General features: G+C 57.4%; 54 protein-coding genes and 1 pseudogene (1 of these 55 running past the window's edge). 19 read left to right on the forward strand and 36 right to left on the reverse strand.

What is annotated here, in order from left to right; translation table 11 throughout:
• The 8 genes from JSY17_RS13465 to JSY17_RS13500 all read right to left on the reverse strand — a co-directional run.
• A protein-coding gene (locus JSY17_RS13465) for a glycine betaine ABC transporter substrate-binding protein (protein ID WP_122369850.1) crosses the window boundary here: on the reverse strand, positions 1-637 show its 5' portion. The gene continues 395 nt to the left of window position 1, outside the view; 637 of the gene's 1,032 nt are visible here — the first part of the coding sequence; its start codon is at positions 635-637; the stop codon falls past the left edge of the window.
• A 10-nt stretch (positions 638-647) separates the two neighbouring features.
• Positions 648-6,026, reverse strand: coding sequence for a type I polyketide synthase (locus JSY17_RS13470; RefSeq protein ID WP_206401921.1), 5,379 nt, complete (start codon positions 6,024-6,026; stop codon positions 648-650).
• A 42-nt stretch (positions 6,027-6,068) separates the two neighbouring features.
• Positions 6,069-9,098, reverse strand: coding sequence for an AMP-binding protein (locus tag JSY17_RS13475; protein WP_206401923.1), 3,030 nt, complete (start codon positions 9,096-9,098; stop codon positions 6,069-6,071).
• Between the two features lie 137 nt (positions 9,099-9,235).
• Positions 9,236-10,096, reverse strand: a complete 861-nt coding sequence (locus tag JSY17_RS13480) for a DMT family transporter (RefSeq protein ID WP_122369856.1) — start codon at positions 10,094-10,096, stop codon at positions 9,236-9,238.
• Between the two features lie 22 nt (positions 10,097-10,118).
• A complete protein-coding gene (locus tag JSY17_RS13485; RefSeq protein WP_122369858.1) occupies positions 10,119-10,433 on the reverse strand; it encodes an ArsR/SmtB family transcription factor in 315 nt (104 codons plus the stop codon).
• A gap of 597 nt (positions 10,434-11,030) precedes the next feature.
• Complete coding sequence (locus JSY17_RS13490) at positions 11,031-12,374, reverse strand: MFS transporter (protein ID WP_117181984.1); 1,344 nt, start codon at positions 12,372-12,374, stop codon at positions 11,031-11,033.
• A gap of 74 nt (positions 12,375-12,448) precedes the next feature.
• Complete coding sequence (locus JSY17_RS13495; RefSeq protein ID WP_206401925.1) at positions 12,449-13,837, reverse strand: four-carbon acid sugar kinase family protein; 1,389 nt, start codon at positions 13,835-13,837, stop codon at positions 12,449-12,451.
• Positions 13,838-13,840: 3 nt separating this feature from the next.
• A complete protein-coding gene (locus JSY17_RS13500; RefSeq protein WP_200998797.1) occupies positions 13,841-15,118 on the reverse strand; it encodes a ribulose-bisphosphate carboxylase large subunit family protein in 1,278 nt (425 codons plus the stop codon).
• Positions 15,119-15,307: 189 nt separating this feature from the next.
• On the opposite strand from JSY17_RS13500, the gene JSY17_RS13505 reads away from it, so the two are divergent.
• Positions 15,308-16,186: a LysR substrate-binding domain-containing protein gene (locus JSY17_RS13505; RefSeq protein ID WP_122369867.1), complete on the forward strand. Its 879-nt coding sequence runs from the start codon at positions 15,308-15,310 to the stop codon at positions 16,184-16,186.
• A 35-nt stretch (positions 16,187-16,221) separates the two neighbouring features.
• Here JSY17_RS13505 and JSY17_RS13510 read toward each other — a convergent pair whose 3' ends face one another.
• From JSY17_RS13510 to JSY17_RS25695, 3 genes are all read right to left on the reverse strand, one after another.
• Complete coding sequence (locus tag JSY17_RS13510; RefSeq protein WP_117184825.1) at positions 16,222-16,989, reverse strand: SDR family NAD(P)-dependent oxidoreductase; 768 nt, start codon at positions 16,987-16,989, stop codon at positions 16,222-16,224.
• 203 nt (positions 16,990-17,192) lie between these two features.
• A complete protein-coding gene (locus tag JSY17_RS13515) occupies positions 17,193-17,516 on the reverse strand; it encodes a helix-turn-helix domain-containing protein (protein WP_232849447.1) in 324 nt (107 codons plus the stop codon).
• A gap of 336 nt (positions 17,517-17,852) precedes the next feature.
• Positions 17,853-18,236 (reverse strand): hypothetical protein, encoded by a 384-nt coding sequence (locus JSY17_RS25695; RefSeq protein WP_232849448.1) that lies wholly within the window; start codon positions 18,234-18,236, stop codon positions 17,853-17,855.
• A gap of 136 nt (positions 18,237-18,372) precedes the next feature.
• On the opposite strand from JSY17_RS25695, the gene JSY17_RS13525 reads away from it, so the two are divergent.
• The gene (locus JSY17_RS13525) at positions 18,373-18,651 is read left to right on the forward strand and encodes a helix-turn-helix domain-containing protein (protein ID WP_206401927.1); all 279 of its coding nucleotides are present in this window, start codon (positions 18,373-18,375) and stop codon (positions 18,649-18,651) included.
• A gap of 180 nt (positions 18,652-18,831) precedes the next feature.
• Here the strand turns inward: JSY17_RS13525 and JSY17_RS13530 are convergent, their stop codons facing one another.
• Positions 18,832-19,044 carry a hypothetical protein gene (locus JSY17_RS13530; protein ID WP_206401929.1) on the reverse strand — a complete coding sequence of 71 codons (213 nt, stop codon included), beginning with the start codon at positions 19,042-19,044 and terminating at the stop codon, positions 18,832-18,834.
• Positions 19,045-19,154: 110 nt separating this feature from the next.
• Between JSY17_RS13530 and JSY17_RS13535 the strand changes: the two genes are divergently transcribed.
• Together JSY17_RS13535 and yghU are read left to right on the forward strand one after the other, a co-directional pair.
• Entirely contained in the window at positions 19,155-20,051 is an 897-nt protein-coding gene (locus JSY17_RS13535; protein WP_206401931.1) for an EamA family transporter, read from the forward strand.
• 71 nt (positions 20,052-20,122) lie between these two features.
• Positions 20,123-20,962 (forward strand): glutathione-dependent disulfide-bond oxidoreductase, encoded by an 840-nt coding sequence (gene yghU, locus JSY17_RS13540; protein WP_117184821.1) that lies wholly within the window; start codon positions 20,123-20,125, stop codon positions 20,960-20,962.
• Positions 20,963-21,126: 164 nt separating this feature from the next.
• On the opposite strand, the gene JSY17_RS13545 is transcribed toward yghU, so the two are convergent.
• Positions 21,127-22,122 carry a PDDEXK nuclease domain-containing protein gene (locus JSY17_RS13545; protein ID WP_117184820.1) on the reverse strand — a complete coding sequence of 332 codons (996 nt, stop codon included), beginning with the start codon at positions 22,120-22,122 and terminating at the stop codon, positions 21,127-21,129.
• 198 nt (positions 22,123-22,320) lie between these two features.
• On the opposite strand from JSY17_RS13545, the gene metC reads away from it, so the two are divergent.
• From metC to dxs, 4 genes are all read left to right on the forward strand, one after another.
• Positions 22,321-23,493 (forward strand): cystathionine beta-lyase, encoded by a 1,173-nt coding sequence (gene metC / locus JSY17_RS13550; RefSeq protein ID WP_206401933.1) that lies wholly within the window; start codon positions 22,321-22,323, stop codon positions 23,491-23,493.
• A gap of 90 nt (positions 23,494-23,583) precedes the next feature.
• Complete coding sequence (locus JSY17_RS13555) at positions 23,584-23,826, forward strand: exodeoxyribonuclease VII small subunit (protein ID WP_025262006.1); 243 nt, start codon at positions 23,584-23,586, stop codon at positions 23,824-23,826.
• Positions 23,823-24,710, forward strand: coding sequence for a polyprenyl synthetase family protein (locus JSY17_RS13560; RefSeq protein WP_117181971.1), 888 nt, complete (start codon positions 23,823-23,825; stop codon positions 24,708-24,710). Before JSY17_RS13555 ends, JSY17_RS13560 begins: the two co-directional genes overlap by 4 nt.
• 149 nt (positions 24,711-24,859) lie before the next feature.
• Positions 24,860-26,752 carry a 1-deoxy-D-xylulose-5-phosphate synthase gene (gene dxs, locus JSY17_RS13565; RefSeq protein WP_201013089.1) on the forward strand — a complete coding sequence of 631 codons (1,893 nt, stop codon included), beginning with the start codon at positions 24,860-24,862 and terminating at the stop codon, positions 26,750-26,752.
• A 74-nt stretch (positions 26,753-26,826) separates the two neighbouring features.
• Here the strand turns inward: dxs and JSY17_RS13570 are convergent, their stop codons facing one another.
• From JSY17_RS13570 to nrdR, 10 genes are all read right to left on the reverse strand, one after another.
• Positions 26,827-27,246: an MFS transporter gene (locus tag JSY17_RS13570; RefSeq protein ID WP_122369875.1), complete on the reverse strand. Its 420-nt coding sequence runs from the start codon at positions 27,244-27,246 to the stop codon at positions 26,827-26,829.
• Complete coding sequence (gene ribA, locus JSY17_RS13575; RefSeq protein ID WP_117163543.1) at positions 27,243-27,860, reverse strand: GTP cyclohydrolase II; 618 nt, start codon at positions 27,858-27,860, stop codon at positions 27,243-27,245. Before ribA ends, JSY17_RS13570 begins: the two co-directional genes overlap by 4 nt.
• 104 nt (positions 27,861-27,964) lie before the next feature.
• On the reverse strand, positions 27,965-28,474 hold the full coding sequence (locus JSY17_RS13580; RefSeq protein WP_122369877.1) for a phosphatidylglycerophosphatase A family protein: 510 nt from the start codon (positions 28,472-28,474) through the stop codon (positions 27,965-27,967).
• The gene (thiL, locus tag JSY17_RS13585) at positions 28,471-29,436 is read right to left on the reverse strand and encodes a thiamine-phosphate kinase (RefSeq protein WP_206401935.1); all 966 of its coding nucleotides are present in this window, start codon (positions 29,434-29,436) and stop codon (positions 28,471-28,473) included. Before thiL ends, JSY17_RS13580 begins: the two co-directional genes overlap by 4 nt.
• Positions 29,437-29,454: 18 nt before the next feature.
• The gene (nusB, locus tag JSY17_RS13590) at positions 29,455-29,952 is read right to left on the reverse strand and encodes a transcription antitermination factor NusB (protein WP_117163546.1); all 498 of its coding nucleotides are present in this window, start codon (positions 29,950-29,952) and stop codon (positions 29,455-29,457) included.
• Entirely contained in the window at positions 29,949-30,425 is a 477-nt protein-coding gene (gene ribH / locus JSY17_RS13595) for a 6,7-dimethyl-8-ribityllumazine synthase (RefSeq protein ID WP_025262014.1), read from the reverse strand. Before ribH ends, nusB begins: the two co-directional genes overlap by 4 nt.
• A 128-nt stretch (positions 30,426-30,553) precedes the next feature.
• Positions 30,554-31,645, reverse strand: coding sequence for a bifunctional 3,4-dihydroxy-2-butanone-4-phosphate synthase/GTP cyclohydrolase II (ribBA, locus tag JSY17_RS13600; protein ID WP_117163547.1), 1,092 nt, complete (start codon positions 31,643-31,645; stop codon positions 30,554-30,556).
• Positions 31,646-31,662: 17 nt separating this feature from the next.
• Entirely contained in the window at positions 31,663-32,325 is a 663-nt protein-coding gene (locus tag JSY17_RS13605) for a riboflavin synthase (RefSeq protein WP_117163548.1), read from the reverse strand.
• A 47-nt stretch (positions 32,326-32,372) separates the two neighbouring features.
• Positions 32,373-33,518 (reverse strand): bifunctional diaminohydroxyphosphoribosylaminopyrimidine deaminase/5-amino-6-(5-phosphoribosylamino)uracil reductase RibD, encoded by a 1,146-nt coding sequence (gene ribD / locus JSY17_RS13610; protein ID WP_117163549.1) that lies wholly within the window; start codon positions 33,516-33,518, stop codon positions 32,373-32,375.
• Complete coding sequence (nrdR, locus tag JSY17_RS13615; protein WP_025262018.1) at positions 33,515-33,979, reverse strand: transcriptional regulator NrdR; 465 nt, start codon at positions 33,977-33,979, stop codon at positions 33,515-33,517. The genes ribD and nrdR overlap by 4 nt, the downstream gene beginning before the upstream one ends.
• A 200-nt stretch (positions 33,980-34,179) precedes the next feature.
• Between nrdR and JSY17_RS13620 the strand changes: the two genes are divergently transcribed.
• From JSY17_RS13620 to trxA, 3 genes are all read left to right on the forward strand, one after another.
• Complete coding sequence (locus JSY17_RS13620; RefSeq protein WP_117184815.1) at positions 34,180-34,629, forward strand: hypothetical protein; 450 nt, start codon at positions 34,180-34,182, stop codon at positions 34,627-34,629.
• On the forward strand, positions 34,626-35,279 hold the full coding sequence (locus JSY17_RS13625) for a class I SAM-dependent methyltransferase (RefSeq protein ID WP_122369883.1): 654 nt from the start codon (positions 34,626-34,628) through the stop codon (positions 35,277-35,279). The genes JSY17_RS13620 and JSY17_RS13625 overlap by 4 nt, the downstream gene beginning before the upstream one ends.
• 94 nt (positions 35,280-35,373) lie before the next feature.
• Positions 35,374-36,246 (forward strand): thioredoxin, encoded by an 873-nt coding sequence (gene trxA, locus JSY17_RS13630; protein WP_122369885.1) that lies wholly within the window; start codon positions 35,374-35,376, stop codon positions 36,244-36,246.
• A gap of 115 nt (positions 36,247-36,361) precedes the next feature.
• Here the strand turns inward: trxA and JSY17_RS13635 are convergent, their stop codons facing one another.
• From JSY17_RS13635 to JSY17_RS13650, 4 genes are read right to left on the reverse strand one after another with little or no spacing between them, the layout of a single operon-like run.
• A complete protein-coding gene (locus tag JSY17_RS13635) occupies positions 36,362-36,721 on the reverse strand; it encodes a hypothetical protein (RefSeq protein ID WP_206401937.1) in 360 nt (119 codons plus the stop codon).
• 42 nt (positions 36,722-36,763) lie between these two features.
• Positions 36,764-37,177: a nuclear transport factor 2 family protein gene (locus tag JSY17_RS13640; protein ID WP_206401938.1), complete on the reverse strand. Its 414-nt coding sequence runs from the start codon at positions 37,175-37,177 to the stop codon at positions 36,764-36,766.
• A 12-nt stretch (positions 37,178-37,189) separates the two neighbouring features.
• Positions 37,190-38,110: an aldo/keto reductase gene (locus JSY17_RS13645; protein WP_232849449.1), complete on the reverse strand. Its 921-nt coding sequence runs from the start codon at positions 38,108-38,110 to the stop codon at positions 37,190-37,192.
• A gap of 14 nt (positions 38,111-38,124) precedes the next feature.
• Positions 38,125-39,186, reverse strand: coding sequence for a type III polyketide synthase (locus JSY17_RS13650; RefSeq protein WP_117181960.1), 1,062 nt, complete (start codon positions 39,184-39,186; stop codon positions 38,125-38,127).
• Positions 39,187-39,385: 199 nt separating this feature from the next.
• Between JSY17_RS13650 and JSY17_RS13655 the strand changes: the two genes are divergently transcribed.
• The 5 genes from JSY17_RS13655 to JSY17_RS13675 all read left to right on the forward strand — a co-directional run bounded on the left by JSY17_RS13655 (position 39,386) and on the right by JSY17_RS13675 (position 43,360).
• Positions 39,386-39,979 (forward strand): DUF2796 domain-containing protein, encoded by a 594-nt coding sequence (locus JSY17_RS13655; protein ID WP_117184809.1) that lies wholly within the window; start codon positions 39,386-39,388, stop codon positions 39,977-39,979.
• Between the two features lie 79 nt (positions 39,980-40,058).
• Entirely contained in the window at positions 40,059-40,769 is a 711-nt protein-coding gene (locus JSY17_RS13660) for an ABC transporter ATP-binding protein (RefSeq protein ID WP_200986267.1), read from the forward strand.
• Position 40,770: 1 nt separating this feature from the next.
• Entirely contained in the window at positions 40,771-42,036 is a 1,266-nt protein-coding gene (locus tag JSY17_RS13665; RefSeq protein WP_117163559.1) for an ABC transporter permease, read from the forward strand.
• An 11-nt stretch (positions 42,037-42,047) separates the two neighbouring features.
• Positions 42,048-42,569, forward strand: coding sequence for a DUF3299 domain-containing protein (locus JSY17_RS13670; protein ID WP_117163560.1), 522 nt, complete (start codon positions 42,048-42,050; stop codon positions 42,567-42,569).
• A 104-nt stretch (positions 42,570-42,673) separates the two neighbouring features.
• A complete protein-coding gene (locus JSY17_RS13675) occupies positions 42,674-43,360 on the forward strand; it encodes an OmpW/AlkL family protein (protein WP_117181957.1) in 687 nt (228 codons plus the stop codon).
• 64 nt (positions 43,361-43,424) lie between these two features.
• Here the strand turns inward: JSY17_RS13675 and JSY17_RS13680 are convergent, their stop codons facing one another.
• The 4 genes from JSY17_RS13680 to JSY17_RS13695 form a co-directional block, all read right to left on the reverse strand.
• Positions 43,425-43,889 (reverse strand): hypothetical protein, encoded by a 465-nt coding sequence (locus tag JSY17_RS13680; protein WP_206401940.1) that lies wholly within the window; start codon positions 43,887-43,889, stop codon positions 43,425-43,427.
• Positions 43,890-44,095: 206 nt separating this feature from the next.
• The gene (locus tag JSY17_RS13685) at positions 44,096-45,025 is read right to left on the reverse strand and encodes an NAD-dependent epimerase/dehydratase family protein (protein ID WP_206401942.1); all 930 of its coding nucleotides are present in this window, start codon (positions 45,023-45,025) and stop codon (positions 44,096-44,098) included.
• On the reverse strand, positions 45,018-45,902 hold the full coding sequence (locus JSY17_RS13690) for a sugar nucleotide-binding protein (RefSeq protein ID WP_117184807.1): 885 nt from the start codon (positions 45,900-45,902) through the stop codon (positions 45,018-45,020). Before JSY17_RS13690 ends, JSY17_RS13685 begins: the two co-directional genes overlap by 8 nt.
• Before the next feature lie 119 nt (positions 45,903-46,021).
• Complete coding sequence (locus tag JSY17_RS13695; protein ID WP_332875323.1) at positions 46,022-48,202, reverse strand: mechanosensitive ion channel family protein; 2,181 nt, start codon at positions 48,200-48,202, stop codon at positions 46,022-46,024.
• 100 nt (positions 48,203-48,302) lie between these two features.
• On the opposite strand from JSY17_RS13695, the pseudogene JSY17_RS13700 reads away from it, so the two are divergent.
• Positions 48,303-48,413: pseudogene (locus tag JSY17_RS13700) on the forward strand (DUF1348 domain-containing protein); the annotation flags it as partial.
• Between the two features lie 107 nt (positions 48,414-48,520).
• Here the strand turns inward: JSY17_RS13700 and JSY17_RS13705 are convergent.
• The 4 genes from JSY17_RS13705 to JSY17_RS13720 form a co-directional block, all read right to left on the reverse strand.
• Positions 48,521-49,369, reverse strand: a complete 849-nt coding sequence (locus JSY17_RS13705) for a fumarylacetoacetate hydrolase family protein (RefSeq protein WP_206401946.1) — start codon at positions 49,367-49,369, stop codon at positions 48,521-48,523.
• Positions 49,370-49,407: 38 nt separating this feature from the next.
• Positions 49,408-50,142, reverse strand: a complete 735-nt coding sequence (locus JSY17_RS13710; RefSeq protein ID WP_117181951.1) for an SDR family oxidoreductase — start codon at positions 50,140-50,142, stop codon at positions 49,408-49,410.
• Positions 50,142-51,533, reverse strand: coding sequence for an MFS transporter (locus JSY17_RS13715; protein ID WP_206401948.1), 1,392 nt, complete (start codon positions 51,531-51,533; stop codon positions 50,142-50,144). The genes JSY17_RS13710 and JSY17_RS13715 overlap by 1 nt, the downstream gene beginning before the upstream one ends.
• Before the next feature lie 183 nt (positions 51,534-51,716).
• Positions 51,717-52,667, reverse strand: a complete 951-nt coding sequence (locus JSY17_RS13720) for a LysR family transcriptional regulator (RefSeq protein ID WP_200998775.1) — start codon at positions 52,665-52,667, stop codon at positions 51,717-51,719.
• A gap of 115 nt (positions 52,668-52,782) precedes the next feature.
• Between JSY17_RS13720 and JSY17_RS13725 the strand changes: the two genes are divergently transcribed.
• A complete protein-coding gene (locus JSY17_RS13725) occupies positions 52,783-53,964 on the forward strand; it encodes a fumarylacetoacetate hydrolase family protein (protein ID WP_206401950.1) in 1,182 nt (393 codons plus the stop codon).
• 47 nt (positions 53,965-54,011) lie between these two features.
• On the forward strand, positions 54,012-55,799 hold the full coding sequence (locus JSY17_RS13730) for an IlvD/Edd family dehydratase (RefSeq protein WP_200979625.1): 1,788 nt from the start codon (positions 54,012-54,014) through the stop codon (positions 55,797-55,799).
• Positions 55,800-55,850: 51 nt separating this feature from the next.
• Here the strand turns inward: JSY17_RS13730 and JSY17_RS13735 are convergent, their stop codons facing one another.
• Positions 55,851-57,011, reverse strand: a complete 1,161-nt coding sequence (locus JSY17_RS13735) for an L-talarate/galactarate dehydratase (protein ID WP_201014222.1) — start codon at positions 57,009-57,011, stop codon at positions 55,851-55,853.
• Between the last annotated feature and the right edge of the window lie 161 nt (positions 57,012-57,172).

A 57,172-nucleotide genomic window follows, 5' to 3' on the forward strand; every position in this document is an offset into this window, starting at 1 on the left:
AGGGTTGCCCCTTCCTGTAAGCGGAAGTAATAGCAGTATTGAGCTCAGACTCAGATTTGAGTTCAACTGGCGTGAAAGAGTCGTCGACTCCATACGTGGCCATTTTGATCAGGTTGATTTCCCGACACGCCCAACTACTGATGCAATTTAACCAGGTCGCCTTGCCCGACTCCGACGCCTGCTTGAATACCTCGGCATATTTGGGAAGATCTTCGACCCTTTTCAGATCAGGCGTAACAGGCTTTATTCCTCGCTTGGCATCACCTTTGATCATATAGGTAGGTACATAGAATGCCTGCGTAAGACGCTCATAAGTGGGGCCAAAATCGAGGATGGATTTCTTTGCCTTCTGATCCTCTACCCACTGGGGCATGAGTGAGGTAAACATTTCCATATTGATATCGATGTTGCCCGTTTCCATTGCTTTTTGCATTTGCGGGATATCAAGGCTCACCGACTCTACGTTCAGACCGTATCCATGCTTGAGGATGTACATGGCAATTTGGTTATCGATCTGGATATTCTCCCAGCCACCATCATAGAACCGGACGGTTCGGGCCTCGGGCGCTGCAAAAGCCAAGTGAGATGTCAGGCTTAATAAAAGGCATAGTGCAGTATGTACAAACATTGAAGGCATTTGAATACTCCTATTGATAGACGGTTTCTGCTGAATGTGTCATCCCTGCATGTGTAACGTCGGCAAGTGTTTCCACTACGATGTCGACAATCAGGTCACGCTGTCCCTCGACAAAGTAGTGATCCCCAGCGCAGAAGACAGACTTGAATGCATCGCTCGTATGCTCACGCCAACTGGTGATATGCACGCCAGTAGCATACGGGTCGATCCGCCCACCAATCGAAGTAATGGGCACGGCAAGACGCGGGTGTGTCTCGTACAAGTATGTGTTATTTATTTCATAGTCCGCTTTTATAATCGGAAGCATCAAGTCACGCATTTCAGCATCGTCGAACAGGGCTTGATTATTGGCAAAGTTCATTTCCTTGAGCATGGCAATAAGGTCTTCGTCATCATCCTTTGCCACGAGCTCGCTATCCGACTCATAGTTGAACTGCTGCACGTCGGAAGCGAATTGATGCTCATTGTAGAAGTGTGGTGCCCGACTCCCTGCAAGAATAAGATGGCGAGGATGCAGGTTGTGGGCACTGGTCAGACGCTGGGCTACCTCGAACGCCTGCACACCGCCAAGACACAGACCGAAGAATGCAAACGGCCGATCCAGATAAGGGAGCAAATCGGGAGTCAGGTTATTCACCAACTCTTCCATACTGGTGTATGACTTTTCTCTGAGACGAGCATTACGACCGGGTAATTGCAGCAGGCAAAGCTCGATATGATCTGGCAGTCGGTCCGCCCAGCCTTTAAATACTGCCGGCCCACCGCCGGCATAAGGGAAGCAGAACAAGCGAAGCCGGGCTTCTGGTCTAGGAACAGGAATAACCACACAGTCAGATGTCTGCACATCTTCCATGGTGGGAGAGCCAGTCTTATTGACGTCGCTTGAATTGCCCGAGCGAGTCTTTTCAATGTGATCAAGTACAAAGTCACCAATATCATTGAGCGTCGCACCAACGATAAGACTGTCCAGAGGAAAGTTGATACCCAGCACTTTCAGACTGTTGCGAAATTCAACAGTCATCAATGAGTCAAACCCCATCAAAGTAAGCGACTTGTCCACTGGACTTGCGCAGGCATCAAGACCACCCGCCACGCGTGCCGCAACGGACCTCAGCTTATCCATGATGAACGCCTGTGCCTGCTCGCCATCTACCAACATCACAGCCTCCAGAAAAGGCACGGCGTCCTTCTCCACCATCGCCGTCTCCGTTGAGTGCTGGGTATTGACAAGTGAGAGATATGGCCAATCTCCAGGCTGTAAATGTGCCTTGTAGGGCGACCAGTCGATCGGTGCCAGTCCCATGACACCTTGTGCATGCAAGTTATCCCACAACTTGCGCAAACCGACTTTCGCGGGAATATAATTGACACCCAATGCTGAAAGGCGCTTTTTGAAAACAGTATCGACCCTACTGGCCATGCCTTCGGACGACCATGGTCCCCACGCAATGCTTAATCCAGGTAATCCGGCATTGACGCGGTTTTCCATAATCGCGTCCATTGCACTATTGGCAGCAACATAATTCGCCTGCCCCTTGAATCCCAGCGAAGCGCTGATTGACGAGAAGCCGATGAAGAAGTCCAGCGCATGGTCGCGAGTGACATGGTCCAGCACGCGGGTGCCCTGCAGTTTCGGTAACAAAACATTTTTCAGGGAAGATGCACTCAGTTTCGACAGAACAGCGTCCTCCACTGTTCCCGCCAACTGCATTACACCTCGCAATGGCCATTTCAGAGCACCGATGCAAGACGTCAGAGATTCAATGGCCTCACTGGATGAAATGTCCAAAGGCAGATAGTTGATATCCACCCCCTGGCTTTTGAATGCGCTCAACATCGTCGAGCCAGCAGTTTTCAGCGGTGTGCGCCCGACAACCACCAAATGACGAGCACCTTTTTCCACTAACCATGCAAGGACTTCCTGTCCAAGCCCACCCAATCCACCTGCGACCAGATAGGTCGCATCTGGATTTATCGATACGGACCTCGATTTTGCTGGCGACACCTCCATGAGTCTGGGCACATGGATGCCTGAATGGCGAATCGCGAATTGATCTTCCAATCCCTTCGCAAGAATCAATTGCGATACCAGAAGCAAGTCGGCACCGACATCTCCGGAGGTCAGCGGGAGGTCTATGAAACCACCCCAGCCAGTCGGCTCTTCCTGTGCGATCACTTTGGCGAGTCCCCAGAGCGTAGCCTGGGAAACGTGAATCGACGAAGGCGAGGAACGTACGTTGACGGCACCACGAGTCACGATCCAGAACTTGGCTGCATCCAGTCTGGGAGTAGCAGTCATTGCCTGCAGGGTGGCCACTGCGCTATAGAGCCCGGTACACAGGGATCCTGAGTCATTGTTATCTATCGAATGATCGTATACGGGTGACTGATCGCTGGCTCCGAGGTGAACGACGCCTCGAAGCGGGAGTTCCACAGAAACTGGTAATGATAGAAACACTTCATTGATATCTGAGGGAGAGTCGGATCTGATGTGCCAGATACGGGGTGAGATCTGTCGGCAATCGCTCGCAAATATAGCGTGGACCAAATGCTCGTCGCTGTTTGACAACCCTTTGTGAATACTCTTGACGAGTTCTTTGGTGCCACCAATAAACAACCAGACTCCAGGAGAGTGCTGGTCGTTACGGGTTGTAGGCGTCTTGAATGGATATTCCACCCAGTCCACAGCTGTAGCCCACTGAGGTTCTGCCGGGACACGAGGGCCAATCCAGTGATGTGAACGCTGGAACGGGTAGCCTGGGGTATTTATACGTGTCGAGGTAGCTCCCTCAAGAAGGGTCTGCCAATCAAGTTCGACCCCGGCCTCAAACAAACGCCCAGCACTACCGAGTATTTGCTCACGATCAGCGACCTTGCTGCTCAGACTCGCAATCCAGGTGGTCTGGTCGGCGTCGTCATGCTTCAGACAGGCCGCTCCAATTGTCGAAAGCACAGCTTTGGGTCCGATTTCCAGAAAAGTCCTGCCGCCTTTTCTGAATGCACTTTGGATGCAATCCATGAAGCGTACAGGCTGACGAACATGATCCAGCCAGTACTCTGAAGTCAGCAGACGCTCTGTCGCCATCTCCCCACTGACATTGCTGACTAGTGAATAGCGGGGCGTCGACATACTGATACCTTCCAGTACGGAAGCAAAAGGTACCAGCATCGGCTCCATCAATTCGGAATGAAACGCATGGGAAACATTGAGCCGTATGTACTTGACTCCCATGCCATCGAGCACGGCGTAAAGTTTGTCCAATTCACTCAGAGCACCGGAAACCACCAGATTGCTCGGTGCATTAATGGCCGCAATACTCAAATCAATCGCATGCTGGGCCAGCAACGTCTTTGTCTCATCATGCGTCAGAGTGATAGCAGACATTCCACCATCTTGAGGAAGAGCCTGCATGAGACGCCCCCGCTCGGCAACCAGCCTCATACCATCTTCCAGACTGAACACACCTCCCACACAAGCCGCCGCAAATTCTCCAAGACTGTGCCCCAGGAGAATATCGGGCACGACACCAAAGCTCAGCCATACCTGTGCAAGGGAATACTCCAATGCAAACAATGCAGGTTGTGCGTAGCGTGTCTGATCTATAAGCCTGGAGTCGTCACCGGGAGCAGGAAAAAGGATCGAGAGCAGGGACACTCCCATGCAGGTTTGCCCGATAGCGTTACAGCGATCAATGGATGCCCGGAAGACTTCGTTGTGCTGGTACAGGTTTTTTCCCATGTCAGGAAACTGCGCACCCTGCCCTGTGAATACAAATACCAGTTCAGCCTCACTGGCAGGGTCAACCCAATGAATATCCTTGTCTTCCTGGCGGAGTTTTGTAAGAAGGGATTCCGCTTGGCCAGCCGACACGGCGTATCGATAGGGGAACTCTGCCCGCCCGACACGAGCGCTATAACACATGTCGCGCAACGATAACGCCGAAGAGTGCTCCAGCATTCCCCGGTACTGATTGATGAGTTCTGTCAGGGCATTTCGATCTTTTGCACAAAGAGCCAGAAGACGGGGTGCGTCGATCTCGTCCGGAGAAGCAGCCGACGTCTGAGGGGCCTCCTCAAGAATGACATGAGCGTTCGTTCCCCCGACCCCGAATGAACTGACACCTGCCCGACGAGGTGAATCAGAGGATTGCCACGGAAGCGTATGAGCACTGATAGAAAATGGACTGCCATCAAAATGGATGTTTTTATTGGGATTGGTAAAGTGCAGTGTTGCGGGAATTGTCCGGTGCTTGAGCGCCAATACGGTCTTGATAAAACCGGCGACGCCAGCGGCAGCGATGAGATGGCCAATATTGGTTTTTACCGCACCCAGTACACAACTGTTTGTCCCTGCACCATGCTTAGTGAATACATCCGTCAGGGCTTTGAACTCAATCGGATCGCCCAAAGGCGTGCCTGTCCCATGGGTCTCCACGAAATCGATAGTCGCAGCGCTCACCTCCGCATTTTCCAGCGCCCACTCAATAACCTGAGACTGTCCTTGAGAACTGGGGGCCGCAAAGCTGACCTTCCTCGAACCATCGTTGTTGATGGCCGCCCCCTTGATTACCGCCTGAATGGAGTCGCCAGCTTCCAATGCGTCGGAAAGCCTCTTGAGAGTGACAAGCCCTGCTCCGCTACCAAAGATGGTGCCTTGTGCGGATGAGTCAAAGGCACGGCAATGCCCATCCGGTGACTGGATCATTCCTTCCTGATAAAGATAACCGACGGCATGGGGAACCAGCACGGTCACCCCCCCAGCCAATGCAACATCACACTCCCCCAGAAGCAGACTTTGGCAAGCCATGTGAATCGATACCAGCGAAGTCGAGCACGCCGTCTGGATGTTTAGACCAGGACCACGCAGCCCCAATTTATAAGCAATTCGTGTCGACAGATAATCCTTGTCGTTACCCAACAAGTTCATGAAACCGGCACTACTGTCCAGAAAGCCTGTTTCACTGACATCTTCATCGCCCATAACGTTATCGTGAAGATATCCATTGCTGCCTCCGCCAGCGAAAACACCGATATTCAATGCCTCGCGATCCTTGCTTAACCCTGCTGCATCCAATGCCTCCCAAGCACACTCAAGCAGCAATCGATGTTGGGGATCGGTAATCGCGGCCTCGCGCGCCGACATCTCGAAGAAATCGGCATCAAACCTATCGACATTCTTCAAACGAGCCGTTGCTGCTACATAGTCTTCTCTATTGGCACGTTCAGCCGGAACGCCAGCTTCCAGCAAGGATCCCAGCGAAACAGACTCAATGGACTCGTGTCCCGAGACCAGATTCTCCCAGAACTGCTCAATGGAATCGGCCCCCGGGAATCGGCAGGCCATTGAAATGACCGCAATTTCATTTCCGTGATATTTGACTTCGCTCATCCTGTTATCTCCCAAACTGATAGTGCCCTGGATACACGCCGCCTAAAGCTGCTTGAGGCGTTTACGAGCCGCAGATTGAATGGCGGCGCTCCTGCGTTTCACACTGGAGGGAGGGGGCGAATTCAGGGACGATGAGTCGTCCAATCCCCGCTTTTTGTTTATCAGACGCACCTGAGCATCAATGCTGCTTTCCTCGAACAACTCAGACACCTGAAGACTCAATCCAAAGACATCATTCAATCTTCTCGTCAGATTGACGATGAGCAGAGAAGAGCCTCCTTGCGCGAAGAAACTTTTCTCTGGGTGCACTGAAGAGGTCATCAGAATGTCGGACCATATCCGCGATATTCGCTGTTTGATCGAAAGTTGCGGATCGTCTGCCTGCAATGCCGAGGGTTGAGTCTGAGGCACCAGGCGCTCAAGAGCTGCGACATCCAGCTTGCCGTTGAATGTCAGTGGAAAACGATCCAGAAAAACAAAATGAGCGGGAATCATGTAAGAGGGAACATGGGTTCGAAGAGACTCCTTAAGTCTTTCGATAACATCTTGCAGAACGGCAATATCCCCGACTTCCCGAACGGGTGATTGCTCGACAGAAACACTATCGCTTGCAGGTCGAGGCTCAAAAGAGGGGTCCAGACTGTCGGGTGGTCCCACAAATATGTCCATCATTCCAGCAGGAAGACTATCGCTCCAGCGTATCCTGGCCTGTCGATGATGCCTTGAAGCCCACTGACGGATATATTCTGGATCGCAAGCGTCGCCGGAAATGACGGAAGAAGAACTTTCGGAAAGTTGAAGATCCAGACTGATACGGGCGTTTGGAACACCTGACAGCACAAATGCCGAAGGAGCCGATGCCAGCCATTGATCCAGCGACTGTTCACGGAGACGCTCATCCCGATACGAAAAGCGTGGAACGGGCTTTAACGTCATTCGTTCATCTGCATCCAGCCGTATGATGACGTCATAACGATAGCGCGTCATTTCATCGCTACCCTGCCCGCCCCGCAACTCCGTCTCTACGTTGACGACCCGCTCAAGCGTATATGCCAAATGCCTGATTTGCAGAGGGTCCAGCCACAACTCCCCTTCTCCAATCACAGGAAGTGCACGCTTCAACTTCTTGCGTGTCTGGCTCGTAGCAGCGGACAGAATATGTTTCAAAGAGGCACAGGGCACATCGCCGATTACAATAACACCGCCCTCTTTACAGCGTCCCGACGCTTTTTGAAGCACATCGACAAGATAGTCCCTGTCTGGAAAGTACTGAATGACCGAGTTCAGCAGCACGACATCGAAAGGTCCCTGCTCCAAAGCGTCAAGCTCATGAGCAGCCATCTTCACCACAGCACATGATGAACGGGGGCCTGTGATCGGATCGAGGCGTGATCGGGCGGACTCGACCGCCGCTTCAGAAGCATCGCAGCCCACATAATGGCGGATACCTCTTTCCAGCAACGTGGCTCCAGTCATCCCGATGCCACACCCTACATCCAGCACCGAATTATCTGAAAATGCCATGACACGGGACGCTGTCGCTTCAACCCATTCACGCAAGTCGCTATCCGGGATCAACTCACCAGTAAAGCTTGAGGTGTAACCACTTTCGGCGCTGGCGACTTCATTTTTTCTTGCCGATAGATAAGCGGCTTCCCATACGTCGAGCCAGACACTGCTATCCGCATCACCCTGTCCGGACACTTTGCCGTCCAGAACGATGCAGGCGGTCAATCTACGATCATCAGGGGCATGCTCGACAAGAGTGACGACCGATTGACTGACAAGGCCAGATTTATGAAGGGCAGACTCGACCTCGCCCGGCTCGATACGGTAACCGTTCAGTTTCAGTTGTCGGTCCTTTCTCCCCATGAAAATCAGAGAGCCATCGGACTGGCACCGTACCCGGTCGCCGGTAGAGTAGGCAGTTAAAATGCCGCTGCTTGAATCTGTTGTGTGGAATTTTTCCGCTGTCAGATCGTCACGATTGAAATAGCCAGCGCTGACCCCTGGGCCCTGGATCACAAGTTCGGGAGCTAGTGGATCGTCTGACGGATGCAACCGAAAGTGAGTTCCCGGCAATGGTTGACCGATGGGAACGCTTGTCGCTTCACCTGCAAAGTCACTGGCTTGCAGCCTGTGAAAGAAAGACCAGATCGTTGTTTCTGTCGGCCCATAGAGATTCCAGGCAGCCTGGGACAACTGGAAGATTTTTTCGCCAAGCTCAGTGGGTAATATTTCTCCTCCACATAAGGCACCCACGCAGCAGGTGCGCGGCCATCCGGCCTCGATCAAAAGCCGCCAAGTGGCAGGTGTAGCCTGAAACAAAGCCCTCTCACATTGATCAAGCAGCCTCGCAATCGATTGTCCGTCTCTGGCTTGCTGCTCACTGGCCAGATACAGCGTGCCACCGTGGGCAAGGGGCAGAAAAAACTCCAGGATAGAAATATCAAAACCGTAGGTCGTCGCGGATACAAGCGCCCCCCACGCAGAAAAATTGACCACCTCATTGATCGCAGATAAAAAATAAGCAAGGTTTTGCCTGCGAACCATCACGCCCTTAGGGATTCCGGTCGAGCCTGACGTGAACAATATGTAAGCAAGAGAAAGATCGTCGATAACCGGCTCAAAGGGCAGCCTGGTTTCACTCCAGTCGACACTCTCTATATTCAAAAACAACCCTACTGACCATCGGGAAAGATCGGCGGATTGGGATTTGATTACAGCATCAAGGCCAGCCAGCCTGGAGATCAGCTCATTACGCTGTAATGGTGAGTCTGGAGGGAGAGGAACAAAAATAGCCCCGATAGAAAGAACTGCTGTTAATGCAATAATCAGGTCGCCCCCCCTTGGCAAGCAGATCCCAACCTTGCTCCCTACACCAATCCCCTCATGGATAAGATGCCTGGTGAGTGCTTTTCTTCGACAGGAAAGCTCTGCGTAGGTAACCGGTTGCCCTTGATACATGATCGCTATCTTTTCAGGGCACTGATCTGCCCACATGTCGATCCGGGCGACAAGATCCAGTGAGGCGGACGAACAATCAACGTGGCGTTTTTTCGGCTGCATCATTCCAAGAACTCCTTCTACCGTGATCGGTACATAGAATTAAAATGGTTATGCATGCAGTGCTAAATGACGAGCTGGAACATTCAGCACAAGAACAATTAGCCTTCACTGAGTGAGGACAGTTGAACGGTAGATTCCACTTACTTATAACTGAGCAAGAAGACACCAACAAGAACAGCGCCTATTCCAAACTTTTGACCTACGGTTGTTATTTCCCGATAAATCGCAATAGCCAGCAACACCGTCACACCGGAGTATACAGAGCTGATAGGAGTAACCAGCGAGAGCTCTCCAACTTTTGAAGCAAAAATATAAAACACCCAACCGGCATTCACCAACAAGGAGTGAGAGAGAAAAATCAAGAAGCGACGCTGGGTGAGATCACCTTTTTCCAATTTTCCATTTCTGACCAGCGCCAATGAAGTGAAAAGAACAGCCTGGGTTAAAGCCGAATAAAAGAAGGCATTGGTCACATCAAGTGTTTTGGAAGAAAAACCAAGAATAAAAAAGGCCACCCCAAAACCAATCATTGCGAGGACAGCCTGAAGAAAACCTTGCGAACCGCCACGCAGTGAACGGAAGATATTGCCAGACGTCATGATAATGCCGATAAAAATAATAGAGACGGCAAACCATGCAATCGGAACCAAATGCTCCTGCAAGAAGATAATTGAAAATAGAATAGTAACCAGACTATAGGTAGAGGCAATGGGCGACACAAGTGTCAAGTTACCTATTTCACAACCGCGCATATAGCAGTAGTAACCCAACACATAGGCAGCCGAGCTACAGGTGATGATGAACACGGCGCCGCTATCAAACTTTAACTGCTGCGTAACGATCAGGTACGCCCCCAGAAAGGAGGCGACCGCGAAAGTAAATACGTTACGAACGAGCATTGTTTTTGCAGTGCCCAGCTGACGAATCATCAAGCTTTGAATAAAGTCTGACACCCCCCAGCACAGCATAACCATCAACCCGCCAAAAACACCGCCATCCATGCCGAATAAACTCCACTATTTTTCAGACCTGCTCTACCAGCCAAGCCTTGTATTCGTCGATTGCCGTTTCATCCCTTGAATAAAACGCCCATTTACCAATTTTCTTCGCGCGCAGAAAACCCGCTTGCCTGAGCAAGTCCAGATGCCTGCTTACCGTTGGCTGACTCATACCGAGCTTTTCAGTGATTAATGTGACGCACACGCCTATCAAGGCAGGATCACCAGTAATTTGATGACTAAAGTGCTCACGAGGATGCTTGAGCCATTGAAGGATCAGAATTCTAGGCTCTCCCGCCAACGCCTTGGACTGATCTATAAATTTATCCTGTGACCGCATCATATCCTCATATAGCTAAATGTCAATATGTAAATGCCAATGCAAGCGAACCGTTGGCTATAAGCTTATGCCTTTCACTCAGGATTTTGCGTACTACGCCCTAGGCTTGCCGAGTAAAAAATCGTCCGTGACCTGCTGTAACACAGCCAGCCCCCCTTTACAGAGACGATCGATGTAGATCAGAGACCTGCATTCACAATGAATCACCGGATACACAAGGATCGCAAAATCGGCATCCTGAGCCCGCCACGGAGCAAGCCCAAGCTTACATCCGTGCAACCAAAAACCACATAGTCAAGCGCCACTTTATGAGTCGTGATCAGGGCATACAGGTCTAAGGAATTCAAATGCGAGGTTGATTGCCGAAGGCTGCTAAGGCTTAAGGCTGCGCCAAAGGATGATTGAAAACCCTGGAAGGTTTATGCAGCAGTAACCTGATTGCCCATTCAATGCATGACGGTATCAGTTGCATGAGTGTTACACCTATCAGATGAACCACTAACAAACTGCTCGAGCGCTGAACCAATACATTTTGGCCCAACGCTAGAGAGCGCAAAATGCGACACACCAAAACCCAGCATGCCGCACCCACCACCCTCACTCATCCATGATGTCGATGTCTCGGGTTTCAGCCGACAGGTACACGCACAGGGCGGAAAACGCCGCTAGTGCGATGGTGAGCAAGGAGATGGCGTAAGGCGTGCCGTAATGGCTGAGCAGGAAAGCGCCCAGAATCGGGGCAGTGCCACCGCCCACGATTCCGCCCACGTTGGTGGCCATGGCAAATCCGGTAAACCGGGCGCCTGGCCCAAATGCTTCGCCGGTAAAGGACGGCACAGCGCCGTATACCAGGCCATAACCGGTCATGAACAGGCATGAGCCTGCGACCATGGGCAGAAACTCGCCGGTCGAGAACAGGTGCCAGAACGGGAACGCCGCCAGAGCGGTCACGGCAAAGCCGATCAGCATGGTCATGCGACGGCCGATCCGGTCTGCCAGCGCACCTGCAAATGGCACGACGACCAGGTGCGTGCAGATGGCGACCATCGCGACTGACAACACGAAGGCATTGGACAGTCCAAGTTCTCTCTGGCCGTAACTGAGGGCGAACACCGTGAACAGATAGAAGGTCGAGAAATGGCAGATGTTCGCGCCGGCAACCAGCAGCAGTTGTTTGGGGTAACGCGTAAACAGGCGCATGGCCGGCGACTGGCTCGGTTCAGGCGTCGCTGCACGTTTGGCGGCGGCTTTCTCGAATACCGGCGACTCTGCAACCTTGGACCGTACGAAAACGCCGACAATCAGCAAGGCAAGGCTGGCGATAAAGGGAATACGCCATCCCCACGAGTAGAAGTCTTCTTTCGGCAACAGGCTGCTGACGATCAGTAACAGGCCAGCCGAGGCGATGAAGCCGAACACCGGGCCGATATTATTGATTGCGGCATAGAACCCCCGTTTTCGTCTGGGCGCATGTTCAAGGAGCATTAACACCGCCCCGCTGTACTCGCCGGCAAACGCGAAGCCCTGGATGAAGCGCAGGACACACAGCATGATCGGTGCCCAGATGCCGATGCTGGCATACGTCGGCAACAGGCCGATGCCGACGGTACTGAGCCCCATGATGATCAGCGTGAGATAAAGCAGTTTCTTGCGACCGATCCGGTCGCCGAAGTGGCCCAGTACCAGCGATCCCAGCGGGCGGGCAACGAACGAGATGGCAAAAGACGCAAGCGACGCGAGGCGTGATACGGCGTCATCGGTGCCAGGGAAGAAAAGAGGGGCAAAGATCAGAGCCGCTGCGGTGCCGTAAAGGTAGAGGTCATAGGTTTCCAGCGCCGTACCGAAAAGGCTTCCGGCCACAACGTTCTTCATGGATTTTTTCTTGTTTTCGTCCACATGTTCATCATGTGTTTCGATAGAACTCGATAGAGAAGTTTGCATGTTTTCACCTGTTGTTATTGTAAATATGCAAGTGTCTTTCCTGGCTACGGATATGGGCGCGCATCAAGAGCGCGTCAGTTCCCTCTCAATGCTTTTACGAAATAGTCTTGATCGCCCATCTGTCCGCCTTTGAGGGCAACTTCCAGGTGAGTGAGATACGGTTTCTGTGAGCGCAATTGGCAGAGCGGTGCGCCGGGAGAAATATCGGATTTAATGACCAATGCATCCGGCGCGAGAATCTTGGTGATCTGGCTTGAGGTATCACCTCCCGAAATCACCAGCCGCTTGAGCGGATAGGCCTTGAGGATATCCAGCACGATGTAGCCCAGTTCGATGGCCAGTTGCTTACCACCGCGGATTCTCGCCTCGTCGTGAGGCAGGCCCTTGGCGATCATGGCTTCGATCATCTGCTCGATGCGAGGATCTTCGGGCCCTTTGGCGGTATGGATGAGCACCGAGCGTCCGGCATTCAAGTGCACGACTGCGGCACTGACCACTTCGCGCAGGGTGGTGCTTCTCTGCGAGTCAACGATCAACGCAGCGGCATCGACCGCCAGCTCAACGAATCCATGGCTGATCGCCGTGTCGATCTGCGCGCGGCTCAAAGGCGATGCACTGCCGGAAATGACCAGTACCTGCTCGACCGGCTGCAAGGGCGTGACGTGCGACTGGGCAGCGTCAATCAAGCCTGTCGCACGCCAATGTTGCGTCAACCCATACTCGACACCTGAAGAGCCGACCACGAAAACCGGAGCGCCACTGCCAGATATTTCGCTCAGCACCTGCCCGGCGGTGGTCATGTGAGCGTTAGTGGTGCCGTCGAACAGCACGGCATCGTGACGAGTGGCTGCCTCGCAGGCCAGGCGTGTTACCTCGGCGGGATCTTCCAGTTGGCGGATATCGATCTTGGCGATGGAGAGCTTTTTCTGCTGGCCGATGTGAATGCTCAGGTCAGCTTCATGCATCGGTGTGATCGGGTGCGCACGCATGACCGGATGACGGTCGATTCGATGAACCGTATGGTCGGTTTTGGACAGCGCATACAAGTTGCCAAACACACAGTAGCGCCCCAATACCGGGTTACCGGCGATGATCGGAATGCCTTTAGCCTCGAAAATGCGTGAAGCCAGAGCGATAACGTGGCCGATGCTGCCGACGCTGGCCGCGCTGTCGAACGTGGAGCACACCTTGTAGTGCACGAGCGAGGGTGACAGGTCTTTTATCGCCTGGAAGATCTCAGGCAGCACCTCATCCATTTCGCTGCCGGACAATGCACGGCTATCGCCAGCAATGCCAATGGCGTCGAAGCCGCCCATTTCGGCGAGCAGCGCTGGCGATGGCGGCGTCAGGAACAGCGCGCACTTGAGCCCGGCAGCCGTAAGCACCTCAAGAGCATCCGTGGAGCCGGTGAAGTCATCCCCATAGAACACGAGATGAGGCCCGGGCGTGGTAGAGGGCAGCATGGCTTACACTCTCCCGAACTTTTGCAAGGCGGCCGCCAACGCGGGCCGACCTTCGGCGTACTGCTGCAGGGCAACACCCTGGGTCGCCGCTTCCCAGCCTTCGCGCATACTTTGTACGCCAGCCTCGATGCCCATGGGGTGGCCAATAATGCCGCCTCCCGCCAAGTGCATCAGATCGACGGACTTCAACTTGTTGAACAGCTCCGGAGCCTGTGCGGCCCACTGGCCGGAGGAAAACACCGGAAGCAGCGGCCGGATGCCGGAGAACGGTTGCAGACAGCTCAGCGCTGAGGCGATCACCGAATCATCCGGCTCCCAGAACTTGCTCTGAATGCCGTTGACGTGAAGGTGATCGATACCGGCCAGGCGCCAGATCTTCTGATACACCTCGAACGAGAAACCCAGTTGAGGATTGCGGGTAAATGCGCCCCAGCCATTGCGATGACCATGGATCGGCAACTGGGCATGCTTGCGAACATGCTCGACGGCCGAATGGCCCACCCAGTTCAGGCAAAGCATCACACAGGTTCCGCCAGCCTTGAGCACGGCATCCTGGCGGCGGAGCATTTCGTCCACACTGCCCGAGATATTGATGGCGTACATCGGCATGCGCCCGAGACGATCCGCATGCTTGTGCAATACCGGCATGACCGCATTCAGACGGGCGTCGAACGAGGCATAGGTCGGATCGATCAGCAGTTCATCGTCCTTGAGAAAGTCGATGCCACCGGCGCAGAGTTCATCGGCCACTTTGGCGGTTTGCTCAGGCGTCAGACCGATGCTGGGCTTGATGATGGTGCCAATCACTGGCCGCTCATAAACACCGCACAGCGCCCGTGTGCCCTCGATACCGAACTGAGGGCCCTGGAAACCGGCAGCAAAGCGCTCGGGAAGCTCCAGGTCCAGAACCCGCAGGCCGCTGACCTCGCCAATTTCAAAAAGATTTCCGGCAATGGTGGTCAATAAAGCAGGGATATTGGTGCCGATATTGGCAACAGGAAAGGCAATCGTGACTTCGCCGCGATAGAACGTATCGCCGGGGTTATGCCGATCCAGATATGCACTGTGCAAAGACGCCGTGCTGACGGCAGGCAGCGATTTGATAGAGATTACCCGGGCCCGGGAACGCTCTTTCAACTCTTCTGATTCACCGGGTAGAGAGATGAAAGTTCCACTCGACTGCTCACCGGCAATAACTTCACCGACCCGCTCTATAGGGTAACTACTTTCGACAAAAAAACGGGCGACAAACTCTTCTCTTCCGGTTTTTTGATTATCCATAAACCTTGCCTCAATCTTATTTATTTTTGTAAGTCCGCTCGATTAACCCAGACTCTTTGATTCTCAATATACATTGACGGTGCTTTCATCCAATCGATATGATTTCCGCCGACTGTGAGAAAAACTCACGCTAGCCTGCTGAGAGAAACTCACTCCACCTTAAAGCCCTCCTCCAGCGAGGTCCCGCCGATGTCATCGCCTCCAAGACCGTCACTGAACGCCCTGAGAGCGTTTGAAATGACGGCGCGCAAAGGAACCTTCAGCGAAGCGGCCGATGCGCTCGCGGTCACCCATGGCGCTATCAGTCGGCACATTCGCAGTCTGGAAGACCTGTTGGGCGTGGTTTTGCTGACCCGCAATGCCCACGGCACGAAACTCACACCGGAGGGGGCCAGGCTGGCTGCCGGCCTGAGCCGTGCATTCGCCCTGATTCAGGAAAGCATCGACGAGATAAAGCCTCGCCCTCTGGAGCTCTCCTGTTCGGCTTCGATCATGATGCACTGGCTACTGCCCAGACTGGCCAAGTTGCACAGCCGCTTTCCGGCGATGGAACTGGGGTTGAAAACCGGCCATGGCCCGATCGACTTTATTCAGGAAGGCGTCAGCGTCGCGATACGCCTGGACAGCATCGAACCGCCTCCGGGCATCGTGCCTGTCCCACTGGTCAATGAATGGATCGGTGCCATTTGCTCGCCTGCGTATCTGGCCTCGTCCGGCGTGCATGAAGTCAGCGACTTGAGCCGAGAGCGATTGTTGACCACCAAAACCCGGCCGCACGCCTGGGCAGAGTGGTACTCCTCCATGCAGCACACGCCCACGGCAGCGCCTGAAATGGAGTTTTTCGAGCATTTTTACCTGCTGATCCAGGCAGCCAAGGTCGGATTAGGCTTCGCCTGCGTACCGAGAATGCTGGTCCAGGCCGAACTTGAGAGCGGTGCACTGGTAGCGCCATTCGACTTTATCAAAGGGCCGGGCAAGCTGGTCTTATGGGTATCGCCCAGCGCCAGACTGCGAGCCGACACAGCAGACCTTGAGAAATGGATTCGGGAAGAAATGGCAGATAGCTGAACGGGTGCACGAGCGCGCACCCGCGACAATGGCGTCTACAGATCGCCTGCGCCCCAGGCGAGGAAGCCACCGTCGACCGGCAAGACGATACCGTTGACGTAAGCCGAACCCTCGGACGCCAGATAGCTGACTGCCGCGGCAATCTCGCGAGTCGTGCCGTAGCGCTTCGCAGGAATGGCATTGCTGTAAGCCTGACGGAAAGTCTCGCTGTGCAGCTCTTTGGTCATCGGTGTATCAACCGGACCTGGAGCGATGGCATTGGCCGTAATGCCGTATTCGCTCAACTCAACCGCCATTTGCCGGGTCAAGGCAATCACCGCGCCCTTGGAAGTGCCATAGGCGGTTCGTCCCTTGCCGACTGCGCGCAAACCAGCCACGGAAGCGATGTTGATGATCCTGCCGAACTCATGTTTGCGCATGATGCGTGCAGCCAGTTGGCAGCACAAAAAGGTGCCGGTGACGTTGATGAGCATGGTCTTGTTGAAGACATCCAGATCGAAATCGAGAAACGCCATGGTCTTGGCGATGCCTGCCGAATTCACCAACACATCGCAGCGGCCAAACTCGCTGTCGATCCAGGCAAAGGCGTCGGAGACGGAAGCAGGAACACCGACATCGACCTGACAGGCGTCAGCGGGAAACCCCTGATCTCTGAGGCCTTTGGCAAAGCGCTCCGCCTCTTCGCCATTGATGTCACAAATGACCACATGATGACCGTCCTGCGCCAGCCCCAGTGCAGCCTCGGCACCAATGCCCATCGCGCCGCCTGTCACTACGGCCACTTTCTTACCTGCAGCTTTCATCGAAACCTCTCTCTTGTTCTATGCCAAAGGCTTGTCGGATCAGCAGAGACTAGAAATGCTCAAGCCATAGTGCAATCGATAAAAACTCCAGGCGCTGTCAGTAAAACTCACTCAAGGCAAGACGGACTGAGCTGCATTTAATTGGCGCGGGTTGCATATCGCCAAACATACTTGTTGCCAACTCCCCAGCGCACTAAGCAGATCTAATTTCCCATTCCCCCAACATACTGACTCCGCTTCACTCTCACGGGACAAAGCTCAAGACCAAACGGCTTGAACACCGCATTCATCGACTTGATCGTCTGATTACCTTCTTCATGCTCAATGTGCGCCAGGGTACGAATCGAGATTTTGCACATTTTGGCAAAGGTGCGCTGATCCAGCCTGGCCACCATTGTTCGGAGCATCACTACAGCCTGACCCATGGAAATTTCGCCATGTCCCAGCATGTTCTCAATGGAGCGAATGAGCTCTTCCCGTGTCATTGCGCTGAAGTCACGGCCACTCATGACTACATTTGAACTCATAGAACACCCCAGGCTTGTATCCGGTCTTTGAGCTTGAAAAGCAAGATGCTGGGGTGGCCCCAGATTGCCATCGCTAAATCTGGCTGCTGGATTTCAAGAAGGTGAAGAAACTGCTTGGCGTTCTCCCGACTCATACGCATCGAACACGTTCAAAAGAAACCGTCCGTTGAATCTCGAAAGGTGAGATGAAAAGAATCATGCCAGTAGCCTCATCGTGGTTTTGGGTAATGAGCTGTAAAGCGCTCATATGCATTAGATTGCAGAAATACAGGCCTTCAAGGCCGCATAAGTGCACGATATTGCAGATGCAGCAGTAATGGCTCCCCCACACCAGCTTTACTGATCGATTGAAACCTCATCAACCCCAAGCCTTCTGCGCCTTGCAACCAACGCCCGGCGAAACGAAATATCCGCATACTCCATAAACAACCGTGCCAGATGATTCAGCCCCTCCTCCTCGCCCTCGCTGCCCACGACAAAATCAAAACCCAGAGCACGCTTGTTCTGCTCAGGCAGTTCTTCCCAGCTGTTCATTAGATAGGCGTACATGGCGCTGACGACTTGTTGTCTGGTCATGGTTTCATGTGTGGGTCGGCTTGTAGATCTGAGTGAAATCCGTCGATCAGACAGCCGACGCTGCAGGGAGCGGCATTTTTTGCAGGAGATTTGCGAAGGTGAAATGCGGTACGCCCGGGAAATCTGTGTTTTTTTACGACTCATGAATAGCTCCGATCTGCACGCGACATTGCGTGCCCTCGTCCATTTAGAAATTCATTCGCCAAAACGAATGCTATAGCGTGTAGTGCCATAGCGTGCATTCAAGCGAAATCCCTTTCTTTTGTAAAGGGGCTGGGCGATGGAACTGAGCAAAGCAGTAGGCGCTGCGCTGAAAGAAGCCAGAGAATCCAAAGGCCTCACTCAAGAGGATTTCGTAGGTGTAAGCGGGCGCTCATATCTGTCTGAAATCGAGCGAGGTCTGAAAAGTCCGACGCTTGAGAAGCTAGATCAGCTCGCCACCAGAATCGGGATTCATCCTCTGGAGCTTTTGATCTCGTGTTATTCAATACAGGCATCAGTTAGCCAGCAGGAGATGCTGGATCTGTTGAGTAAGCGATTGCTGGAAGGCAGTAAGTAACTGCCATCTGGATGATGCGTAATCCGGGTCGGATACACACGATCTCTCATCTCGAAAACCGGAATGCCAAACACAGACTCGATGTGATTGTGTATCGAAGGTTTGAAGCCGATCCGGCTTCGCAGACAGGACCGCTGATAACAAGAGCAACCGCGCCCAAAGGCGCGGCTGCTTCCCCCCTTACTGCCAGTTCGCAGCAATCACGGCGTTCAACGAAGCCTGATAATTTTCCGACAGTTCTCCCGGCGCAGGAGGTGCGAAAGCCGCCATGGCTTGTACCATTTGGTCAACCTGACTGGCCATCAGGACCTTGCCATCCGCCGTGCGGAATTGCTCGATCTGCTGTGCATCCTCCCAAGTGCCTTCGCCCCAGAACGACCATTTTTCAGGCATAAACCTTACCAGCCGTCAGAAGTTCGACAGCGTGATACGGCTGTCATGGATTGCCCTGACACAGCTCGATGATGTTGAATCGCACGACATCGACCAGGAAGTCCCCCTCAATGAAACTCCACCATCTGCTCCTCGCGATCCTGGTTACTGCCCTCTGGGGCCTTAACTTCTCGGTCATCAAGCTGGGTCTGACCTCTGTCGATCCGTTCATCCTTGCAGGTCTGCGCTTCACGCTCTGTGCGCTGCCAGCAATCTTTTTCATTCCCAAGCCTGATGTCGCGTGGCGTTACATCATCGGTTACGGGCTGATATTCGGCATAGGCCTGTGGGGTGTCGTCAATCTGGGGATCAAGACCGGGCTGTCGGCGGGGATTGCTTCGCTGGTTCTGCAGTTCAGTGCGTTTTTCACGATGCTGCTGGGGGCCTGGGTGTTCAAGGAGACCATCACGCGCTACCAGTTGGCCGGGATTGGCGTTGCGCTCTGCGGACTGTCAAGCATCATCTTCATTGCGGACGGCTCGGTCACTGCGGCCGGGTTGGTGTTGGTGCTATTGGGCGCGGCGGCCTGGAGTGTCACGAACATCATCAATAAAAAAGCCGGGACCAAGCAGGTATTTGCCTTTCTGGTCTGGTCCAGTGCCTTTTCGCCAATTCCGCTTTTCCTTCTGGATTACCTCGTCAACGGCACCAGCGGTTACTCTGCGCTGATAAACCAGATCGACCACCGCGCTGTTCTGTCGATCCTGTTTCAGGTTTACCCCAACACCCTGTTCGGCTACTGGGTCTGGAACTCGCTGCTCAAGCAATACCCGGTGTCCACCGTTGCACCATTGTCATTACTGGTACCTATATTCGGGATGCTGGGCTCGGCGGTCATTTTCGGAGAAAGCCTGTCGCCGATGAAAATCGTTGCCGTGGTCCTGATCGTATCGGGTCTGGCCGTCGGTCTTTACGGACAACGCATTCGCAATGCCTTGTTCGCTGGCCGCAGTCGCCCTCTGGCCTGATCGATGAGTCATGAACAACGGACAGCATCACCGGTCGAAACGATCATCCTCAAACATTCCGAGGTTCCCGCATGAGCACTACTCCTTACACGCCTCCAAAGGTCTGGCAGCCTGCCTCGTCCGGCGGCACCTTCGCCAATATCAACCGCCCGGTTGCCGGTCCCACCCATGAAAAGGAACTGCCGGTCGGCAAGCATCCGCTGCAGCTCTACTCGCTGGCCACACCCAACGGGGTGAAGGTCACTATTCTGCTGGAAGAGTTGCTGGCACTTGGGCACAGCGGTGCCGAGTATGACGCCTGGCTGATCAAGATTTCGGAAGGCGATCAGTTCTCCAGCGGTTTTGTCGGAGTCAATCCCAACTCCAAGATCCCTGCGTTGCTGGACCGCAGCCAGGAGACGCCAGTGCGGGTATTCGAGTCCGGCTCGATCCTGCTTTATCTGGCGGAGAAGTTTTCCAGCTTCCTGCCAACCGATCATGCTGGCCGGACAGAAACCCTGAACTGGCTGTTCTGGCAAATGGGTGCGGCGCCGTATCTGGGCGGCGGTTTCGGGCATTTCTATGCCTATGCACCGGAAAAGATCGAGTACGCCATCAACCGTTTCGCGATGGAAGCCAAGCGTCAGCTGGATGTGCTGGATCGTCGCTTGGGCGAAAGCCGTTATCTGGCCGGCGATACTTACACCATCGCCGACATCGCCGTGTGGCCATGGTATGGCGCACTGGTGCAGAACACTGTGTATTCCGCAGCGGAGTTCCTGTCCGTGCATGAATACCCGAACCTGCTGCGCTGGACCGAAGAGATCGCTGCACGCCCGGCAGTGATACGCGGCAAGAAGGTCAATCGCACATGGGGTGATGAAGCGGATCAGGTTCCAGAGCGGCATCAGGCGTCTGATCTGGACAAGTGACATGTGCCCAGAGGCTAACTAATAGAGAAATGCCGATCAGTTAAGGTGCAAACAAACCTGTAGGAGGCAGCTTGCTGGCGAAAATGGCTGAAAGCCGACTGCGTACGTACGTGAAGTCGCCAGCAAGCTGCCTCCGACAAAGTGACGACCTTAACTGATCGGCATTATGGCTTCAGGGTGTCCAACTCATCCGACAAGGCTGCTTCGATCTGGGCAATACTCGGCAGACTTTGTGTCAATGTCTCCGGCAAGTCTCGCAGTAACTGATATTCCGCGACGCCCATGGGTTTACCGAAGCCGGATAAAGCATAATCCGCGACCAGACGATTGTGCTGTCGGCATAACAACAGGCCGATGGTGGGCTTGTCATCGTCAGCCTTGATCTGCGCATCGACCGCGGCCAGATAAAAGTTCAGTTGCCCGGCGTGCTCGGGCTTGAATGATGTGGCCTTGAGTTCTACCACCACATAGCACTTGAGCCGGGTGTGGTAGAACAGCAAGTCGATGAAGAACTCGTCACCCGCCACTTCCAGCCGAAACTGACGCCCTACAAATGCAAAACCTGCCCCCAACTCCATCAGGAAACGGGTGATGTGCTGAATCAATCCATTCTCGATCTCTCGCTCCCGGGCGTCATTACCCAGGCCAAGAAAATCAAACAGATACGGATCCTTCAATACTTGCCGGGCAAGAGCCGAGTCATCGGAGGACAAGTGCATATCGAAGTTGGAGACGGCCCCGCCCTGACGCAGGTGCAAGCAGCTCTTGATATTGGCTTCCAGCGTGCTGCGCGACCAGCCATGCTCCACGGCTTGCGCCGCATACCACTCTCGATCCGGGGTGTTATTCAGCCTGGTCAGCAGGGTTACGATGTGGAACCAGGGTAATTGGTCAGCAGGCTGCTGACCAAATTGACCATCAGGGCAATGCTGTGCAAAAAAGCGCATGTATTTAAGGTTGCTGGCAGACCAGCCTTGCATATCAGGGAAGGCATCTTTCAAATCATCAGCCAATTGCTGGATAACTTTTGCTCCCCAACCCTGATTCTGTTGCCGTTGCTGGATATCCAGCCCAATCCGGTGATACAACCTGACCAGCTCACTATTGACCGCCAGAGCCGCACGCTGCCGCGCCCTTTTGATATCGCCCTTGAGCGACATTAACCAATCGCTATATCCCTCAGGCTGAACAGACGTCGTACTATTGCTCACAAACCACCTCTTCTATCGCTCAAATACAAGAGGCAGCGCATGATAATCACCCGTGACGGCAGGCTGTATGCAGGATGCTTCTGAATCTTGTGTCTCCGCTGTCCGGCAAGCTGAAATCCCTTTTTCCAGGTAGTTCGGAGCCCCGCAATGCCCCAAGACAAAGACCCGCTCGCTCAGACTGCGCTGTCCCAATCTGGTCGTAGCGCCAGCAGCGGGCCGGGCATTGCGGTCAATCCGCCAGTGGTGCGCATGAGCACCGTACTGTTCGACAGCCTGCAAAGCCTGCGTGAAGCGGAGGCGCGGACTGCCGGGCCGGATCGTTCGCTGACCTACGCGGCCAATGGCAATCCGACAGCCTTTGCCTTGCAGGATCTGGTTTCCGAACTTGAAGGTGCCCACGGCACTTGCCTGTATTCCACAGGACTGGCCGCAGCAGCACAGATGTTTCAAGCCTTTGTGCGTCCCGGCCAGCATGTGTTGATCACCGAGGCGGTATACGGCCCGATTCGGCGACTGGTCAGGACCTGGATGACGGCCTTCGATATCGAATTCGATTACTACGCTGCCGATGGCAGTAACGTCGAGTCGCTGATCAAGCCCAATACACGCATGATCTATGCGGAGGTGCCCGGTTCGCTGACGTTCGACATGTGTGATCTGCGCGCCCTGTCGCGACTGTGCAAGGAGCGCGCTCTGTTGCTGGCGGTGGATAACTCCTGGGGTTCAGGGGTGCTGTTCAAGCCGCTCGAACTGGGCGCGGATATTTCGCTGATGGCCCTGACCAAATATATCGCCGGACACTCGGACGTGATGATGGGCAGTGTCAGCACCACCGAAGCGCACTGGAAAACCCTCAAGACCATGAACACCGCCGTGGGCAATACCGTAAGCCCGGACGATGCCTATCTTGTGCTGCGCGGTGCCCGAAGCCTTGCGGCACGCATGAAGATGCACGAGAGCAATGCCCTGCAGGTCGCACAATGGCTGCAAGGCCATGAGCAGGTTGCTCGTGTTCTGCATCTAGCCTTGCCGGAGGATCCGGGACATGCCATCTGGAAGCGGGACTTCCATGGCTGTAACGGTTTGCTGAGTTTTGAGTTCAAGACCACCGACCGTCAGGTGCTGGACCGGTTTACCGGAGCCTTGAAGCTGTTCGGGGTCGGTTATTCCTGGGGCGGCTTTGAAAGTCTGGTGTCCGAGGTGGATCACTATGGTGCCCGGGAGCAGGGTCTGCCGATGCTGCGCCTGCAAATCGGCCTGGAAAACCCGGATGATCTGATCGAGGACCTCAAAGCCGGATTTGCAGCAGCCCTGAGCTGACGGCCAGTCATTCTGCCCGTTCAAGCGTTTGCCCCGCGGCCCCGGCTCTGCTAGTGTCGCGGCGGTTTAATCTTCACCGGGAATGCCGCCATGGCCCGCAAGAAAGCTGCACTGGATTTCGAACAATCCCTTACCGATCTGCAAACGCTGGTTGAGCGTCTGGAGAATGGTGAGCTGTCGTTGGAAGACTCATTGACCGCTTTCGAGCAAGGCGTTCGCCTGACACGTGACTGCCAGAATGCCCTGGCCCAGGCCGAGCAGAAGGTGCAGGTGTTGCTGGAACGCGATGGCGAACTGGCCGAAGAGCCCTTCGAAGCGGATCAACCCGAATGATCGCGAGCTATCAGGCGCAAAGCCAGGCTCGCGTCAACGCGGCACTCGAAGGTCTGTTTGAAGCGCCGGGCCCGGAGCTGACCCGGCTTTATGCCGCCATGCGTTACAGCGTGATGAACGGCGGCAAGCGGGTACGCCCGCTGCTGGCTTATGCAGCCTGCGAAGCGCTGGGCGGTGTTGCCGAAGAGGCCAATGGTGCCGCCTGTGCGGTCGAACTGATCCATGCCTATTCGCTGGTGCATGATGATCTGCCGGCCATGGACGACGACGACCTGCGTCGCGGCCAGCCCACTACTCATAAAGCCTTCGATGAGGCCTGTGCGATCCTTGCGGGCGACGGCCTGCAAAGCCTGGCTTTTACTGCCCTGCTCGATCCGCGCCTGAGTTCACGCGATGCCGAAACCCGCTTGCAGATGGTCAGCACACTGGCCGTGGCCGCAGGCCCCGCGGGCATGGTGGGCGGGCAAGCCATCGATCTGGGTTCGGTAGGCTTGAAGCTCGATCAGGCAGCACTGGAATTCATGCATCGACACAAGACCGGTGCGCTGATCGAAGCCAGCGTCAGGCTCGGCGCACTGGCCAGCGGTCATGCCGATCAGGCGCGACTCGATGCCTTGCAGGTCTATGCTCGCGCCATTGGTCTGGCCTTCCAGGTGCAGGACGACATTCTCGACGTCGAAAGCGATACCGCGACCCTGGGCAAACGCCAGGGCGCCGACATTGCCCGCGACAAACCGACCTACCCCGCGCTGCTTGGTCTGGAACCTGCCAAACTCTATGCGCTGGAGCTTCGCGATCAGGCGCTGAACGCGCTGCAATCTTTCGACGCCGCCGCAGAGCCTTTGCGAGAGCTGGCGCGTTACATCGTCGAACGCCGCAACTGATACAGACAACCGAACGTCAGACCTGATGAATCAACAGCGCCAAATCAGGTCTGATTTTCCATACCCGCGTATCTGCAGGATGCACTTCATGGGCAGCTTGCGATGCATAAGGTAAACTGCCGCCTCTTTTACTTATAACGATTCGCCTGATGCCCACGACGTTCAAAGAGATTCCCCGCGAGCGCCCGGTTACGCCGTTGCTTGACCGTGCAGATACACCGGACGGCCTGCGCCGCCTGGGTGAAGCCGAGCTGGAAACCCTGGCCGATGAACTGCGCCTGGAGTTGCTCTATTCCGTTGGCCAGACCGGCGGGCACTTCGGTGCAGGCCTTGGCGTCATCGAACTGACCATCGCCCTGCATTACGTGTTCGATACCCCCGATGACCGTCTGGTCTGGGATGTCGGTCATCAGGCCTATCCGCACAAGATCCTTACCGGCCGTCGCCAGCGCATGACCACTCTGCGCCAGAAGGACGGTATTGCCGCGTTCCCGCGTCGCAGCGAGAGCGAGTACGACACCTTTGGCGTCGGGCATTCCAGCACTTCCATCAGTGCCGCGCTGGGCATGGCGATTGCCGCCCGCCTGCAAGGCAGCGATCGCAAGTCCATTGCAGTGATCGGCGATGGCGCCTTGACCGCGGGCATGGCTTTCGAGGCGCTGAACCATGCACCGGAAGTCGAGGCTGACATGCTGGTGATCCTCAACGACAACGATATGTCGATTTCGCGCAATGTCGGCGGTCTGTCCAACTATCTGGCCAAGATCCTTTCCAGCCGTACCTACACCAGCATGCGCGAAGGCAGCAAGAAAGTGCTGTCCCGCCTGCCCGGTGCCTGGGAAATCGCCCGACGCACCGAAGAGTACGCCAAGGGCATGCTGGTCCCCGGTACGCTGTTTGAAGAGCTGGGCTGGAACTACATCGGCCCTATCGATGGCCACGACCTGCCAACCCTGATCGCTACCCTGCGTAACATGCGTGACCTCAAGGGGCCGCAGTTCCTGCATGTCGTGACCAAGAAGGGCAAAGGTTTCGCGCCAGCCGAAGTCGATCCTATCGGCTATCACGCCATCACCAAGCTCGACCCGCTGAATGCACCCGCCGCGCCGAAAAAAGCCAGCGGGCCGAAGTATTCGGGTGTGTTCGGTCAGTGGATCTGTGACATGGCCAAGGCTGATTCACGGCTGGTGGGCATTACCCCGGCCATGAAGGAAGGCTCCGATCTGGTGGAGTTCAGCGAGCGTTTCCCGAGTCGCTACTTCGACGTGGCGATTGCCGAACAGCACGCGGTCACCCTCGCTGCCGGCATGGCCTGCGAAGGCAGCAAGCCGGTGGTCGCGATCTACTCCACCTTCCTGCAGCGCGGTTATGACCAGTTGATACATGACGTGGCGGTGCAGAATCTCGACGTACTGTTCGCCATCGACCGCGCCGGTCTGGTGGGCGAAGACGGCCCGACTCATGCCGGCAGCTTCGACCTGTCTTACCTGCGCTGCATTCCCGGCATGCTGGTGATGACGCCAAGTGACGAAAACGAGCTGCGCCAGATGCTCAACACCGGTTACCTGTATGTCGGCCCGGCGGCTGTGCGTTACCCGCGTGGCACCGGCCCGAATGCAGTGATCGACAATGGCCTGCAACCCATCGAAATCGGCAAGGGCGTGGTTCGTCGTTCGGGCAAGCGCGTTGCCATGCTGGTGTTCGGCGTGCAACTGGCCGATGCGCTGGAAGTCGCGGAAAAACTCGATGCCACGGTGATCGACATGCGTTTCGTCAAGCCACTGGACGAAGCCCTGATCCGCGAAACGGCAGCCAGCCATGATTTGCTGGTGACCATTGAAGAAAACGCCATCATGGGTGGCGCGGGCGCGGCGGTCAGCGAGTTCCTGGCGCGGGAGAATATCCTCAAGTCGGTGCTGCATCTCGGCTTGCCCGACATCTATGTCGAACACGCCAAGCCCGCGCAGATGCTGGCCGAGTGCGGGCTGGATGCCGAAGGTATCGAAGCGGCGATCAATGCACGGTTGGCTCTGATCAACTGATCGTGGGAGGCAGCTTGCTGGCGACAAAAGTCATGTCGCCAGCAAGCTGCCTCCCACAGATTTGTGCCTGGGCTTTATCCCAGTTGCGGCGGAATCCGGTACAGGTAGAACAGCGCCACGGTTGAAAGTGCGAGCAGAAATACCGGCACCGGCTCAAGCCCGATAAACAGCGCGCCTGCGGCAATCCAGGCCGGAATCCCGGCAAACAGGAAAGCAATGCGCCGAGTGGCGGCCAGCTTGAGCCAGGCTGCGGTTTCTTCAGGTGTATCGAGTGCCGCCTGAGTCGCGATCAAGGCGCGCTTGAAGGCGCCGAAAGGCTTGAGGCTGAGGAACATCGATGCGACACCGGCGATGAACAGCGGCATCGCCAGTACATGGATCATGAGTTCGCCTGTATCCAGAAAGATGCAGACCACCAGCAATGGCGCAAGACTCAGGCCCAGTTGTTGCCACCAGGCCAGCGCCATCCGTCTGCGCACATTGTTGCGATTCACGCCGGATCGACCTCACTCTGGTGCTCATTGCCCATCATGTGGCCCAGTTTGCCGGCCTTGGTCGCCAGGTACAGTTTGTTGTGCGGGTTTTGGCCTGTGTGCAGCGGTACACGCTCGGCCACCTTGATGCCCATGTCGGTCAAGGCTTTGACCTTGCGCGGGTTGTTGGTCATCAGGCGCAGGGAGTCGACCTTCAGATGTTGCAGCATCGGCAGGCAGATCGCGTAATCACGCTGGTCAGCCGCAAAGCCCAGACGCTCGTTGGCTTCAACGGTATCGGCACCGCCATCCTGCAATTCGTAGGCGCGGATCTTGTTCATCAGGCCGATACCGCGCCCTTCCTGACGCAGATACAACAGAACACCACGACCTTCGGTGGCAATGGCGCGCAGTGCGGCTTCAAGTTGCGAGCCGCAGTCGCAACGCTGGCTGAACAGAGCATCGCCAGTCAGACATTCGGAATGCACCCGGCCTAGAACAGGAGCGCCATCGGCAATGTCGCCCAGGCTCAGAACGACGTGCTCGCGCCCGGTTTCCTGCTCGAAAAAGCCGTTCATGGTGAATTCTGCAAAAGGGGTAGGCAGCTTGGAGGCAGCAACAAATACGACGGGCACCGTGTGCTCCTGGTAGTAGAAGACTGAGAATTCGCAAGGTCCGATTGTAACAGCACGTTCCTGAGGACGCTTAGGCTGAATTCTTACCGATTAATATCAAAAAGCTAGATCATTCCCCAGGCCCAGACCAGTCCCTGCATGGAAAACCAGGCAAAAACCCCGGCCAGCACATCGTCGATCATGATCCCGAAGCCACCATGTACATGCCGGTCCAGCCAGCGAATGGGCCACGGCTTGAGAATGTCGAAAAAGCGGAACACCAGAAAACCCACCAGCAACCATGTCCAGCCTTCGGGCACCAGCCAGAGGGTTATCCACATCCCGACCATCTCGTCCCAGACGATGCCTTCGTGGTCGTGTACGCCCAGATCGTCCGCCACCTTGCCGCACAGCCAGAAGCCGAACAGCATGGTAACGCCCAGCATCAACCAGTAACCCCAGTCCGGCAGCATCTGCCATAAAGGAATAAACGGCACGGCAACGATCGAACCCCAGGTTCCGGGTGCCTTGGGCAGCGTGCCCGAGCCAAACCCGAAGGCGAGAAAATGCCAGGGATTGGTCCAGACCGAAGGGGGTACAAACTCGGCTGAGACCTGTTCGGGGTTGTCTTTCACGCTTCACTCCGAAAATGCTGATAGCCCAGCGCGGCAGGTGTGATGTCTTGTCCGTCGGCATCCAGCAATGCAACGCCCTGCCCTTCGACCACTCGCCCGATCACATGCACCGGCCAGCCGGCATCCAGAAGGCCTGAAAGATGTTTGGGCGGCAGCGTGAAGGCCAGCAGATAATCGTCGCCGCCACTGAGCGCAGCCTGTTGTGCGTCAGGCAGATCAAACAACTGTAGCAAGGGCGTGGACATTGGCAGCTTGTCCAGCTCGACCAGCAAGCGCACAGCCGACGACTGGGCAATGTGCCCGCAGTCCGCGAGCAAGCCATCGGAAATATCCAGTGCCGCCGTGGCCTTGCCGCGCAGCGCTTGCCCCAGCGCCAACTGTGGCTGTGGCGACCAGTAACGTGTCAGCAGGGGTTCGGCAATCGAAGACTCGGTGTGGCGCTGATTCAGCACAAGAGGCAAGGCCGCTGCCGCATCGCCCAGGGCGCCACCGACACATAGCAGATCACCTTCACAAGCACCGCTGCGGGTCAGCGCCTGACCGGCAGGCACGGCACCGAACACCGTCAGCGTCAGGCTCAATGGCCCACGGGTGGTATCGCCACCTATCAGGCGCAACGAGCACTCCTGCGCCTTCAGGTTCAAGCCTTCGGCGAAGGCCTGCAACCAGGTCGCTTCGACCTGAGGCAAGGTCAGTGCAAGTGTGAAGGCCACAGGGCGAGCGCCCATGGCAGCCAGATCGCTGGCAGAAACCGCCAGGGCGCGCTGGCCAAGCAGAAAGGGGTCGCAGGCTTCGGGGAAGTGCACCCCGGCCACCAGCGTATCGGTGGAAATCGCCAACTGCTCGCCGGGTGGCAACGCCAGCAGCGCGCAGTCGTCGCCGATGCCGAGAGCAACGCCTTCGCCGTCCTGCGCACAGGGCGCGGCAGCGAAGTAATTGCGGATCAGCTCGAATTCACCCATGTGAAGTCCAGGCGCCAATCAGCGCTTGTGAGCCTTCACTTCAGCTTCGCGCAGACGCGGCGCCAGCTTGTCCAGCACGCCATTGACGAACTTGTGGCCGTCAGTGGAACCGTAGACTTTCGCCAGCTCGATGCCTTCGTTGATCACAACGCGGTAAGGCACGTCGATGCGCTTGAGCAGTTCGAACGCGGACAGGCGCAATACCGCCAGCTCGACCGGGTCCAGCTCTTCGACGGTCAGGTCAAGGCAAGGCTTGAGCGCGACATCGATTTCGGTCTTGTTGGTGGCGACGCCATGCAGCAATTCACGGAAGTAAGCGCTGTCGACGTTGCTGAAATCGTTGTCGACGCGGAACTGCGCTTCGATTTCGTTCAACGAATGACCTGCCATGTGCCACTGGTACAGCGCCTGGGTTGCGAGCTGACGCGCTTCGCGACGTTTGGCGCTCTTGCCTTTGGCTGCCTCGGGAGACTTGGCGTCACGCGGGTTGAACTGATCGCTATCGTCGGAAATCACTTGGCCTCCAACTGCGACAGCAGACTGACCATTTCAATGGCAGACAATGCAGCTTCAGCGCCTTTGTTACCGGCCTTGGTGCCGGAGCGCTCGATGGCTTGCTCGATGGAGTCGACAGTCAGTACGCCGAAAGCGACTGGAATGCCTGCATCCATGGAAACCTGAGCCAGGCCTTTGACACATTCGCCGGCCACGTATTCAAAGTGCGGAGTGCCGCCACGAATCACCGCGCCCAGGGCGACGATGGCCGAGAACTCTTTGCGTTGGGCAACTTTCTGCACAACCAGAGGAATCTCGAAAGCACCCGGGGCACGGATGATGGTGATGTCGCTTTCGCTCACGCCATGGCGAACCAGCGCATCGACAGCGCCGCTCACCAGACTTTCCACGACGAAGCTGTTGAAACGGCCAACCACCAAGGCGTAGCGGCCTTGTGGGGCGATGAAGGTACCTTCGATGGTCTTCAAGGTCATTGGTGAGTCTCGTATTAAAGAGCAAGCCCGCCTTGGGGCGGACTGTCAGGGATTGTAGGCCACGAATCTGGACTGCCAGGCCGGAACATGCAAAACACAGGTGTCAGCACGGACCGGCCTGCCGGTATTTATTCGGAGGGCACGTATTCTACAACTTCCAGATCGAAACCGGATATCGCATTGAACTTCATTGGTGAACTCATCAGGCGCATTTTGCGCACGCCGAGGTCACGCAGGATCTGGGAACCGGCACCAACCGTGCTGTAAGTGGTCGGCGTCTTGATGACCTGCTGCCCGGCAGTTTCCCGGATATGGGCCAGCAGGACATCGCCATCGAGCGGGTGACCGAGCAACAGAACCACACCGCAGCCCGCCTCGGAAACCGCAGACATTGCGGCTCGCAGGCTCCAGCGGCCGGGCTGTTTGACCATCAACAGATCGCGCAGCGGGTCCATGTTGTGGACACGGACCAGGGTCGGTTCTTCTGCGCAGATATTGCCCAGGGTCAACGCCAGATGGACGTCGCCTTCGACGGAATCGCGGTAGGTCACCAGGTTGAAGTGGCCCAGTTCGCTGTCCATTGGCTGCTCGGCAATCCGCTGAACGGTACGTTCGTGGATCATCCGGTAGTGAATCAGGTCGGCAATGGTGCCGATCTTGATGTCGTGCTCAAGGGCAAAGGCTTCGAGTTCGGCACGACGGGACATGGTGCCGTCGTCGTTCATCACTTCGCAGATCACGCCGCTCGGCTCGAAACCGGCCATGCGTGCCAGATCGCATGCTGCTTCGGTATGTCCGGCGCGGGACAGGGTTCCGCCTGCCTGAGCCATCAACGGGAAGATATGCCCCGGGCTGACGATGTCTTCAGCCTTGGCATCCCTTGCCGCTGCCGCCTGCACGGTGCGGGCACGGTCGGCGGCGGAAATGCCGGTGGTCACGCCTTCGGCAGCTTCGATGGACACCGTGAACTTGGTACCGAAACCCGAACCGTTGCGCGGGGCCATCAGCGGCAGCTTGAGGGTTTCGCAACGCTCACGGGTCATGGGCATGCAAATCAGGCCACGGGCGTACTTGGCCATGAAATTGATGTGTTCGGCTTTGACACATTCGGCGGCCATGATCAGGTCGCCTTCGTTCTCGCGGTCTTCATCATCCATCAGGATGACCATCTTGCCCTGGCGGATGTCTTCAACCAGTTCTTCGATCGTGTTGAGCGCCACTCGGCACCCCCTTCAATTCAGGATTTGAGGTAGCCGTTCTCGGCCAGAAAGCTTTCGGTGATCCCGCCATGGCCTGGCTCGGCAGCCTTGTCACCCAACAGCAGGCGCTCCAGATAGCGCGCCAGCAGATCCACCTCAAGATTGACCTTACGGCCCGGGCGGTAGTCGGCCATGATGGTCTCGACCAGGGTATGCGGCACGATGGTCAGCTCGAACTCCGCGCCATTGACCGAGTTGACGGTCAGGCTGGTGCCATCGACGGTAATCGAACCCTTGTGGGCAATGTACTTGGCCAGCTCGCGGGGAGCGCGCACGCGAAACTGGATCGCACGGGCATTGTCTTCGCGGGAAACGATTTCGCCCACGCCATCGACATGGCCGCTGACCAGATGGCCGCCCAGGCGGGAGGTCGGGGTCAGCGCCTTTTCCAGATTGACCCGGCTGCCGACCTTGAGGTCGACAAACGCAGTAACGGTCAGGGTTTCACGACTGACGTCGGCCCAGAAACCGTCGCCCGGCAACTCAACGGCGGTCAGGCAGACGCCGTTGACGGCGATGCTGTCGCCCAGTTTGACGTCACTCAGGTCGAGCTTGCCGGTTTCCACATAAACGCGGACATCGCCGCCTTTGGGAGTCAGGGCGCGGATGCTGCCGATGGATTCGATAATGCCGGTAAACATGGGTCCTCCGGGAGAACAAGGCTGCGCGCTAAAGCGAAAGCCGGGAATTATACGCCCTGAGCCGGAACAGGGAGAGCAATGACTCGCCAGTCATTGCCGACTGCGCGCATTTCTACGATGTTCAGTTCCAGGGCTTCGCTCATTTGTGCCAGCGGCAGGTCAAGAAGCGGCCGTGCCGTGGAACCCAGGAACTTGCCCGCAATGAAGATCTGAAATTCATCGACCAGCCCCAGGCGTGTAAAAGCACCAGCCAGACGCGGCCCCGCCTCGACCAGCACGTCATTGACGCCACGCGCCGCCAGTTCGACCAGCAACTTGCGCAGGTCCACATGGCCGTCGTTGTTGGCCAGGGCCAGCATTTCGTGACCTTCATCGTGATAACGGCTACGGGCCGAAGCCGCGGCGCGGGTCGCAACCAGTGCGCTGCCAGCCTTGAAGAACGGCGCATCCAGCGGCACCCGCAGACGACTGTCGATCAACACCCGCAAGGGCGGACGCGTGGCGGCCAGGGCACTCAGTTCGGCATTCAGGCCCAGCTCGTCAGGACGAACGGTCAGGCGCGCCTTGTCGGCCAGCACCGTATCGGCACCCGTCAATACAACGCTCGACTGCGCTCGCAGCCGTTGCACTGCGGAACGGGCTTCGGGGCCCGTGATCCACTGGCTTTCACCGCTGGCCATGGCCGTGCGGCCATCCAGGCTCATGGCCAGTTTGACCCGCACATAGGGCAGGCCTTTTTCCATGCGCTTGAGGAAGCCCTTGTTCAGTGCCCGGGCTTCAGCCTCCAGCACACCGCACTGGACAGCAATGCCGGCATTCATCAGGCGCAGCAGGCCACGACCGGCCACTTCCGGATTGGGGTCCTGCATGGCGGCCACCACCCGGGCCACACCGATATTGATCAGCGCATCGGCACAAGGCGGCGTGCGGCCATGGTGGCTGCAGGGTTCGAGAGTAACGTACGCGGTCGCACCACGGGCCTTGTCACCCGCCTGACGCAAGGCATGCACTTCGGCATGGGGCTCGCCCGCCCGTGCATGCCAGCCCTCGCCCACAATCTGGCCGTCACGTACGATCACGCAACCGACACGGGGATTGGGATGAGCGGAATAGATGCCCTTGCGCGCCAGTTCCAGCGCACGGGCCATGTAGTGGACGTCCAGAGCTCCTTGCTCGGTCAACGCAGTACTCATTCTTTACCCGGCTCACGAGCAAGACGCTCGATTTCCTCACGAAATTCGTTGAGATCCTGGAAGCGTCGGTAGACCGAAGCAAAGCGGATATAGGCCACTTCGTCGAGCTTTTGCAACTCGGTCATGACCAGTTCGCCCACCACCAGGGATTTGACTTCACGCTCGCCGGTTGCGCGCAGCTTGTGCTTGATGTGCACAAGGGCTGCCTCAAGGCGCTCGACGCTCACGGGGCGCTTTTCAAGAGCCCGCTGCATGCCGGCCCGCAGTTTTTCTTCGTCGAAGGGCTGTCGACTGCCGTCCTGCTTGATCAGGCGGGGCAGGACCAACTCGGCGGTTTCAAAGGTCGTGAAACGCTCGCCGCAAGCCAGGCACTCGCGACGGCGACGTACCTGTTCGCCTTCGGCTACAAGGCGTGAGTCGATGACTTTGGTGTCATTGGCACCGCAGAAGGGACAGTGCATGGTGGCAGGCAACAAAAAATGGGGAGCGCCATGGTAGCGCATCCCACCGTCAAGACAAGACTCCGGGTGCATCCGAAGGCTGTTCACGTGCTGTTCATTGCGCATAAAAATGCATCCAGGCGATGTGAAACTGCCTGCATTCGGTAATACTGCATCACGGCCTTTTTATGAGCCCCTTGTATTTTTTGTTGGAGCCGTTCATGACGCTACGCCCTTTTGTCTTGCTCGGGCTCATCGGCCTGCTGAGCGCTTGCAGCAGTACCGAAGCCCCACAACCGGCTCCCGCCAAACCCGTGGCGACAGCGCCCAAGGTTCCGGCAGGTCCAGGCCCGCTGTTACCTCATCAACGGGAACTGAGCGGGCAACTGCTGGGCGTACCGGCCGGTGCGGAGGTCGAGTTGGCAGTGCTGGTGATTGACGAGCGTGGCCGCCCGCAGAAATTGCTGACCAGCACCAAACTGCAGGGCAACGGCCAGTCACTGCCGTTCCAGTTGCGCTTCAACCCCGAGGCCTTCCCGATTGGCCAGCGGGTTGAATTGCGCGGACGCGCCAGCAAATCGGGCCAGTTGATCCTGCATCTGCCTTCGTTGCGCATCGAACAACCCACCACTCAGGCCTTGGGGCAGTTGCAATTCGTCAGCGCGCCATGATCGCACCGCCAGCCCTCCAACAGTCGCTGAGCCAGTTGCTCGGCGACGCCCGGCTGGTCGCTACCGCCTTACCGGGCACCGAGCTGAAACTGTGGCTGATCGATGCCGACAATATGGACCGCGCTTTCAGCCCCGACGAAACACGCCGCATTCTGGAAGAGCCGCCTTACTGGAGTTTCTGCTGGGCCAGCGGCCTGGCACTGGCGCGCTTTCTGGCCGAGCACCCACATTGGGTCGCGGGCAAGCGTGTGCTGGATTTCGGTGCCGGCTCCGGTGTGGCTGGCATTGCCGCAGTCAGGGCCGGTGCCGCCGAAGTGGTCGCATGCGACCTGGACCCGCTGGCACTCGCCGCCTGCCGGGCCAATGCCGAACTCAATGAGGTGCAGCTCGGCTATTCGGCAGATTTCTTTGCCGAGACCGATCGCTTCGATCTGATCCTGGTCGCGGATGTGTTGTATGACCGCGCCAACCTGCCGTTGCTGGATCAGTTTCTCAGCCGTGGCCGCCAGGCACTGGTTGCCGACTCACGGGTCCGCGATTTCAGGCATGTCGCCTATCAACGTCTGGCGATGCTGCATGCCCATACCCTTCCGGATCTGGCAGAGCCCCACGAATTTCGCGACGTCAGCCTGTATCACGCCCGACGCTGAAGGACCGCAACAGGTCTTGCCCTGATACTCGCCGCTTTCAGCAATGCCTTGAGGCCTTTATAGTTGGCGGCATTCAGATTTTGCGAGACACGCAATGAGCCAGGACACTTCTTACATCTTCGAGACAACCGCAGCGAACTTCGACCAACTGGTGATCGACAAGTCGTTCGATCAGCCCGTACTGGTGGATTTCTGGGCCGAGTGGTGTGCGCCTTGCAAAGTGCTGATGCCGTTGCTGGAGCAGATCACGGCGAGCTATCAGGGTGAGTTGCTGCTGGCCAAGGTCAATTGCGATATCGAACAGGAAATCGTCGCCCGCTTCGGCATCCGCAGCCTGCCGACCGTGGTGCTGTTCAAGGACGGTCAGCCGGTGGATGGTTTTGCCGGAGCACAACCCGAATCGGAAATCCGCAAGCTTCTCGAACAGCACGTGGTCATGCCTCCACCACCGGCAGCCGATCCGCTGCAACAGGCTCAGGCGCTGTTCGCCGAAAGCCGCTTTTCCGATGCCGAAGCAGTGCTCAAGGTGCTGCTGGGCGAAGACAACACCAATGCGTCGGCGCTGATTCTGTATGCACGCTGCCTGGCCGAGCGTGGCGAATTGGGTGAAGCCCGCACCGTGCTGGATGCAGTCAAGAGCGATGCCCACAAGGCCGAACTGGCAGGCGCGAAGGCGCAACTGACATTCCTGGCCGAAGCCGCCACACTGCCGGATGCCGCCGAGCTGAAAACCCGTCTGGCGCAGAATCCGCAGGATGATGAGGCGTCACATCAACTGGCTGTCCAGCAATTGTCCCGCCAGCAATACGAAGCGGCGCTGGAAGGCCTGCTCAAACTGTTCATCCGCAACCGCAATTACGCCGAAGGTCTGCCGCACAAGACACTGCTGCAAGTGTTCGACCTGTTGGGTAACGATCACCCGCTGGTGACAACCTACCGCCGCAAGCTGTTTGCAGCGCTGTACTAAGGCGAGCAGATAAATTTTGTGGGAGGCAGCTTGCTGGCGATAAAGGCCTGAAAACCGGCAGACATTCTGCGTCTGCACGCTGAAATCGCCAGCAAGCTGCCTCCCACACAGTGATTTATGCCTTATCGGGAAGGTCAACCCAGCTATACAGCGGTGCATCCGCGCCGCTTTCGACTTTCACATGGGCGCTATGACGCAGACGCACCAGCAGGCGCTTGCCTGCTGCGGTGCTGCCGGTCAGCCCTTCCAGTTTGCCCAGCAGATCCGGCCCGCTGAGTTGCCCTGCTTCTTTCAGCAAATCCCTGGCGACCTGCCAGATCCTGTCGTCCTGGTTAACCGGCCTGCTCTGCACGACACTGCTCGGTTCGGGGGCTGCCGCCTTGAGCTGAGCCCCCAGTTGCGCCCAGTCGCCGTCATCCAGTTCCAACGTCAAATCCACGGGCCACTGGCCGATGGTTCCACGGATACGCAACATGCTCTGTCTCCTCGCTTGGCAGGCACACATGCTCCCACAGCATCAGATACAGAGCCAGCGAGCAGCCTGAACATCTCCCTCAAGAAAGCCACCAAAGGCTGCGACGTCGTAGGCATTTTCCCAGTGCTCGATGACCTTTCCTTCACGAAAACGCCACAGCCCGCAGAACGGCATGCAGATGCTCTTATCGGCCAACGTGGCGCGCAGACTGCCGAGAACCGCGCCGAAATAATCATTGGCGATGATTTCCTGCACATCCATACGAAGTGAAGCGTGCGTCATGGCAATGAGATCGACCTCATGCCGGTGCACCGCCTGCTTGCCGATGGCAGTGGGCGGACAGGCATTGCGGTCGGCCTTGTGCAACACGATGTCATCGTCCGAAAACTCGGCAATACGGGTCAGATCCTTATAGATAGCCCGCAGGGTGGCGATATTGCGCTGGCAGGTGCTCATAGCATTTCCTCCTCAGCGTTCGGGACGCCATACCGGCACCAGAAGCCGATCGACTTCTCGAACAATGGCTGATCGCTGATTCTCATCCAGCTGCACGCTCGCAGCCTTGGCGTTTTCCTCCAGATGAACGATGGACGTGGTACCGGGAATCAGCACGATATTCGGCGCATGATTGAACAGCCACGCCAGAGCCAGTTGCGAAGGCGTCAGGCCATAGTGGCTGGCAAGAGGCAGCAACGCGCTGTCAGGCCCGACAAGCGCACCATGCCCGAGCGGGAACCATGGAATGAATGCAACATTCAGCTCCAACGCCCGTTGCAATACCGTCTCATCGGTACGATCGGCAAGGTTGTAGAGGTTTTCGATGGCTGCAATGTTCGCTATTAGGTGAGCCTGCTCCAGTTGCTCAAGTGTCACGCCGGGCTGACTGGATAAGCCGATATGACGGATCTTGCCCTGCTCGCGCAAACGGACAAGCTCGCCCAGGGAGTCGGCAAGTGGCACGAGAGGATCAATGCTGTGCAGCTGGTACAGATCGATCCGCTCGACCTGAAGCCGACGCAGACTCATCTCGACCTGCTGACGCAAATACTCGGGCCGCCCCAATGGCACGATGTAAGGAGCGCCCGGCGCGCCATGAATCCAGTCGTTGGGGCCGGAGCGCAGCATTCCGCCCTTGGTGGAGATGACCAGATCCGGAGGATAGGGGTAAAGCGCCTGGCGAATGATGTCTTCGTTATCCCCCGGCCCGTAGGCATCTGCCGTGTCGATGAAGGTAATGCCCAGTTCATGAACGGCATGACGCAGTACGGCCTTGGCCTGCTCCGTATTCTCAGCAGGCCCCCACATGCCGTAACCGGTCAGGTGCATGGCGCCATACCCCATGCGCCTGACCGGCGTGTCTCCCCCCAGCAAAAAATTATCCGCAGTCAAAGATGTTGTCCCCGTCATGGCGAAACCTCCCTGTTGTTCCATGTACCCAGAGTTATTTCAGCGGTGATGCCAGGACCGAACCCGGCAATGATTCCGCGAGCTCCCTGATGAGCGCCACCGACCTCGAAAAACCGGCGCAATGCATCCAGCACGACAGCCGATGCGATGTTGCCGTACTCGCTCAAGGTGGCGCGACTGTGTGCGAACAGGGCGCAATCCACGCCCAGATAGTGCGACAGGTCATCGAGAATCCGCGGGCCACCGGCGTGAATGATGTAGAAATCCAGCTCGTCAGCCTGCCATCCATGATCGGCGGCCACCGAACGCAGCTCCGGTGCCAGTTGCTCCATGGTTCCCGGCACACGCCGATCAAGACAGAAGTGAAAACCGGTGGCCTTGACGGCGTAGCTGATCCAGTCCTCGGTGCCGGGCACCAGACGTGAGCCATTGCCCACAAGCCGAATACCTGCCCCGCCCTGGCCTCGTACCACAGCAGCCGCCAGTGCATCGCCAAACAGGCCGTTGGACAGAAGATTGCCCACCGTCATGTCGGTTGGCTGGTAACACAGCGAACAGAACTCGCAGGCCACGATCAGCACATTGGCCTGTGGATAGGCGAGACAGAAATCATGGGCACGATTGATGGCCGAGCCACCCGCCGCACATCCCAACTGAGCGATGGGTATCTGTCGCGTATCGCTGCGAAATCCCAGCTCGTTGATCATCCAGGCGGTCAGCGAGGGCATCATGAAACCGGTGCAGGACACAAAAACGATGGCATCGATCTGCCGGGCAAGCAGTCGGGCATTGGCCAGTGCCCGGTTCACCACCTCGGGGATCCGCGCCTTGGCTTCACGGGCATAGAGCAGATTGCGCGCTTCGAAGCCAGGATGCTCCAGTGTCTGCTCTATCGGCTGCAACAAGTGACGCTTGCGTACCTGGGTGTTGCGGATCAGACGGCGCACCAGCGGCAATTGCGGGTGCTGCGAATGCAGGCTGGAAACGAGCTCCAGTGTCTGCTCAAGGCTGATGGTGAACTCCGGAACAGCAACAGCCGGGCAACAAAGCGTTGGCATGGCTCTCTCCCTGAGATTCGATCCCTGCGCCCTCTTCATTTGACGTTAGGATGAATTTCAGGCGCCATGAGATTGCTTCGTCATAACTTGGGGAGCGCGTATACCAAATCGAGGACACAGAGAAAAAACAGGTCACTCGCCCCACCAATTGTTATAAGATCACATAACAGATTTTTTCAAATCATGTCCGGAGTCCTCCATGCGCCGTCTGCTTCTTGCCCTACCCTTCGCCTTGCTGCCCCTGGCTTTCGTCAACGCCGCCGAAACACACGATCATGACCACGAACACGAGCACGGCAGCCTGGGCGCGCACGAGCATGGTGTAGGCCGTCTGGATGTTGTGCTCTCCGGCAAGAACCTGGAGCTGGAATTCGAGAGCCCGGCAATGAACATTGTCGGCTTCGAGCATGAAGCGACTTCCGCCGAAGACAAGGCGAAGCTGGCCAAGGCCCGCGAGCAACTGCTCAAGCCCAATGCGCTGTTCAGCATCTCGGATGCCGCCAACTGCTCGGCCACTTCGGTGAAGCTCGAAAGCCCGCTGTTCGGTGACAAGGATGACGATCACGACGAAGACGAGCACGCCAAGGGCGGTGATGAACATCATCACGAACACAGCGAAATCAAAGGCCATTACAAGTTCGTCTGCGACGCTCCGGCCATCCTGAAAAAGCTGGACCTGAGCCAGATTTTCCTGACCTTCCCCGATACCAAGAAACTGCAGGTACAACTGATCTCGCCAAGCGGCCAGTCTGGTGCAGAAGTGATTGCGTCGAACCCGTCGATCAAGTTCTGATTACCGAGTGCTACAGAACGACCGGGCCTGGCCCGGTCTTTTACTTTCATGTACACCTCAACACACCGCGAGTCAGGCTATGACCCAAGCACTTATCGAGCTGTCGGACCTGAGCTTCAACTGGCCGGGGCATCCGCAACTGCTGGATATCCCGGCCTTTCGTCTGGAGCCTGGAGAAACCCTGTTCCTCAAAGGCCCGAGCGGCAGCGGCAAGACCACCTTGCTGGGCCTGCTGGGTGGCGTACAGAAACCGGGGAGCGGCAGCATTCGCCTGCTGGGCCAGGATCTGTCGCAACTGTCGGCGGGGGCCCGGGATCGCTTTCGGGTCGATCACACCGGTTATATCTTCCAGCAATTCAACCTGCTGCCGTTTCTCTCGGTGCGGGAGAACGTCGAGTTGCCCTGCCACTTCTCCAGAGTCCGCGCCGAACGGGCGAAGCAGCGCCATGGCAGCGTCGAGCAAGCCACCAGCACGCTGCTCGCGCATCTGGGCCTGAAAGATCCGGCCTTGCTGAGCCGACGTGCCGGTTCGTTGTCCATCGGCCAGCAACAGCGAGTGGCAGCAGCTCGTGCCTTGATCGGACAACCGGAACTGGTGATCGCCGACGAACCCACCTCGGCCCTGGATGCCGATACCCGGGAATCCTTCATTCGTCTGTTGTTCGCCGAATGTCGCGAAGCCGGTTCCAGCCTGTTGTTCGTCAGCCATGACCAGAGCCTGGCCCCGCTGTTCGACCGCAACCTGTCACTGTCCGAACTCAATCGCGCTGCCGTCGACGTGGAGATTTGAGATGTATCTGTTTCGTCTGGCAATGGCCAGCCTGGCCAACCGCCGCTTCACCGCATTCCTCACCGTTTTCGCAATTGCCCTGTCGGTCTGCCTGTTGCTGGCCGTCGAGCGGGTGCGCACCGAAGCCCGCGCCAGCTTCGCCAGCACCATCAGCGGCACGGACCTGATCGTCGGCGCACGCTCCGGCTCGATCAACCTGCTGCTCTACTCGGTGTTCCGCATCGGCAACGCCACCAACAATATTCGCTGGGACAGCTTCGAGCATCTGGCCAATCACAAGCAGGTCAAATGGGCGATTCCGATTTCCCTGGGCGACTCCCATCGCGGCTACCGGGTGATGGGCACCAACGAGTCCTATTTCGAGAATTATCAGTACGGTCGCCAGCAGCATCTGGCGCTGGCCGAGGGCCGAGCCTTCCAGACCGATCCGTTTGAAGTGGTGCTGGGTTCGGAGGTCGCCAAGGCCCTGCATTACAAGCTGGGAGACAAGCTGGTGCTGGCCCATGGCGTGGCCGCGATCAGTCTGGTCAAGCACGATGACAAACCGTTCACGGTGGTGGGCATTCTGAAACCCACCGGCACACCGGTCGACCGTACGCTGCATATCAGCCTGGGCGGCATGGAGGCCATTCACATCGACTGGCACAACGGTGCACCAGCCCGGGGCAATGAGCGCATCTCTGCCGATCAGGCGCGCAACATGGACCTGACACCGACGGCAATCACAGCGGTCATGCTGGGCCTGAACAGCAAGATCGCGACATTCAGCCTGCAGCGCGAGATCAATGAGTTCCGCGGCGAGCCATTACTGGCAATATTGCCAGGTGTTGCCTTGCAGGAGCTGTGGAGCCTGATGGGCACCGCCGAAAAAGCCCTGTTCGTGATATCGCTGTTCGTGGTGCTCACCGGCCTGATCGGTATGCTGACGGCGATCTTGACCAGCCTGAACGAGCGTCGTCGTGAAATGGCGATCCTCAGATCGGTCGGCGCACGGCCCTGGCACATCGCAAGCCTGTTGATTCTCGAAGCCTTCGCCCTGGCACTGGCGGGCGTTGTCAGCGGGCTTGCACTGCTCTATCTCGGCATTGCACTGGCACAGGACTTTGTACAAAACAGTTACGGTTTATACCTGTCGGCTATGCCACCTGGCCAATATGAATGGAAATTGCTCGGTGGCATCCTTGCTGCCGCGCTGTTGATGGGGACTATCCCGGCATGGCGAGCCTACAGGCAATCGCTGGCCGATGGCCTGTCGATTCGCTTATGAGGAGCTTCACTATGCGGCGCCTGCTGATAACCCTGCTGTTCTCGGCCAGCACTTCGGTGTGGGCCGCCGAGCCGCGCGAGCTGACCTGGAGCGACATGATTCCACCCGATGCACCTGTCGTGGCGCCGATTACAGCGCCGATGCACGACATGTCGAAGCTGTCCGATGCACTGGCCATGGAGTCAGCACCGGCAGCCAGACAACTGGCACCCCATGCACCTGTCGTCAAGGCACTGGATGGCAAGCTGGTACGTCTGCCGGGGTACATCGTGCCGCTCGAGGTCAGCGAGGAAGGTCGAGTGACGGAGTTCTTGCTGGTGCCGTATTTCGGTGCCTGCATCCATGTTCCGCCACCGCCCGCAAACCAGATCGTACATGTCACCAGTGAACTGGGCGTGAAGGTCGATGAACTGTATCAGCCGTACTGGATTGAAGGACCGATGCAGGCAAAATCATCGACCAGCGAATTGGCCGAGGCGGGTTATCAAATGCAGGCAGACAAGATTTTTGTCTATGAATTGCCGGATTCGTGAAGTTCCAAAGGGCTCTCAACCGTTTCATTGAGCTGTATCAAAGTCGCCTCAAAACAGCGCTTTAACATTAGCCCATAAAACTTTTTGACCCCTTGGAGCCACTCATGAACAAGTCCTTGCTTCGCGCCTCTCTCATAGCCCTCGCCATCGCCGCTCCCACTGCCGCACAGGCCTATGAAGCGGGTGACTTCATCGTCCGTGCCGGTGCCGCACACGTTGACCCACGAGAAGACAGTGGCGAACTGAAGTTCGATGGCACCAAAGTCTCCGGCACCAAGGCCAACCTCGATGGTGATACCCAGCTCGGCCTGACCTTTGCCTACATGCTGACTCCCCATGTCGGTATCGAGCTGCTGGCAGCGACCCCTTTCAACCACACCGTTTCGGTCAGCGGCCTGGGTGCCGGACTCGACGGCAAGCTGGCCGATGTCAAACACCTGCCGCCTACCCTGTCCCTGCAGTACTACCCGATGGCACCTTCGTCGAAGTTCCAGCCTTATGCAGGCATCGGTATCAACTACACCACATTCTTCGACAACGACCTGACCAGCAACCGCAAGGATCAGGGCTTCAGCAACCTCAAGCTCAAGGACTCGGTTGGTCTGGCTGGCCAGTTGGGCGTGGACTACCTGATCACTGACAACGTTCTGCTCAACGCCTCGGTCTGGTATGTCGACATCGACACCGAAGCCACTGTAGACGGCCCGGCCGCTCTGGGCTTCAGCAAGACCAAGGTCGACGTGGACATCGACCCATGGGTCTACATGGTGGGCGTGGGTTACAAGTTCTGATCGATACCCCATCTCAGCAATAAACACACAAAGGCACCGTAATGGGTGCCTTTGGCGTTTTTGGCTAACAGCGAGTTATCTGAAACAGGGAACCGTCCACGTGTGCGATAGAAATGCGTGCCTGATCGCCCCGCTCTTCAGGTAATTGCACATTGTAGAACGCCAGCAGAAACCGCTCGGGCGAGAGTGGAGTACGGCTAGCGCAATCAAAAAACCTGCTGACAACGAATAAAAGAACACCTATCGAAAGAATGGCACCGGGATATATCTGAATGAGCTGTACAAAAGTCGGCCCGGTCTGAGGACTGTAACTTATGGTTTCAGGACCGAACATGCTCGTTAAACCGCCGACCAGAATCATCAGCCAGGAAGTAATGCCAAACAACATGAAACATATATACCGAAGCTTTTTGTCAGTAACCTTTTCTCGTTCAAGATACTGAGAATACTCATCTACGAAGCCTGCCACGACCAGCTTGCACGGCACGGTTTCGACCTTGACGAAACGGACGTCGCTTTCACCCTGCATATCTCATACGCTCCGTTTAAAAAGGCGCTGGATGCTATAAGGCTATTCAAACGGTTTTAAGGTTCAAAAAAAAGCTGACTACATTGATTGCAGAAAGGTCCTACGAGCCAAAAGGAAAAACTTTAGCCCGGAATAATCGCTGGCGGTGGTTGTTGCCTGAAGGCCTGCTCCCATAGATAAACTTGCGAGAGCAGGCAAATCAGTATTCAACGTCCCAGCAAACGCGCCAGCCCGACACTCAGCGGTGTCGTCTCTTGCAGCGTGAAACGCTCCAGCAGACGCCGGTTATCGGCCCGTGAATGGCGAATGTCGCCAGAGCGCGGAGCCTGATAAGTGACTGGCGGCAAGCTACCGACTACGTCCGTCAGAGCCGCCAACAGCTCATTGAGCGAAGTAGCCTTGTTCAGACCGACGTTGATCGCGTCTTCGGCGGGGTTGGTCTGCTCCAGCGCCTGGGTCAACAGCCTTGCCAGATCGCCGATGTAGAAAAAGTCCCGGGTCTGCTCGCCATCGCCAAACACGGTGATCGGCAGCCCTTTCTCGGCACGCTCGGCAAAGATACTGATGACACCGGAATAAGGTGACGAAGGATCCTGACGCGGGCCGAAAATATTGAAGAAGCGAAAGATGACCGGCTCGAAACCGTGCTGACGACGATAGAAGTCCAGGTACTGCTCGCTGGCCAGCTTGTCCGACGCATAAGGCGTCAACGGCGACTTGGGCGTGTCTTCGGTGATCGACTCGCCTTCGCCATTGTTGCCGTACACCGCAGCACTGGAAGCGAACAACACACGCTTGATACCCGCCTCACGCATGGCTTCGCAGACGTTCAGGGTGCCGATGAAATTGCTCTGGTGGGTTTTGACCGGGTCTTCTACCGAGGCCTGCACCGAGGCAACCGCCGCCAGATGCACAACAGCCTGACAGCCCTGGGCTGCACGGGTTACCAGGGCACTGTCGGCGACATCGCCTTCGATCAGCTCGAGACGAGAATTATCCAGCTGCAGATTGCTGCGCTTGCCGGTCGAGAGGTCGTCGAGGATGCGTACTGCATGCCCCTGGGCCAACAAGGCATCGGCCAGGTGCGAGCCAATGAAGCCAGCACCGCCGGTAATCAGGATTGGAGCGTCAGACATGTCGATAGTACCGATCCAGCAGGCTTGGCAACCCCGCACGCCAGGCGCGAGGCTTGATGCCGAAGGTATGGAGAATTTTCTTGCAGGCCAGCACGCCATGTTGCGGCTCTTGCGCGGCATCGGGCCGTGCGGCGTGGGCCTGCGCAGTAGGCGATTCGATGGCCAGAGGATGCAGCAGGCGCGCCTCGGTGAGGACAGCCTGCCCCAGCGCCAGCGGCGTCGTGGCCTCGTGACCGGCGTAGTGGTAGGTCCCCCACAGCGGAGCCTCGCAGTCGAGCTGCTTGAGAACCGAAATGAGGACCCGTGCAGCATCGTCGACCGGCGTCGGATTGCCGCGCCGGTCATCGGCCAGCAACAACTCTTCCGGCTGTTCGGCGCGGGTCAGGAAGCGACCCAGCACGCCGTCGGCGCTGTCATCCAGCAACCAGCCGAAACGTACCAGCACATGTTGCGGACAAGCCGCACGCACGCTCTGTTCGATACGCCACAAGGCCTGGCCACGCAGCCCCAAAGGCACAGGATCGTCCTTTTCGCTGTAGGCAGTCGCCCGCGAGCCATCGAACACTCGGTAGCTGGAAGGCTGAACAAGAATGATGTTGTGGTGCTGACACAATTCGGCCAGGCGCTCCACGGAGCGTTCCTGGTGGGTCAGACGCGCTTCGCTCACTGTCTCCGCCTGAAACCAGTCGAAGTAGTAAGCAAGGTTGATCAAGGCATCGGGACGGGTGTCATCGAGCAGTTGCGTCAGGCTCGCTGCGTCCCAACCGTCTTGCGGTGGACGCGGCGCGAGGAAACCAATGTCTTCCTCGGCACCCAGACGAATCAGCGCTTGCCCGAGGGCATTCCCGCCGCCCAATAGCATAAGGCGCATTCGCATAGAGTCAGCAGGCTCGGTAAATCATCAAGTAATCAGGTGAAAAACGCCTGCAAACATATCACGTTGGCCGCTAACCCCCAATACTTGCAGCCAGGCAGCGAATTCATTGGCCAATCAACTCACTGCTCTGGTGCAGGTGCAGGTGCAGGTGCGGGAGCCTGTGTCTGGGCTGGATTCATCACCACCTGTGGATAAGTCTGGGCAAAGCGCACATCCGGGTGTTTATCCACAAGCCGCTTGAGGCGTTCGTTGAAAGCACGGCCCACACTGTATTGCCCGCCCGACGAAGTGCGGAACTGAGCAGTCAGCACCACGCCATTGAGATCCATACGGTCCACCCCGAACACTTCCAGCGGCCCTTGCAGGTTGTTCTTGAGCAGAATGTCCTCGGTGATCGACTGCCCTGTTTCACGAATCAGCGCCAGGGCTTCATCGATATCGGAGTCATAGGTGAACTGCACCGAGAAGAACGCATAGGCAAACTGCCGGGACTGGTTGGTGACAGCCTTGATCTGCCCGAACGGCACCGAATGCACGAAGCCTTTGCCGTCACGCAGGCGTACGGTACGAATCGTCAGGCTTTCCACAGAGCCGGAATGGCCGGTACTGAGCACCACCCAGTCGCCGACGGAAAAGGTGTCTTCGATGATGATGAACAGACCGGTGATGACATCCTGTACCAATTGTTGCGAACCGAAACCGATGGCCAGGCCAACCACACCCGCACCGGCCAGCAGTGGCGCGACATTGATCCCCAGGTTGGCCATGGTGGTAATCGCGCAGATCACCACCAGAATGATTTTCACCGCATTGCGTAGCAACGGCAGTATGGTCTTGATTCGCGTGCTGGGCTGACGCGCATTGCGATGGTTGAGGGGAGGCTTGAGGGCTTCCTGAATGGCCGTGTCGAGCACCACCCACAGCAGCCAGGTCACCAGAAAGATCAACCCGATGCTGCTCAGCGAATCGCTGATCACCCGGCCCAGGGTATTGCGCTGGGCGAACTCGAACATCGAGAAGCCCCAGATCCGCCCCAGGATTTCGATGAACGCCACTGCCAGCATGATCCGCAGCATCGCATAGACCAGCCGCAGCAGACGCGCCTTGTACACATGCCCGCCGCGCCCCCCTTCTTCGGCAGGTTTGAACATGTGCTCGAATACCGTGCTCAGGAACACCGTCGCAATCAGCAACAAGGTGGTGAACAACGCACAGCGCAGGGTTTGCTGGCTGTCTTCGCCGGCACCGATGAGGTTGATGGCCGAAACCAGGATCATCAACAGGATCGGCAAATGCCAGAGGTTGGAGAATATCTTCAGAGATCGCTGCAGTGCAGGCCTTTGCATGCGGCTGCTCAGCGAACGGTTGCGAATCAGGTGGGCAATCGGGCGACGCACCTTGATCACCAGCATGCAGAACACGACCGAAGCGAACAACCCGGTGAACACAGATACGCTGGTGGTGAAGTTACTGCCCAGTTGCCGGGCGATCTGCGGGCTGGTCAGTGCATCGCTCAGCGCCGCCAGAAAGCCGATGATGAACAGCGGCCGCGGGCTGTAGCGACGGATCATGCGCACCGCTGCACGCTTGTGTCCCGAGTTGAACATGACGATGACGCACAGCAGCACAGACGTGGAAACGATGCCGCTGCTGGTCGCATAGGCAAAACAGAGCGCCAGCGCACGCCCCACGGAAGACGGCATGAAGTGGCTGACGTACAGCGTCAGTGGCAGACAGATCACTGCAGGCAGCGTGAAAGGCAGCACATATTTCAAGAGCGCCTGGCTGCGCTCACGGACCTGAAGGAATGGTCGTCGATTCAGACGGACCGCCAGAAAACGCCCCAGAGTGGTCAGCACGGCAAACGCACCGATCCACACCACCGACAGAATCAGGAAATCGCCCACCACACTCCAGGGAGAGCGTGCCGTGCGCTTGTTGACCAGATCGCCAATCTCGTCGGCCGCACGGTCGGCCCGCAAACGCCAGGCGTCCCACAGGCTCTCGTCCAGATTGAGGGTCTTCTGGATGTCATCGATGCTGGTGCTGATCGCGCCGAGCAGACCACCCTGCACCAGAATCTCGGCAGCCGGAGGCTCGGCCTCTGCGGGTTTCTCCTCGGGCTTTTCGGCGGCCTTCTCATCGGGTTTGTCGGCCTTTTTCTCGGATTTATCAGCCGCCTTGTCGTCGACAGGAGCTGCTGCCGCCATGGGGAGAGCAGGCACGTCGGCGGCCTGAACATGAAAACTGCCTGCGCAAAACAGCAGCCCCAACAGGATCAAGGTTCTTAACTGAGACACCGGGCAGCTTCTCCTTCGTTGAATGAGCAACAGAGCCAAAAACTCCCTGCAACTGATCCCGGTTCGGGCCGCAAGTTCGATTGCGGCGGTAAAAGCGTGGCGCTTCGCCTGCATCCATGACCTGCCGATCAAGGAGTCGGAGCGCAAGTTCCACTGGCCGATTGGACGCTGGCCGGATGATCATCCGGGGCTTTCTGAATTGGGGATGTGATTTTTCGCGAATGAATTCGCTTGTACCGATGCCACATATTTTTCATGCCGCCGTCGCGGGCAAGCGCGCTCCTGCTGCCCAGCAGGAACGCGCTTGTCCGCGACAGATCAATCAGCCTGCACCGTCACTTGCTGCTGCTCACCCAGCCCTGCAATACCCAGGCGCATGGTCTGGCCCGGACGCAGGAAAACCGGAGAGGGTTTTACACCCAGGCCGACACCCGGCGGCGTGCCGGTGGAAATCACATCGCCTGGCTGCAAACTCATGCAGCGGCTCAGGTAGGCAATCAACTGCGGGATATTGAAAATCAGCGTGCGCGTATTGCCCTGCTGATAGCGGTGCCCATCGACCTCCAGCCACAGGTCGAGCGAATGTGGATCGGCAATTTCATCACGGGTCACCAGCCAGGGGCCGATAGGACCAAAGGTGTCGAAACCTTTGCCTTTATCCCAGGTGCCACCGCGCTCCAGTTGCCACTCGCGCTCGGACACGTCGTTGATCACGCAATACCCGGCCACATGCTCCATGGCATTGGCTTCGTCGATATAGCGCCCGCCCTTGCCGATGACCACGCCCAGCTCTACTTCCCAATCGGTCTTGACCGAGCCACGCGGGATTTCCACTGCATCGTTCGGCCCGCAGATGGCACTGGTCCACTTGTTGAAGATGATGGGTTCTCTGGGCACTTCCATATTGGATTCGGCAGCATGGTCGGCGTAGTTCAGGCCGATGCAGATAAACTTTCCCACCTGTCCGACGCACGGCCCGATGCGCGGCTTGCCCGGCACCAGGGGCAGGCTGGCCGGATCAATGGCAGCCAGTGCCGCCAGACCCTCGGGGCTCAAGACATCGCCGGCAATATCCGCCACATGAGCGCCAAGATCGCGAATCTGGTTGTTGGCATCCAGCAGGCCGGGTCTTTCCGAACCTTTCTCGCCGTAACGTAGCAATTTCATCGGGTTCTCCTGTTTCTGTCGAAGATACAAACCGGGATTCAGATACTCATGCCGCCATCGATGACATGCAAAGCGCCTGTAGTGTAGGACGAGGCATCAGAGCCCAGATAAAGAGCCAGTCGAGCGATTTCCTGCGCAGTGCCGAGCCGCCCCATGGGCTGACGCTCGACAAACTGCCGATAGACCTGCTCCTGCGAAAGACCTTGCTGTTGCGCCTGCTGCGCAATGCGTGTGCGCAGCGAAGGCGAGTCCACAGTGCCGGGACAAATGGCATTGCAGCGAATGCCCTGCCCAATGAAATCTGCCGCGACCGATTTGGTCAGCCCCACGACAGCCGCCTTGCTGGCGGTGTAGGCAAAGCGATTGGGCACGCCTTTGATGCTGGAAGCCACCGACGCCATATTGATGATCGAACCACCGCCGCGCTCCAGCATGCCGGGCAGAAAAGCCCGGATCATGCGGTACATGGCCGTGACATTCAGGTCCATGGAACGGCTCCATGCGGCCTCATCGCACTCGAAAATAGTGCCCGCATGCACGTAACCCGCGCAGTTGAACAGTACATCCACCGGGCCGACCTGATCGCGGATGGCCAGGATGTCATGGGCCGAGGTGACATCCAGAGTCAGGGCCTGCAGACCTTCCACCTTTTGCAGCTCGCGGATGTCGATATCCGTCGCAATCACTTCGGCCCCCGCCTCGGCAAAGGCCATGGCGCTGGCCAGACCGATGCCCTGGCCACCTGCGGTAATCAGAACGCGCTTGTTCTTCATCATGCTTTCTCCATGCCCAGATGATTGGGGAGCACAGACCTGGCGGTGCTTGCCTTGCCAAGCATGCTGCCGGGAATCGCCAGAATCAGCCCGCCACTGACCAGCAAGCAGAGCGCCAGCACATAGGTCCCGTTATTGATGTTGCCGGTAAGCGTTTCGGCGACTGCCGTTATCATCGAACCGGTGAAACCGGACAGATTGCCAATGGCGTTGATCATGCCGATCCCGGCTGCGGCGGCGACACCGGACAGCAGGGTTCCCGGCAAGGTCCAGAAAATGGGCATCAGGCTCAGGATTCCCGAAGCAGCCACCGTCAGAAACAGCACGGAAAGCATCAGATCCTGAGAGAAGTAAGCGCTGAGAATCAGGCCAACCCCGCCAATGAACGCCGGAATCGCCGCATGCATGCGCCGCTCGCCGGTGCGATTGGAATGCCGGGCATTGAGTAGCATCGCGACGGTGGCCACGCCATAGGGAATGGCAGTCAGCAGGCCGATATGCAATGTGTTGGAAATACCGGCGCTCTTGATGATCGAAGGCATCCAGAATGCCAGGCCGTAAAAGCCGGTATTGAAGGTCAGCAGAATCAGCACCAGCAGCCACACACGCGGATTGAAGAACACTTCACTCAGGCGCGTAGCCTTGCCGTGGCTGTCCTTTTGCAGATTGGCCTTGAGCAAGGTCTTCTCTGCCGCCGAGAGCCATTTGGCCGAATCGATGTTGTCGCACAGGCAGACAATCACGACGCAGGCCATGACGATCGAAGGAATGCCTTCGATGATCAGCATCCACTGCCAGCCCGCCATGCCCTGCACGCCGTTCATGCTGCTCATCAACCAGCCCGACAACATGCCGCCCAAGGTCAGGCTGACCGGCAAGGCCATCAGAAAACCCGACATGACCCGGCTTTGCCGATGGGTCGGAAACCAGTAATTGAGGTAGAGAATGACGCCGGGAAAGAAACCGGCCTCGCAGACACCCAGCAGAAAACGCAGCACATAGAACATGGTGCTCGGCTCAATGCTGAACACTCTTGCCAGAGGCACCGTAAAGGCCACGGCAATCGAAACTATCGCCCAACTGAACATGATCCGGGCGATCCAGAAACGGGCACCGAACCGATGCAGCAACAGGTTGCTGGGTACCTCGAACAGGAAATAGCCCCAGAAAAACACACTGGCGCCCAAGGCATAGACCGTATTGCTGAATTGCAGGTCATTGAGCATATCCAGCTTGGCGAAACCGATATTGACCCGGTCCAGATAGGCCGCCATGTAGCACAGCAGCAGGATGGGCAGAATTCTGAGGATGACCTTGCGGTAAGTTCTATCTTCGAAAGCGGGGTCGTGAGCGGGCGCACTGGCGCGCTGGCCATCAGCGTGGATTTGCATGGGAGTCACCCTTGGCACATCTATGTGCCTGATTGTTTTTATTGAAGGGATCGTTGTCGGGAGAAGAGACGATTACCCGATCACGTGCAGAAGCTGATGGGTAATCTATGCCACGGATCGATTCAGTCCCAATGGCATTTTTGGATTGAGCGATAACAGACGGTTATCGATCTGCTGCCCGTTTCAGGCCGGTTTTTCCTGAGCCAGACGAGCGTTTTCCAGCAGAATGGCGGCGAACTCCAAGGCAGGCCCGGTCAACTGATCGCCCTTGCGGGTCAGAATGCCGTAGTACTGCGGCGTCAGATGCATTTGCGTTTCCAGGGTCTTGAGCAATCCGCTTTCCAGATGGGGCGCAACCATGGCGTCGGGCAACATGCCGATCATCGGACCGCTCTGCAGTACCTTCAAAAAGGTCTGCATGGAAATGGTATCGATAGTGTTGCGCGGAACCTGCACGCCAGCACTGGCGAACGCCTCTTCCATGCGGCCGCGAATCGGCGTGCCCTTGGGATAAAGCATCCACGGCCAGTCCACCAGTTGCTGCAAGGTCATGGGGCCGGAATCGCATAACGGGTGCCGACTGTTGACCACAATGCTGAACGGCTCGGGTGCCAGCGCCTGAAAATCGTAGCGCTGTTGCTGCGCCTGATCGGTAAAGCGCCCGATGGCCAGATCCAGAGTCCGCTCTTCCAGCATTTCCATCAGGTGATCGCTGGTCTGCTCGACCACTTCAATGGCCAGCAACGGCCAGCGCTCCTTGATCTGCACAATGGCTTCAGGCAGCACCACCGCCGTCGCGGCAAAGATACCGCCGACCTTGAGATGGCCATGGCCACCGGCACTGAGGTTATTGATCTGCTCGACGAAAGTCTTCGCGTCGTTCAGTGCCAGCTGCGCATAACGCACCACCTGAACGCCAAGGGCCGTAGGCACCATGCTGCGCGGCAATCGCTCGAAAATCGCAAAGCCGAGCAGGCTTTCCAGCTCCTTGAGCATCTTGCTCAGGGCCGGCTGACTGAGGTTCATCTGCTGGGCTGCCAGATGCATGTTCTGCGTGCGGCCCAAGGTGTCGATCAGGGTGAGGTGGCGGAATTTGAGCCAACTGCAGAAGTTGGAGAATGACAAGTCCGACATGGTTTTCCCTCTGCAAGGCAATAACGCCAGGTTATCGATAAGTGAGAATTTGCCATTGGAGTTTATCCACAGGCCAACCTAGCGTGCAGCTTTTATGGATCAGGAAGCTTGCGCCATGCCGATCAACCTCACGTCCGAAAACACCCTGCCCGTCGACAGCCAGTACGCAACCCTGATCGGTCGTGCCTGGATTCCCGGCACCGTGGCGGGCCCCTCGCCCATCGTTGTGCGGGCCGATGGCGTGTTCGACCTGTCCAGACACTTCGCTACCCTCAGTGATCTGCTTGAACAGCACCAGCCTGTACAAGCCCTTGCTCATGCACCGGGCGATTTCATTGCCAGCGTCGAAGAACTGCTGGCCAACACCGGCGCGCATGCCGATCACTCGAAACCCTTCCTGCTGCCCCCCGTGGATCTGCAAGTCATCAAGGCTGCGGGCGTTACCTTTGCCGCCAGCATGATCGAGCGCGTGATCGAGGAAAAAGCCGGTGGTGACGCAGCCTTGGCCGAAGGTGTTCGCGCCACCGTTCGGGAGGTGATCGGTGACAACCTGCGCGCTGTCAAACCCGGCTCCGAGCAGGCCATGCGCCTGAAGGCGCTGCTCATCGAAAAAGACATGTGGTCGCAATATCTGGAAGTGGGCATTGGCCCGGATGCCGAGATTTTCACCAAGGCGCCCGTGCTGGCCGCCGTGGGCAGCGCCAGCCAGATCGGCATTCATCCCGGTTCACAGTGGAACAACCCCGAGCCGGAAGTAGTACTGGCGGTGAACAGTCGAGGTCAGGTCCACGGCGCGACGCTGGGTAACGACGTCAATCTGCGCGATGTGGAAGGGCGCAGCGCGCTGTTGCTGGGCAAGGCCAAGGACAACAATGCGTCCTGCGCCATCGGCCCGTTCATACGGCTCTTCGATGAGCATTTCGGGCTCGACGATATCCGCAACTGCGTCATCGATCTGCAAGTACGTGGCGAGGACGGCTATCTGCTGCATGGTTCCAGTTCCATGGATCAGATCAGCCGTGATCCGCTGGATCTGGTAAGCCAGACCCTCAACGCCCATCACCAGTACCCGGATGGTTTCATGCTGTTCCTGGGCACCTTGTTCGCCCCCACGGAGGATCGCGATCATCCCGGTGCCGGGTTCACCCACAAGACCGGCGACCTGGTGCGCATCAGCAGCCCGTTGCTCGGCAGCCTGCACAATCAAGTCACCCATAGCGACATCGCATCGCCCTGGACCTTCGGCATCGGCGCCCTGCTGCGTAACCTTTCGGCACGAGGATTACTGGCCCGCTGAAACTGACAGCCCCTCAAGACTCAATCGACAACAAGAGAACAATAAACATGAGCCTGCCCCCGAAACGCCCCCTGCGCAGCCAGCAATGGTTCGACGACCCCGATCACGCCGACATGACCGCCCTCTATGTCGAGCGCTACATGAACTACGGCCTGACGCGAGACGAGTTGCAGTCCGGTCGACCGATCATCGGCATCGCCCAGACCGGCAGCGACCTGACACCCTGCAACCGCCATCACCTCGAACTGGCCCAGCGGGTCAAGGCAGGCATCAGGGATGCAGGCGGCATTCCCATGGAGTTTCCCGTCCACCCGATTGCCGAGCAGAGCCGTCGCCCGACAGCAGCTCTGGACCGCAATCTGGCGTATCTGGGACTGGTGGAAATCCTGCACGGTTATCCTCTCGATGGCGTGGTGCTGACCACCGGCTGCGACAAGACCACTCCAGCCTGCCTGATGGCTGCGGCGACAACCGACTTGCCCGCCATTGTGCTGTCCGGCGGGCCGATGCTCGATGGCCATCACAAAGGCGAACTGATCGGTTCCGGCACCGTACTCTGGCACGCCCGCAAGCTGCTGGCAGCTCAGGAAATCGACTACGAAGGCTTCATGGAAATGACCACGGCAGCGTCCCCGTCCGTCGGGCACTGCAACACCATGGGCACGGCACTGTCGATGAACGCGCTGGCCGAAGCACTGGGCATGTCGTTGCCCGGTTGCGCCAGCATCCCGGCCCCGTATCGCGAACGCGGGCAGATGGCCTATGCCACGGGCAAACGCATCTGCGAACTGGTACTGCAGGACATACGCCCCTCGCAGATCATGACCCGTGAGGCCTTCGAGAATGCCATTGCCGTGGCCTCGGCGCTGGGTGCCTCCAGCAATTGTCCGCCTCACCTGATCGCCATCGCCCGGCATATGGGCGTCGATCTGAGCCTGGACGACTGGCAGCGCATCGGCGTGGATGTGCCATTGCTGGTCAACTGCATGCCTGCCGGTAAGTATCTGGGGGAAGGTTTCCACCGCGCTGGCGGTGTACCAGCAGTGATGCATGAACTGCAGAAAGCCGGACGTCTGCATGAAGACTGCGCGACCGTCAGCGGCAAAACGGTGGGCGAAATCGTCCGTCATTCGCTCACCAGCAATACCGATGTGATCCTGCCCTACGACGCACCGCTCAAACACAAAGCAGGCTTCATCGTGCTCAGTGGTAACTTCTTCGACAGTGCCATCATGAAGATGTCGGTCGTGGGCGAAGCCTTCCGAAAAAGCTATCTGTCCCAACCCGGTGCCGAAAACAGCTTTGAGGCCCGTGCCATCGTTTTTGAAGGACCGGAGGATTACCACGCACGCATCAATGACCCGACACTCGATATCGATGAGCGCTGCATCCTGGTGATTCGCGGTGCGGGCACCGTCGGCTATCCCGGCAGCGCCGAGGTGGTGAACATGGACCCGCCCGCCGAGCTGATCAAACGCGGTATCGACTCCCTGCCCTGCCTGGGCGACGGTCGGCAGAGCGGCACCTCGGCCAGCCCGTCGATTCTCAATATGTCGCCGGAAGCAGCCGTCGGCGGCGGCCTGGCATTGCTGCGCACCAATGACCTGCTGCGCGTGGATCTCAACGCCCGTTCAGTCAACCTGCTGGTGGATGAGGCCGAACTCGCCCTACGTCGCGAGGCCTGGACACCGAATATCCCGCCCTCACAGACGCCGTGGCAGGAGCTTTATCGGCAACTGGTCGGCCAGTTATCCACAGGCGGCTGCCTGGAACCGGCCACGCTGCACATGAAAGTGATTGCCCGCAGCGGCGGCGCACCACGGCATTCGCACTGAGGATAAAAAGACCGCCCGGCATTCGCCGCATGCCGGGCGGTCAAAAACGCTTTATGGATGGGTGCCGACTTCTGCGACCTGCGCAGTCCACGGTTTGACCTGCTCGCTCAGCGATAGGCCCAGGCCTGGGCGAGTCGGCACCAGCATGCGGCCATCACGGGTTTCCAGACGCTCATTGAACAGCGGCTCAAGCCACTCGAAATGCTCCACCCAGGGTTCGGTCGGATAGGTCGCTGCCAGATGAACATGCAGCTCCATGGCAAAGTGCGGCGCCAGCATCACCCCGGCCTGCTCGGCCATGGCCGCGACTTTCAGGTACGGCGTGATACCGCCCACACGCGGGGCATCCGGCATCAGGAAGTCGGCACCACGCAGTTTGATGAATTCGGCGTGTTCGGCAACGCTGGTGAGCATTTCCCCGGTCGCAATCGGCGTATCGAACTGTTGAGCCAGCGCGGCATGGCCCTCGGCGTCGTAGCAGTCCAGCGGTTCCTCGATCCAGATAAGGTTGAATTCCTCGAAACGGCGGCACATGCGCTGGGCGGTCGGGCGGTCCCACTGCTGATTGGCGTCGACCATCAATGGGAAATCATCCCCAAGGTGCTTGCGAATCGTGCTGACGCGATGAATATCGACGGCGCAGTCCGGCTGCCCGACTTTCAGCTTGATACCGCCGATGCCCTTCTCACGGGACAGGTCGGTGTTCTTCATCAACTGATCCAGCGGGGTATGCAGAAAACCACCCGAGGTGTTGTAGCAACGCACCGAATCACGCTGGGCACCCAGCAGCCGCGCCAGAGACAGATTCGCGCGCCTGGCTTTCAGGTCCCAGAGCGCAACGTCGAAGGCACCGATGGCCTGGGTCGACATGCCGCTGCGCCCTACCGAAGCACCCGCCCAGCAGAGCTTGGTCCACAGCTTGGCAATGTCACTGGGATTTTCGCCAATCAACGCAGGAGCGATTTCCCTGGCATGGGCAAACTGCCCCGGCCCGCCAGCACGTTTGGAGTAGCTGAAACCCAGGCCACGATGGCCGTCTACCGTTTCGATTTCCGCGAACAGAATGGCGATTTCAGTCATCGGCTTTTGTCGACCGGTAAGCACCTTGGCATCACTGATCGGATTGGCCAGCGGCAGGAATACCGAAGACACCTTGACGTAGGCAATCCGGTCATCATCGGAAGACTTGAGGTTTTGTTGTTGTACGGGCATCGGAATCTTCTCCATGGTATCCGGGACGGAAAGGAATGATTGCGCAATCATCCACGCTCAAAAAAAGGTCACCGCATGACCGCGCCGGTGACCATGCAAGCGATCTTACAGTGATTGCGCAATCATTCAACGATGCATCGCCCATATTCGAAAAAAGAAAC

It is taken from the genome of Pseudomonas capsici (assembly GCF_017165765.1).
Taxonomy (GTDB): Bacteria; Pseudomonadota; Gammaproteobacteria; order Pseudomonadales; family Pseudomonadaceae; genus Aquipseudomonas; species Aquipseudomonas capsici.

What these genes read in the sequence shown, in the direction of transcription:
- JSY17_RS13470 (WP_206401921.1), bottom strand. Translation starts at nt 6,026, where the DNA reads ATGAGCGAAGTCAAATATCACGGAAATGAAATTGCGGTCATTTCAATG.
- JSY17_RS13475 (WP_206401923.1), bottom strand. Translation starts at nt 9,098, where the DNA reads ATGATGCAGCCGAAAAAACGCCACGTTGATTGTTCGTCCGCCTCACTG.
- JSY17_RS13480 (WP_122369856.1), bottom strand. Translation starts at nt 10,096, where the DNA reads ATGGATGGCGGTGTTTTTGGCGGGTTGATGGTTATGCTGTGCTGGGGG.
- JSY17_RS13485 (WP_122369858.1), bottom strand. Translation starts at nt 10,433, where the DNA reads ATGCGGTCACAGGATAAATTTATAGATCAGTCCAAGGCGTTGGCGGGA.
- JSY17_RS13490 (WP_117181984.1), bottom strand. Translation starts at nt 12,374, where the DNA reads ATGCAAACTTCTCTATCGAGTTCTATCGAAACACATGATGAACATGTG.
- JSY17_RS13495 (WP_206401925.1), bottom strand. Translation starts at nt 13,837, where the DNA reads ATGCTGCCCTCTACCACGCCCGGGCCTCATCTCGTGTTCTATGGGGAT.
- JSY17_RS13500 (WP_200998797.1), bottom strand. Translation starts at nt 15,118, where the DNA reads ATGGATAATCAAAAAACCGGAAGAGAAGAGTTTGTCGCCCGTTTTTTT.
- JSY17_RS13505 (WP_122369867.1), top strand. Translation starts at nt 15,308, where the DNA reads ATGTCATCGCCTCCAAGACCGTCACTGAACGCCCTGAGAGCGTTTGAA.
- JSY17_RS13510 (WP_117184825.1), bottom strand. Translation starts at nt 16,989, where the DNA reads ATGAAAGCTGCAGGTAAGAAAGTGGCCGTAGTGACAGGCGGCGCGATG.
- JSY17_RS13515 (WP_232849447.1), bottom strand. Translation starts at nt 17,516, where the DNA reads ATGAGTTCAAATGTAGTCATGAGTGGCCGTGACTTCAGCGCAATGACA.
- JSY17_RS25695 (WP_232849448.1), bottom strand. Translation starts at nt 18,236, where the DNA reads ATGAGTCGTAAAAAAACACAGATTTCCCGGGCGTACCGCATTTCACCT.
- JSY17_RS13525 (WP_206401927.1), top strand. Translation starts at nt 18,373, where the DNA reads ATGGAACTGAGCAAAGCAGTAGGCGCTGCGCTGAAAGAAGCCAGAGAA.
- JSY17_RS13530 (WP_206401929.1), bottom strand. Translation starts at nt 19,044, where the DNA reads ATGCCTGAAAAATGGTCGTTCTGGGGCGAAGGCACTTGGGAGGATGCA.
- JSY17_RS13535 (WP_206401931.1), top strand. Translation starts at nt 19,155, where the DNA reads ATGAAACTCCACCATCTGCTCCTCGCGATCCTGGTTACTGCCCTCTGG.
- yghU (WP_117184821.1), top strand. Translation starts at nt 20,123, where the DNA reads ATGAGCACTACTCCTTACACGCCTCCAAAGGTCTGGCAGCCTGCCTCG.
- JSY17_RS13545 (WP_117184820.1), bottom strand. Translation starts at nt 22,122, where the DNA reads ATGTCGCTCAAGGGCGATATCAAAAGGGCGCGGCAGCGTGCGGCTCTG.
- metC (WP_206401933.1), top strand. Translation starts at nt 22,321, where the DNA reads ATGCCCCAAGACAAAGACCCGCTCGCTCAGACTGCGCTGTCCCAATCT.
- JSY17_RS13555 (WP_025262006.1), top strand. Translation starts at nt 23,584, where the DNA reads ATGGCCCGCAAGAAAGCTGCACTGGATTTCGAACAATCCCTTACCGAT.
- JSY17_RS13560 (WP_117181971.1), top strand. Translation starts at nt 23,823, where the DNA reads ATGATCGCGAGCTATCAGGCGCAAAGCCAGGCTCGCGTCAACGCGGCA.
- dxs (WP_201013089.1), top strand. Translation starts at nt 24,860, where the DNA reads ATGCCCACGACGTTCAAAGAGATTCCCCGCGAGCGCCCGGTTACGCCG.
- thiL (WP_206401935.1), bottom strand. Translation starts at nt 29,436, where the DNA reads ATGGGTGAATTCGAGCTGATCCGCAATTACTTCGCTGCCGCGCCCTGT.
- ribH (WP_025262014.1), bottom strand. Translation starts at nt 30,425, where the DNA reads ATGACCTTGAAGACCATCGAAGGTACCTTCATCGCCCCACAAGGCCGC.
- JSY17_RS13605 (WP_117163548.1), bottom strand. Translation starts at nt 32,325, where the DNA reads ATGTTTACCGGCATTATCGAATCCATCGGCAGCATCCGCGCCCTGACT.
- ribD (WP_117163549.1), bottom strand. Translation starts at nt 33,518, where the DNA reads ATGAGTACTGCGTTGACCGAGCAAGGAGCTCTGGACGTCCACTACATG.
- nrdR (WP_025262018.1), bottom strand. Translation starts at nt 33,979, where the DNA reads ATGCACTGTCCCTTCTGCGGTGCCAATGACACCAAAGTCATCGACTCA.
- JSY17_RS13620 (WP_117184815.1), top strand. Translation starts at nt 34,180, where the DNA reads ATGACGCTACGCCCTTTTGTCTTGCTCGGGCTCATCGGCCTGCTGAGC.
- JSY17_RS13625 (WP_122369883.1), top strand. Translation starts at nt 34,626, where the DNA reads ATGATCGCACCGCCAGCCCTCCAACAGTCGCTGAGCCAGTTGCTCGGC.
- trxA (WP_122369885.1), top strand. Translation starts at nt 35,374, where the DNA reads ATGAGCCAGGACACTTCTTACATCTTCGAGACAACCGCAGCGAACTTC.
- JSY17_RS13635 (WP_206401937.1), bottom strand. Translation starts at nt 36,721, where the DNA reads ATGTTGCGTATCCGTGGAACCATCGGCCAGTGGCCCGTGGATTTGACG.
- JSY17_RS13640 (WP_206401938.1), bottom strand. Translation starts at nt 37,177, where the DNA reads ATGAGCACCTGCCAGCGCAATATCGCCACCCTGCGGGCTATCTATAAG.
- JSY17_RS13650 (WP_117181960.1), bottom strand. Translation starts at nt 39,186, where the DNA reads ATGCCAACGCTTTGTTGCCCGGCTGTTGCTGTTCCGGAGTTCACCATC.
- JSY17_RS13655 (WP_117184809.1), top strand. Translation starts at nt 39,386, where the DNA reads ATGCGCCGTCTGCTTCTTGCCCTACCCTTCGCCTTGCTGCCCCTGGCT.
- JSY17_RS13660 (WP_200986267.1), top strand. Translation starts at nt 40,059, where the DNA reads ATGACCCAAGCACTTATCGAGCTGTCGGACCTGAGCTTCAACTGGCCG.
- JSY17_RS13665 (WP_117163559.1), top strand. Translation starts at nt 40,771, where the DNA reads ATGTATCTGTTTCGTCTGGCAATGGCCAGCCTGGCCAACCGCCGCTTC.
- JSY17_RS13670 (WP_117163560.1), top strand. Translation starts at nt 42,048, where the DNA reads ATGCGGCGCCTGCTGATAACCCTGCTGTTCTCGGCCAGCACTTCGGTG.
- JSY17_RS13675 (WP_117181957.1), top strand. Translation starts at nt 42,674, where the DNA reads ATGAACAAGTCCTTGCTTCGCGCCTCTCTCATAGCCCTCGCCATCGCC.
- JSY17_RS13680 (WP_206401940.1), bottom strand. Translation starts at nt 43,889, where the DNA reads ATGCAGGGTGAAAGCGACGTCCGTTTCGTCAAGGTCGAAACCGTGCCG.
- JSY17_RS13685 (WP_206401942.1), bottom strand. Translation starts at nt 45,025, where the DNA reads ATGTCTGACGCTCCAATCCTGATTACCGGCGGTGCTGGCTTCATTGGC.
- JSY17_RS13690 (WP_117184807.1), bottom strand. Translation starts at nt 45,902, where the DNA reads ATGCGAATGCGCCTTATGCTATTGGGCGGCGGGAATGCCCTCGGGCAA.
- JSY17_RS13705 (WP_206401946.1), bottom strand. Translation starts at nt 49,369, where the DNA reads ATGAAATTGCTACGTTACGGCGAGAAAGGTTCGGAAAGACCCGGCCTG.
- JSY17_RS13710 (WP_117181951.1), bottom strand. Translation starts at nt 50,142, where the DNA reads ATGAAGAACAAGCGCGTTCTGATTACCGCAGGTGGCCAGGGCATCGGT.
- JSY17_RS13715 (WP_206401948.1), bottom strand. Translation starts at nt 51,533, where the DNA reads ATGCAAATCCACGCTGATGGCCAGCGCGCCAGTGCGCCCGCTCACGAC.
- JSY17_RS13720 (WP_200998775.1), bottom strand. Translation starts at nt 52,667, where the DNA reads ATGTCGGACTTGTCATTCTCCAACTTCTGCAGTTGGCTCAAATTCCGC.
- JSY17_RS13725 (WP_206401950.1), top strand. Translation starts at nt 52,783, where the DNA reads ATGCCGATCAACCTCACGTCCGAAAACACCCTGCCCGTCGACAGCCAG.
- JSY17_RS13730 (WP_200979625.1), top strand. Translation starts at nt 54,012, where the DNA reads ATGAGCCTGCCCCCGAAACGCCCCCTGCGCAGCCAGCAATGGTTCGAC.
- JSY17_RS13735 (WP_201014222.1), bottom strand. Translation starts at nt 57,011, where the DNA reads ATGCCCGTACAACAACAAAACCTCAAGTCTTCCGATGATGACCGGATT.